The 57,284-nt window shown below is 69.3% G+C and carries 53 protein-coding genes, 2 tRNA genes and 2 pseudogenes (2 of these 57 cut by a window edge); 13 read left to right on the plus strand and 44 right to left on the minus strand.

What is annotated here, in order from left to right:
* Positions 1-383 carry the final stretch of an NADH-quinone oxidoreductase subunit D gene (locus ACIBI9_RS24590; RefSeq protein ID WP_397224597.1) on the plus strand. 763 nt of this gene lie to the left of the window's left edge, so 383 of the gene's 1,146 nt are visible here — the last part of the coding sequence; its start codon lies off the left edge, out of view; it ends in the stop codon at positions 381-383.
* The gene (locus tag ACIBI9_RS24595; RefSeq protein WP_397224599.1) at positions 380-1,456 is read left to right on the plus strand and encodes an acyltransferase; all 1,077 of its coding nucleotides are present in this window, start codon (positions 380-382) and stop codon (positions 1,454-1,456) included. The genes ACIBI9_RS24590 and ACIBI9_RS24595 overlap by 4 nt, the downstream gene beginning before the upstream one ends.
* Positions 1,457-1,562: 106 nt before the next feature.
* Here ACIBI9_RS24595 and ACIBI9_RS24600 read toward each other — a convergent pair whose 3' ends face one another.
* From ACIBI9_RS24600 to dacB, 11 genes are all read right to left on the minus strand, one after another.
* Positions 1,563-2,018, minus strand: a complete 456-nt coding sequence (locus ACIBI9_RS24600) for a DUF3180 domain-containing protein (RefSeq protein ID WP_397224601.1) — start codon at positions 2,016-2,018, stop codon at positions 1,563-1,565.
* Complete coding sequence (folK, locus tag ACIBI9_RS24605; protein ID WP_397224603.1) at positions 2,015-2,518, minus strand: 2-amino-4-hydroxy-6-hydroxymethyldihydropteridine diphosphokinase; 504 nt, start codon at positions 2,516-2,518, stop codon at positions 2,015-2,017. Before folK ends, ACIBI9_RS24600 begins: the two co-directional genes overlap by 4 nt.
* Entirely contained in the window at positions 2,515-2,880 is a 366-nt protein-coding gene (gene folB, locus ACIBI9_RS24610; RefSeq protein ID WP_376775837.1) for a dihydroneopterin aldolase, read from the minus strand. Before folB ends, folK begins: the two co-directional genes overlap by 4 nt.
* A complete protein-coding gene (locus ACIBI9_RS24615; protein ID WP_397224605.1) occupies positions 2,870-3,316 on the minus strand; it encodes a nuclear transport factor 2 family protein in 447 nt (148 codons plus the stop codon). The genes folB and ACIBI9_RS24615 overlap by 11 nt, the downstream gene beginning before the upstream one ends.
* The gene (gene folP / locus ACIBI9_RS24620; RefSeq protein WP_397224732.1) at positions 3,313-4,119 is read right to left on the minus strand and encodes a dihydropteroate synthase; all 807 of its coding nucleotides are present in this window, start codon (positions 4,117-4,119) and stop codon (positions 3,313-3,315) included. The genes ACIBI9_RS24615 and folP overlap by 4 nt, the downstream gene beginning before the upstream one ends.
* 109 nt (positions 4,120-4,228) lie before the next feature.
* Positions 4,229-4,807 carry a GTP cyclohydrolase I FolE gene (folE, locus tag ACIBI9_RS24625; RefSeq protein WP_192788835.1) on the minus strand — a complete coding sequence of 193 codons (579 nt, stop codon included), beginning with the start codon at positions 4,805-4,807 and terminating at the stop codon, positions 4,229-4,231.
* Positions 4,804-6,798 (minus strand): ATP-dependent zinc metalloprotease FtsH, encoded by a 1,995-nt coding sequence (gene ftsH / locus ACIBI9_RS24630; RefSeq protein ID WP_397224608.1) that lies wholly within the window; start codon positions 6,796-6,798, stop codon positions 4,804-4,806. Before ftsH ends, folE begins: the two co-directional genes overlap by 4 nt.
* Positions 6,799-7,036: 238 nt before the next feature.
* Positions 7,037-7,588 carry a hypoxanthine phosphoribosyltransferase gene (gene hpt / locus ACIBI9_RS24635; protein ID WP_313043709.1) on the minus strand — a complete coding sequence of 184 codons (552 nt, stop codon included), beginning with the start codon at positions 7,586-7,588 and terminating at the stop codon, positions 7,037-7,039.
* A gap of 10 nt (positions 7,589-7,598) precedes the next feature.
* Positions 7,599-8,603, minus strand: coding sequence for a tRNA lysidine(34) synthetase TilS (gene tilS / locus ACIBI9_RS24640; protein WP_397224611.1), 1,005 nt, complete (start codon positions 8,601-8,603; stop codon positions 7,599-7,601).
* A gap of 274 nt (positions 8,604-8,877) precedes the next feature.
* On the minus strand, positions 8,878-9,954 hold the full coding sequence (locus ACIBI9_RS24645; protein WP_397224613.1) for a zinc-dependent metalloprotease: 1,077 nt from the start codon (positions 9,952-9,954) through the stop codon (positions 8,878-8,880).
* Positions 9,955-10,250: 296 nt separating this feature from the next.
* Complete coding sequence (dacB, locus tag ACIBI9_RS24650; protein ID WP_397224734.1) at positions 10,251-11,648, minus strand: D-alanyl-D-alanine carboxypeptidase/D-alanyl-D-alanine-endopeptidase; 1,398 nt, start codon at positions 11,646-11,648, stop codon at positions 10,251-10,253.
* A 161-nt stretch (positions 11,649-11,809) separates the two neighbouring features.
* Between dacB and ACIBI9_RS24655 the strand changes: the two genes are divergently transcribed.
* Complete coding sequence (locus ACIBI9_RS24655) at positions 11,810-12,301, plus strand: inorganic diphosphatase (protein WP_185069348.1); 492 nt, start codon at positions 11,810-11,812, stop codon at positions 12,299-12,301.
* Positions 12,302-12,306: 5 nt separating this feature from the next.
* On the opposite strand, the gene ACIBI9_RS24660 is transcribed toward ACIBI9_RS24655, so the two are convergent.
* From ACIBI9_RS24660 to ACIBI9_RS24680, 5 genes are all read right to left on the minus strand, one after another.
* Positions 12,307-12,933, minus strand: a complete 627-nt coding sequence (locus tag ACIBI9_RS24660) for a C40 family peptidase (protein ID WP_397224615.1) — start codon at positions 12,931-12,933, stop codon at positions 12,307-12,309.
* 866 nt (positions 12,934-13,799) lie between these two features.
* Positions 13,800-15,218 (minus strand): RNA polymerase sigma factor, encoded by a 1,419-nt coding sequence (locus ACIBI9_RS24665; protein ID WP_397224617.1) that lies wholly within the window; start codon positions 15,216-15,218, stop codon positions 13,800-13,802.
* A gap of 84 nt (positions 15,219-15,302) precedes the next feature.
* Positions 15,303-16,022 carry a hypothetical protein gene (locus ACIBI9_RS24670; protein ID WP_397224619.1) on the minus strand — a complete coding sequence of 240 codons (720 nt, stop codon included), beginning with the start codon at positions 16,020-16,022 and terminating at the stop codon, positions 15,303-15,305.
* Between the two features lie 154 nt (positions 16,023-16,176).
* On the minus strand, positions 16,177-17,787 hold the full coding sequence (locus tag ACIBI9_RS24675) for an ABC-F family ATP-binding cassette domain-containing protein (protein ID WP_397224621.1): 1,611 nt from the start codon (positions 17,785-17,787) through the stop codon (positions 16,177-16,179).
* A gap of 168 nt (positions 17,788-17,955) precedes the next feature.
* On the minus strand, positions 17,956-18,909 hold the full coding sequence (locus tag ACIBI9_RS24680; protein WP_397224623.1) for a teichoic acid biosynthesis protein C: 954 nt from the start codon (positions 18,907-18,909) through the stop codon (positions 17,956-17,958).
* 176 nt (positions 18,910-19,085) lie between these two features.
* Between ACIBI9_RS24680 and ACIBI9_RS24685 the strand changes: the two genes are divergently transcribed.
* From ACIBI9_RS24685 to ACIBI9_RS24705, 5 genes are all read left to right on the plus strand, one after another.
* A complete protein-coding gene (locus ACIBI9_RS24685; RefSeq protein WP_397224625.1) occupies positions 19,086-20,255 on the plus strand; it encodes a DUF4185 domain-containing protein in 1,170 nt (389 codons plus the stop codon).
* Positions 20,252-21,262 carry a DUF4432 family protein gene (locus ACIBI9_RS24690; RefSeq protein WP_397224627.1) on the plus strand — a complete coding sequence of 337 codons (1,011 nt, stop codon included), beginning with the start codon at positions 20,252-20,254 and terminating at the stop codon, positions 21,260-21,262. The genes ACIBI9_RS24685 and ACIBI9_RS24690 overlap by 4 nt, the downstream gene beginning before the upstream one ends.
* A 67-nt stretch (positions 21,263-21,329) precedes the next feature.
* Complete coding sequence (locus ACIBI9_RS24695; protein WP_397224629.1) at positions 21,330-22,100, plus strand: SDR family NAD(P)-dependent oxidoreductase; 771 nt, start codon at positions 21,330-21,332, stop codon at positions 22,098-22,100.
* A gap of 220 nt (positions 22,101-22,320) precedes the next feature.
* Entirely contained in the window at positions 22,321-22,740 is a 420-nt protein-coding gene (locus ACIBI9_RS24700; RefSeq protein WP_397224631.1) for a peptidase inhibitor family I36 protein, read from the plus strand.
* A 71-nt stretch (positions 22,741-22,811) separates the two neighbouring features.
* Complete coding sequence (locus ACIBI9_RS24705) at positions 22,812-23,648, plus strand: hypothetical protein (protein WP_397224633.1); 837 nt, start codon at positions 22,812-22,814, stop codon at positions 23,646-23,648.
* Here the strand turns inward: ACIBI9_RS24705 and ACIBI9_RS24710 are convergent.
* From ACIBI9_RS24710 to ACIBI9_RS24740, 7 genes are read right to left on the minus strand one after another with little or no spacing between them, the layout of a single operon-like run.
* The gene (locus ACIBI9_RS24710; RefSeq protein WP_397224635.1) at positions 23,607-25,043 is read right to left on the minus strand and encodes a S10 family peptidase; all 1,437 of its coding nucleotides are present in this window, start codon (positions 25,041-25,043) and stop codon (positions 23,607-23,609) included. The genes ACIBI9_RS24705 and ACIBI9_RS24710 overlap by 42 nt on opposite strands.
* 9 nt (positions 25,044-25,052) lie before the next feature.
* A complete protein-coding gene (locus tag ACIBI9_RS24715; protein ID WP_397224637.1) occupies positions 25,053-26,285 on the minus strand; it encodes an enolase C-terminal domain-like protein in 1,233 nt (410 codons plus the stop codon).
* Complete coding sequence (locus ACIBI9_RS24720) at positions 26,282-29,257, minus strand: glycoside hydrolase family 38 C-terminal domain-containing protein (RefSeq protein WP_397224640.1); 2,976 nt, start codon at positions 29,255-29,257, stop codon at positions 26,282-26,284. The genes ACIBI9_RS24715 and ACIBI9_RS24720 overlap by 4 nt, the downstream gene beginning before the upstream one ends.
* On the minus strand, positions 29,257-30,066 hold the full coding sequence (locus tag ACIBI9_RS24725; protein WP_397224642.1) for a carbohydrate ABC transporter permease: 810 nt from the start codon (positions 30,064-30,066) through the stop codon (positions 29,257-29,259). The genes ACIBI9_RS24720 and ACIBI9_RS24725 overlap by 1 nt, the downstream gene beginning before the upstream one ends.
* Positions 30,063-30,911, minus strand: a complete 849-nt coding sequence (locus ACIBI9_RS24730) for a carbohydrate ABC transporter permease (RefSeq protein ID WP_397224644.1) — start codon at positions 30,909-30,911, stop codon at positions 30,063-30,065. The genes ACIBI9_RS24725 and ACIBI9_RS24730 overlap by 4 nt, the downstream gene beginning before the upstream one ends.
* A gap of 31 nt (positions 30,912-30,942) precedes the next feature.
* Positions 30,943-32,190, minus strand: a complete 1,248-nt coding sequence (locus ACIBI9_RS24735; protein ID WP_397224646.1) for an ABC transporter substrate-binding protein — start codon at positions 32,188-32,190, stop codon at positions 30,943-30,945.
* Positions 32,191-32,219: 29 nt separating this feature from the next.
* Complete coding sequence (locus ACIBI9_RS24740) at positions 32,220-32,921, minus strand: FadR/GntR family transcriptional regulator (RefSeq protein ID WP_397224648.1); 702 nt, start codon at positions 32,919-32,921, stop codon at positions 32,220-32,222.
* A 64-nt stretch (positions 32,922-32,985) separates the two neighbouring features.
* Here ACIBI9_RS24740 and ACIBI9_RS24745 point away from each other — a divergent pair, with 64 nt between their 5' ends.
* Positions 32,986-33,846, plus strand: coding sequence for an alpha/beta hydrolase (locus tag ACIBI9_RS24745; protein ID WP_397224650.1), 861 nt, complete (start codon positions 32,986-32,988; stop codon positions 33,844-33,846).
* Here the strand turns inward: ACIBI9_RS24745 and ACIBI9_RS24750 are convergent.
* From ACIBI9_RS24750 to topA, 14 genes are all read right to left on the minus strand, one after another.
* On the minus strand, positions 33,821-34,345 hold the full coding sequence (locus ACIBI9_RS24750; RefSeq protein ID WP_397224652.1) for a DUF305 domain-containing protein: 525 nt from the start codon (positions 34,343-34,345) through the stop codon (positions 33,821-33,823). The two genes, ACIBI9_RS24745 and ACIBI9_RS24750, sit on opposite strands and share 26 nt — an antisense overlap.
* A gap of 37 nt (positions 34,346-34,382) precedes the next feature.
* Positions 34,383-34,943, minus strand: a complete 561-nt coding sequence (locus tag ACIBI9_RS24755) for a dihydrofolate reductase family protein (protein ID WP_397224654.1) — start codon at positions 34,941-34,943, stop codon at positions 34,383-34,385.
* Between the two features lie 29 nt (positions 34,944-34,972).
* Positions 34,973-35,920, minus strand: a complete 948-nt coding sequence (locus tag ACIBI9_RS24760; protein ID WP_397224656.1) for a phosphotransferase family protein — start codon at positions 35,918-35,920, stop codon at positions 34,973-34,975.
* Between the two features lie 172 nt (positions 35,921-36,092).
* On the minus strand, positions 36,093-36,719 hold the full coding sequence (locus tag ACIBI9_RS24765) for a class I SAM-dependent methyltransferase (protein WP_397224658.1): 627 nt from the start codon (positions 36,717-36,719) through the stop codon (positions 36,093-36,095).
* Between the two features lie 68 nt (positions 36,720-36,787).
* Positions 36,788-36,864: transfer RNA gene (locus ACIBI9_RS24770), tRNA-Thr, on the minus strand.
* Positions 36,865-36,919: 55 nt separating this feature from the next.
* Positions 36,920-37,750, minus strand: coding sequence for a stage 0 sporulation family protein (locus tag ACIBI9_RS24775; RefSeq protein ID WP_397224736.1), 831 nt, complete (start codon positions 37,748-37,750; stop codon positions 36,920-36,922).
* Between the two features lie 99 nt (positions 37,751-37,849).
* On the minus strand, positions 37,850-38,893 hold the full coding sequence (locus ACIBI9_RS24780) for a permease-like cell division protein FtsX (RefSeq protein ID WP_397224660.1): 1,044 nt from the start codon (positions 38,891-38,893) through the stop codon (positions 37,850-37,852).
* A complete protein-coding gene (locus tag ACIBI9_RS24785) occupies positions 38,890-39,417 on the minus strand; it encodes a sigma-70 family RNA polymerase sigma factor (protein ID WP_397224662.1) in 528 nt (175 codons plus the stop codon). The genes ACIBI9_RS24780 and ACIBI9_RS24785 overlap by 4 nt, the downstream gene beginning before the upstream one ends.
* Positions 39,418-39,468: 51 nt before the next feature.
* Positions 39,469-40,380, minus strand: coding sequence for a permease-like cell division protein FtsX (locus tag ACIBI9_RS24790; RefSeq protein ID WP_397224663.1), 912 nt, complete (start codon positions 40,378-40,380; stop codon positions 39,469-39,471).
* A gap of 59 nt (positions 40,381-40,439) precedes the next feature.
* On the minus strand, positions 40,440-41,612 hold the full coding sequence (locus ACIBI9_RS24795; RefSeq protein ID WP_397224665.1) for a DNA polymerase III subunit delta': 1,173 nt from the start codon (positions 41,610-41,612) through the stop codon (positions 40,440-40,442).
* Between the two features lie 347 nt (positions 41,613-41,959).
* On the minus strand, positions 41,960-44,029 hold the full coding sequence (gene tmk, locus ACIBI9_RS24800; protein ID WP_397224667.1) for a dTMP kinase: 2,070 nt from the start codon (positions 44,027-44,029) through the stop codon (positions 41,960-41,962).
* Positions 44,030-44,161: 132 nt separating this feature from the next.
* Positions 44,162-44,707 carry a helix-turn-helix domain-containing protein gene (locus ACIBI9_RS24805; protein ID WP_397224669.1) on the minus strand — a complete coding sequence of 182 codons (546 nt, stop codon included), beginning with the start codon at positions 44,705-44,707 and terminating at the stop codon, positions 44,162-44,164.
* Between the two features lie 75 nt (positions 44,708-44,782).
* Positions 44,783-46,000, minus strand: coding sequence for a metallophosphoesterase (locus ACIBI9_RS24810; protein WP_397224671.1), 1,218 nt, complete (start codon positions 45,998-46,000; stop codon positions 44,783-44,785).
* A 58-nt stretch (positions 46,001-46,058) separates the two neighbouring features.
* Positions 46,059-48,743, minus strand: coding sequence for a type I DNA topoisomerase (topA, locus tag ACIBI9_RS24815; protein ID WP_397224673.1), 2,685 nt, complete (start codon positions 48,741-48,743; stop codon positions 46,059-46,061).
* Between the two features lie 208 nt (positions 48,744-48,951).
* Between topA and ACIBI9_RS24820 the strand changes: the two genes are divergently transcribed.
* Positions 48,952-49,119 (plus strand): DUF5703 family protein, encoded by a 168-nt coding sequence (locus ACIBI9_RS24820; protein ID WP_225963818.1) that lies wholly within the window; start codon positions 48,952-48,954, stop codon positions 49,117-49,119.
* 118 nt (positions 49,120-49,237) lie between these two features.
* On the opposite strand, the gene ACIBI9_RS24825 is transcribed toward ACIBI9_RS24820, so the two are convergent.
* Both ACIBI9_RS24825 and ACIBI9_RS24830 read right to left on the minus strand, forming a co-directional pair.
* A complete protein-coding gene (locus ACIBI9_RS24825; protein ID WP_397224675.1) occupies positions 49,238-51,256 on the minus strand; it encodes a chaplin family protein in 2,019 nt (672 codons plus the stop codon).
* 234 nt (positions 51,257-51,490) lie between these two features.
* On the minus strand, positions 51,491-52,039 hold the full coding sequence (locus ACIBI9_RS24830; RefSeq protein WP_397224677.1) for a hypothetical protein: 549 nt from the start codon (positions 52,037-52,039) through the stop codon (positions 51,491-51,493).
* Between the two features lie 399 nt (positions 52,040-52,438).
* Here ACIBI9_RS24830 and ACIBI9_RS24835 point away from each other — a divergent pair.
* Together ACIBI9_RS24835 and ACIBI9_RS24840 are read left to right on the plus strand one after the other, a co-directional pair.
* Positions 52,439-52,524 (plus strand) — tRNA-Leu (locus ACIBI9_RS24835).
* Between the two features lie 143 nt (positions 52,525-52,667).
* A pseudogene (locus ACIBI9_RS24840) lies at positions 52,668-52,838 on the plus strand (hypothetical protein); the annotation flags it as partial.
* A 264-nt stretch (positions 52,839-53,102) separates the two neighbouring features.
* Here ACIBI9_RS24840 and ACIBI9_RS24845 read toward each other — a convergent pair.
* Positions 53,103-53,603: a hypothetical protein gene (locus ACIBI9_RS24845; protein WP_397224740.1), complete on the minus strand. Its 501-nt coding sequence runs from the start codon at positions 53,601-53,603 to the stop codon at positions 53,103-53,105.
* A gap of 99 nt (positions 53,604-53,702) precedes the next feature.
* The gene (locus tag ACIBI9_RS24850; RefSeq protein WP_397224679.1) at positions 53,703-54,431 is read right to left on the minus strand and encodes an SDR family NAD(P)-dependent oxidoreductase; all 729 of its coding nucleotides are present in this window, start codon (positions 54,429-54,431) and stop codon (positions 53,703-53,705) included.
* 370 nt (positions 54,432-54,801) lie between these two features.
* Here ACIBI9_RS24850 and ACIBI9_RS24855 point away from each other — a divergent pair.
* Positions 54,802-55,035, plus strand: a pseudogene (locus tag ACIBI9_RS24855) (TetR-like C-terminal domain-containing protein); the annotation flags it as partial.
* A 37-nt stretch (positions 55,036-55,072) separates the two neighbouring features.
* Here the strand turns inward: ACIBI9_RS24855 and ACIBI9_RS24860 are convergent.
* The 3 genes from ACIBI9_RS24860 to ACIBI9_RS24870 form a co-directional block, all read right to left on the minus strand.
* Entirely contained in the window at positions 55,073-55,270 is a 198-nt protein-coding gene (locus ACIBI9_RS24860) for a ferredoxin (RefSeq protein ID WP_397224681.1), read from the minus strand.
* 7 nt (positions 55,271-55,277) lie between these two features.
* Positions 55,278-56,501 (minus strand): cytochrome P450, encoded by a 1,224-nt coding sequence (locus ACIBI9_RS24865; protein WP_397224683.1) that lies wholly within the window; start codon positions 56,499-56,501, stop codon positions 55,278-55,280.
* A gap of 141 nt (positions 56,502-56,642) precedes the next feature.
* Positions 56,643-57,284: the 3' portion of a hypothetical protein gene (locus ACIBI9_RS24870; protein ID WP_397224685.1), read on the minus strand. It continues 264 nt past the right edge of the window; only the last 642 of its 906 coding nucleotides appear in the window; its start codon lies beyond the right edge, outside the window; the stop codon is at positions 56,643-56,645.

Here is a 57,284-nt window from a genome sequence, read left to right on the forward strand (position 1 = left end):
CCGTGAAGGTCGTCACGCGACAAGCCGGCGACTGCCACTCCCGGTTCCAGGTGCTGTTCGACCAGCTCAAGATCTCGCTCGACCTGGCCGACGCCTGCGTCGAACGGCTGCGCTCGCTGCCTCCCGGGCCGATCAACCAGCGCCTGCCGAAGGTGCTCAAGGTGCCGGAGGGTCACACGTACGCGTGGACCGAGAACCCCCTCGGCATCAACGGCTACTACCTGGTCTCCAAGGGAGACAAGACCCCGTGGCGGCTCAAGCTGCGCTCGGCCTCGTACAGCAACGTCCAGGTGCTGCGGGAGATGCTGCCCGGCCACCTGGTCGCCGACATGGTGGCCATCCTCGGCTCGATGTTCTTCGTCGTGGGTGACATCGACAAGTGAAAGTCGAGCGCGACAAGTACGTCGACTGGCTCCGCGCCCTGAGCCTGTGCGTCGTGGTCGTCTGGCACTGGGCGTTCACCATCCTGCAGTGGAAGCCGAGCGGCCCCGAGCCCACCAGCCCGCTGGGCTTCACCTCGGGGCTGTGGATCCTGACCTGGCTGCTCCAGGTGCTGCCACTGTTCTTCTACGTCGGCGGCCACGTGCACCTGCTGTCCTGGGAGCGGGCCAAGGCACGCGGCGTCGGCATCGGCTCGTTCGTCTGGCGGCGCATCCGCGCGCTGGCTTTACCCGCCCTGTTCCTGTCCGGCGTGTGGATCGCCATCGGGGCGGTCGTGACGTTCACGTTCCAGGTCGACTGGATGTGGCGGGTGGTGCTGCTGGTGCTCAGCCCGCTGTGGTTCCTGGGCGTCTACCTCGTTCTGATCGCGCTGCTGCCCGTGGCGCTCTGGCTGCACCGCCGCTATGACGTGCTGACGCTGATCTGGCTCGGCGGCGCGTCGCTGGTGGTGGACGTGGTGCGCTTCCGGTACGGGGTCGACGGGGTCGGCTGGCTCAACATGATCATCGTCTGGGGGCTCGCCCACCAGGCCGGGTTCTTCTACGACCGGATCGTCATCCTGCCCAGGCGCTATGACGTCGCGGTGCTCTGGACGGGGCTGTTCGCCCTGTTCGGCCTGGTCTACTCGGGCATCTACCCGGGCTCGATGGTGGGCGTGCCGGGCGACAAGTGGTCGAACATGGCGCCGCCCACGTTCGTGATCGTCGCCCTGCTGCTGTTCCAGGTCGGGCTGGTGGAGGTGCTGCGGCCGTCGATGGAGCGCGTGCTGGAGCGTCCGCGCTGGCGGCGGGTGAACGAGTTCATCAATCGGTACTCGCTGCCGCTCTTCCTCTTCCACACGACCGGGATGGCCATCGCGCTGGGCCTGTCGTGGTGGCTCTTCGGCACCCTGGGCACCGAGATCCCGCCGGACCTGAAATGGTGGCTGGAACGCCCGATCGCCATCATCGGCCCGCTGGTCTGCACCGCCCCGGTCATCTACCTCTTTGCGAGGGAGCGCCGTCGCCTGGACTGAGGAGCGCCGGGAGCGCAGCGACCAGAGCGACGAGGGAAGGCGGCGGCTCCCCAGCGACCGAGCCGCCGCCACGAAGTGGCGGCCATAAGCACGGCAGACGTTCCTCTTAGTCGGGTTTCTGCTCATCGGAATCCTTGGGGATCCGGCAGGCGTTCTCCAGGTAGAGGGCGGCGCAGATCAGCGCCACGCAGGACGCGAACGATCCGGCCGCGACGAAGAACTCCGCCCTCGGCGTCTCCCGGTCCAGGATCTGCACCGTGTAGAGCCCGAACCCGGCGAACAGCCCGCCGAACACCGCCCCGGCGTACGCCGACGCCTTGGCCAGCGCGGCCAGCCGGGCCACCGACAGCGGCTCCACCGGCTTGGTGCCGGCTTTCCTGGCGATCCTGGCCTTGGTCACCCAGGCGCTGTAACCCTCGCCGATGGCCAGCAGCAGCACGGTCGGGATCGCCGTCCACGGCATCAGGGGCAGATCCGAGTAGAAGGGCCTGACCGCCGCCCACGTGATCAGCGCGACGACAGCGATGATGCCGACCAGGCGGCCCGGATGGGTGGGCTTCAATCGGGCCTCTGCAGCTTCAGGTCGTCGCGCAGGCGTACCCCCTGCTGGTCGAGCTCCGCCAGCAGCTCCACCACCCGGCCACGCCCGGGCACCACCGCGTCGGGATCGGCCTTCGACCACGGCACCAGCACGAACGCGCGCTCGTGAGCGAGCGGGTGCGGCAGCGTCAGTTCCGGCTCCTCGCAGACCGTGTCGCCGACCACGATCAGGTCGACGTCGAGCGTGCGCGGCCCCCAGCGCTCGGCGCGTACCCGCCCGAAGGCGTTCTCCACGCTCTGTGCCCGCTCCAGGAGCGTGCGCGGCTGCAGGGTGGTCTCTGCGATCACGATCGCGTTGAGATACGGCTTCTGTCCCGGTGGACCGCCCACAGGGTCGGTCTCGTAGACCGGCGACGCCTGGATGAACTCCAGCCCCGGGGCGTCGAACAGGGTGTCCACGGCGCCTTGCAACGTCTGGAACCGGGGCCCCAGGTTGCTGCCGAGAGCGAGGACGACTTTCATACGCGGCTCCGCTCTATGGTCACGACCACGTCGTCGAACGGCAGCGGGATGGGCGCCGCCGGTTTGTGCACGCTCACCTCGACCTTACGCACCAGCTCGCTGGCCAGGCACACGTCGGCCAGCCGCTGCGCGAGCGTCTCTATCAACGCGACCGGCTCGCCCTCCACGACCTCGACCAGCGCCTCGGCCAGCTCTCCGTAATGGACGGTCTTGGTGAGGTCGTCGCCGGCCGCGGCCGGCGCGGTGTCGAGGAACAGCGTCGCGTCCACGACGAACTCCTGCCCGAGCTCCCGCTCGGCAGGGAGCACGCCGTGCCTCCCCCTGGCCCGCAGGCCCTTGAGAGCGATGCGATCAGGGCTCAAGCTCGCCTTCCTCCTCCTCGTCGTCATCTCCCTGGAGCACCGGCGAACCGTGGTGCATCCACAGCCGCCAGCCCTGCGAGGTGCGGATGTAGACGTTGCTGGCCACCACCTTGCCCGCGGCGAAGCTGGACTCACCTTCCTCGCCGGCGGTGAGGATGTTCTCGACGCAGGTGAGCACGGCCACATCGCCCAGCACGGTGGTCTCGACGTCGGTCAGCACGAACTGGATGTAGGTGGTGTTGGCCATGATCAGGGCCCACGACCGCAGCACCTCGGACCGGCCGCTGAGCAGGGTCCAGCCAGGGTGCACGCAGCTCACCTGGTCGTCGGCGGTGTCCTCGGCCCAGATCTCGGTCATCTTGTCGAGATCCGCGTTCTCGATCGCGGTGTAGAACTCCTGGTTGACCGTCTCGATCGCTACGGTGTCGACGCTCATGTGTTGGCTCCGGCTCTCTTCCATGCGGCTGCCACGCGTACGGCATCGGCGTTGGGGCCCACCTCGTGGACGCGTACGCACCAGGCGCCCGCCTGGGCGGCCAGGGCGGTCACGGCCAGCGTCGCGTCGTCGCTGCGGCTGAACGGCCGGGGCGTGCCGTCAGATCCGGCCAGCAGGCGCCCGAGGAAGCGCTTGCGCGACGCTCCGATGAGCAGTGGGTAGCCCAGCTCGGCCAGCTGGGGGATCCCGGCCAGCAGGGCCCAGTTGTGCTCGGCGTTCTTGGCGAAGCCCAGGCCGGGGTCGAGCACGATCTGCTGCTCCGTGACGCCTTCGGCCAGGACCAGGTCGACCCGCTTGCCGAGCTCCTCGCGCACCTCGGTGACCACGTCGGCGTAGACCGCGCGGTTGTCCATGTCATGACTGTGGCCACGCCAGTGCATCACGACGTACGGGACGCCGGTCGCGGCCACCACGCGCGGCATCTCCGGGTCGGCGAGACCACCGCTCACGTCGTTGACCAGCCGCGCCCCTGCCTCGACCGCGGCCTTGGCCACCTCGGCCCGCATCGTGTCGACGCTGACCGCCACGCCCTCGGCGTGGAGTGCCCTGATCACGGGGACGACCCTGGCCAGCTCTTCCTCCAGGGACACCCTGGCCGCGCCCGGACGGGTGGACTCGCCGCCCACGTCGACCAGGTCGGCGCCCTCCTGGACCAGCTCAAGGCCGTGCTGGATGGCGGCCGCCTCGTCGAACCAGAGGCCGCCGTCGGAGAACGAATCGGGCGTCACATTGACCACACCCATGACGAGGCACCGATCCGCACCTCCCGGCACGCTGATGGGCACGCTAGTCATGGGCCAAGCCTAGGCGCTCCCCCACACATGTTGACATCGTGGGTACCCCGTTCGGTCATCAACGACCCAGGATGAGCGCCATCGCCTCAGATCGGGTCTTGTCGCTCGTGCGAAAATCGCCGCGAACCGCCGAGGTGACGGTCTTGGCGCCCGGTTTGCGTACGCCGCGCATCGTCATGCACAGATGCTCGGCCTCCACCACCACGATGACTCCGCGCGGCTCCAGAACCCGCATGAGAGCGTCGGCGATCTGGGACGTCATGCGCTCCTGGACCTGAGGGCGGCGGGCGAACACGTCGACCAGGCGGGCCAGCTTCGACAGGCCCGTCACCTGGCCGCGGTCATTGGGGATGTAGCCCACGTGGGCCACACCGTGGAACGGGACCAGGTGGTGCTCGCAGGTCGAGTAGACCTCGATGTCCCTGACGAGCACCATCTCGTCGTGATCGACGTCGAAGACCTTGGTCAGGACGTCTTCGGGCTTCTGGCCGAGCCCTGAGTACTGCTCGGCCATGGCGCGGGCGACCCGGGCCGGCGTGTCGAGGAGGCCGTCACGGTCGGGATCCTCGCCGATGGCATAAAGGATCTCGCGTACGGCCTTCTCGATCCGGCCCAGGTCAACGTCGTACTGAGTCACACACTGTCCCCGGACGGGAGGGCGTCCTGGTGGCCCGCGGTGAGCGAGCCGTTGGCCGACTGCTCCTTGGGGGTCAGGATCGGCGGACGGTCGGAGGGGAGCCGCTTGCCGTAGCCCGCGTAGGACGGGCGGTGCGCCTTGACCACCACGGGGGCGAAGATCTCCAGCACCTGCTCGCGGGAGAGCGTCTCCTTCTCCATGAGCTCGAGCACCAGGTTGTCGAGCACGTCGCGGTATTCGACCAGGATGTCCCACGCCTGGTCGTGCGCCGTCTCGATCATCCGGCGGACCTCCTCGTCGATCGTGGAAGCGATCTTCTCGGAGTAGTCGCGCTCGTGGCCCATCTCGCGGCCCAGGAACACCTCGGCCTGGCCGGTGCCGAACTTACGGGCGCCGAGCTGCTCGCTCATGCCGTACTCGGTCACCATGCGGCGGGCGACCGCCGTGGCCTTCTCGATGTCGTTGGAGGCGCCGGTGGTGGGCTCGTGGAAGACGAGCTCCTCCGCCGCGCGGCCGCCGAGCAGCATCGCGAGCTGGTCCATCATCTCCGACCTGGTGGCCAGGAATTTGTCCTCCATCGGCAGCGTCATCGTGTAACCGAGGGCGCGGCCGCGGGACAGGATCGTGATCTTGTGGACTGGGTCGGAGTTGGGCAGCGCGTGCGCCACCAGCGCGTGACCGCCCTCGTGGTAGGCGATCATCTTCTTTTCCTTGTCGGACATGACCCGCGACTTGCGCTCGGGCCCTGCCATGACGCGGTCGATCGACTCCTCGAGGACGTCCATCGTGATCAGCTTCTGGTCGGCCCGCGCGGTGAGCAGGGCGGCCTCGTTGATCACGTTGGCCAGGTCGGCGCCGGTGAACCCGGGGGTGCGGCGCGCGATGACGTCGAGGTCGACGTTGGGGGCGAACGGCTTGCCGCGGCCGTGGACCTTGAGGATGCCCTTGCGGCCCTCGAGGTCGGGACGGTCGACGGTGACCTGCCGGTCGAAACGGCCCGGGCGCAGCAGCGCCGGGTCGAGGATGTCGGGCCGGTTGGTCGCGGCGATGAGGATCACGCCGCCCTTGACGTCGAAGCCGTCCATCTCGACGAGCAGCTGGTTGAGCGTCTGCTCGCGCTCGTCGTGACCGCCGCCCAGGCCGGCGCCGCGGTGGCGGCCGACGGCGTCGATCTCGTCGATGAAGATGATCGCCGGGGCGTTGGCCTTCGCCTGCTCGAACAGGTCGCGCACACGAGAGGCACCGACACCGACGAACATCTCGACGAAGTCGGAACCGGAGATCGAGTAGAACGGCACGCCCGCCTCGCCGGCCACGGCGCGGGCCAGCAGGGTCTTACCGGTGCCGGGCGGGCCGTACAGCAGCACGCCCTTGGGAATCTTGGCGCCGATCGCCTGGAACTTGGCCGGGGCCTGCAGGAACTCCTTGATCTCCTGGAGCTCCTCGATGGCCTCGTCGGCACCTGCGACGTCGGCGAAAGTCGTCTTGGGGGTGTCTTTGGTGATGAGCTTGGCCTTGGACTTGCCGAAGTTCATCACTCGCGAGCCGCCACCCTGCATCTGGTTCATGATGAACAGGAAGATCAGCACGATGAAGACGATCGGCAGGAAGCTCACCAGGATGCTGACCAGGAAGTTCTCCTGGGGCACCTCGGTGGTGAAGCTCTTCGTCTTGCCGGCCTCGTACTGAGCCTGGAGCTCGTCGGTCAGCTTGCTGCCGTAACCGGTGACCCAGTTGGACTGGATCAGCTTCGTCGGGGCGTCACCGGCCTTGACCGTGATCGGGTTGGTCAGCGTCACCTCGATCCGGTTGTCCTTGTCGACAATCTTGGCGTTGCTGACGTTTCCGGCGCGAATCTGCTGGAGAACCAGGGACGTGTCGGCTTGCTTGAAATTGCCACCGCCACTCCAAAGCTGAGTGACGAGGAGGAGCAGCACGACGATGCCCAGGATCCACAGCAGTGGCCCACGTGTAAATCGCTTGAGATCCATCCGATGCGGAACCCCTTGCGGGCCCGTCCCTTCCTGACCATGGCCTGGAACCCCGGGCTGGCCCGGGGCCGCGGCATCCGGCACCGCGACTTCTGACTACCCGAGGGGGACACGCGGTCACCCTCCAGGAGTCTGAAGGTACACCGGCAGAGCGCACGGGGGGACCCGCCCGCTACACCGGTCTTGCCCTATCAACGTACGTCACGTTGTGCGGTGTTCCCGGCCGTGGTCCAGATTGCTACTTGTAAACGTGTGGGGCCAGTGTGCCGATGAACGGCAGATTCCGGTATCGCTCGGCGTAGTCGAGGCCGTAACCGATGACGAACTCGTTGGGAATGTCGAACCCCACGTATTTCACATCGATCGGCACCTTCACCGCGTCCGGTTTCCGCAGCGCGGTGCAGATCTCAAGTGAGGCGGGATTACGCGACTTCAGGTTTTCCAACAGCCAGTGCAGGGTCAGGCCGGAGTCGATGATGTCCTCGACTATCAGCACGTCGCGGCCCATGATGTCGGTGTCGAGGTCTTTCAGAACGCGTACGACGCCGGATGACTTCGTGCCCGCGCCGTACGACGACACCGCCATCCAATCCATTTGCACCGGCACGTGCAGGGACCTGGCCAGGTCGGCCATCACCATGACGGCGCCCTTCAACACGCCCACGAGCAGCAAGTCTTTGCCCGCGTAGTCCTCGTCGATCCGCCCGGCAAGCTCTTTGATCTTGGCCTGGAGCTCGTCCTCGGGAATGAGGACATTTTCCAGGTCATTGCCCATGTCGGCAGCGTCCACCTGTGGTTCCTTATGCGATGGGACTGATGGCGAGTATCAGGGTGCCATACCGCCGGACGGCGGTCAGACCCCCGGGCAGGTCCACGGCCTTCTGCCCGCGCCAGCTCGTGACCAGCCGATCCACGGCCACCACGTGCGTGGCCGAGAGCGCCCCTGACGGCGCTCCCGCCGCAATGGCCGCCCGCCGCAGCACCCGCCGCCTTACGGCGGCGGGGAGCTTTTCCAGCTCCGGTACGGCCAGTGTCACCGATCCGGGAATATCGCTAAGAGCGCAATTTTGGTACGCCGATTCGGCCCACTGATCGAGGGCGTCGGCGTCCTCCCGTGCCATCCCCGCGGTCCTCGCGAGCGCCTCGGCCACTCCCGGGCCCAGCTCCGCTTCGAGGACGGGCAGGACCCTTCGTCGCACGCGGACCCTCGTGTAGCGGGGGTCTTCGTTGTGGGGGTCGTCCCAGGGGTCGAGCCCCATGGCCGCGCAGGCCTTCACCGTGGTGGCCCTGGGGATGTGGAGGAACGGCCTGCGGTAGCGCCCGCTGCGCGCCGCCATCCCGGACAGCGACCTGACGCCGCTCCCCCTGGCCAAACCCAGGAGCACCGTCTCGGCCTGATCGTCGCGCGTGTGCCCGAGCAGGACCGCCTCCGCCTGGAGCCGGTCCGCCGCCTCGGCCAGCGCGGCGTACCTCGCGTCCCGCGCCGCCGCCTCGGGTCCGCCCTCCGTGCCGACCGTGACGGTGAGCACTTCTGCCGGGCTCAGGTCGAGCCGGCGGGCCCCTATCTCCGCGACCGTCCGTGCCCGCTCGGCCGAGCCTTCCTGAAGCTGGTGATCCACCGTGACCAGCCCCGCCCTGAGGCCCATCCGGGGCGCCACGAACGCCAGCGCCGCCGCCAGCGCCAGGGAGTCGGCGCCGCCGCTGCAGGCGGCCAGCACGAGTGCGCCCTTCTCGACGTCGGCCAGCGCCTCACGCACTGCCCGGCGCACGTCGGCTACCGCTGGATGTGGACCCACGGCTGCCATTCTCGCCCCACACCACCCACACCACGCCCACGCCAGGCCGCCCACCGCCGCATGGCGCCGAACCCCACCGCATCACACGCGGCGCTCCGAGGGAACGGGCTGCCGGCCCCACGCACCTACGCCGCGCATCGACCGCCCGTTGCCTGCGCCACGTCTGTGCCGTTGTGCGGTTGCCTGCCGCTCATCGGCGGCGCCGGACTGCGGGTGACCGGCGAGCGCACCCGCACCGCCTTACACGGGTGGTGCGCCCGTCGGACAGCTGCTGGCGGGAGGGTCAGGCCGGGAGGGCCGGAGTGCCGATGACGCGGCTGATCCAGGCGTCCGGGTCGGAGATCTCCGTGGTCGTCGGAAGCGTCTCGGGAGAGGTCCAGATCTTGTTGAAGCCATCCATCCCGACCCGATCCACCACCTTCCGCACGAACGCCGACCCCTCCGCGTACTGCTTCATCTTGAGGTCGATCCCCAGCAGCCGCCGCACCGTACGGTCGAGGCGGGAGCCGCCCTCCCGGCGCTGGGCGAACTTGGCGCGGATGTCGCCCACCGAGGGCACCACGGACGGGCCCACCGCGTCCATGACGTAGTCGCCGTGCCCCTCCACCAGGGTCATCACGGCCGTCAGGCGGTCGAGGATCTCCTTCTGCCCCGGCGACTGGATGGCGTCGATGAGGTTGCCCTCCCCGCCGCGCACCACGTCGGCCACCGTGTCGGCGGCGTTGCGGAGGCGTTCGAGCAGCGTGGGCAGGTCGAGGTCGGAGGCGAGCAGGAACTCGGTCATCTGCGACCGGACGTATTCGCGCAGCCACGGCACGCCCGTGAACTGCACCCGGTGCGTCTCCTCGTGCAGGCACACCCACAGGCGGAAGTCGTGCGGGTCGACGCCCATCTCGCGCTCGGCGTGGACGATGTTGGGGGCGACGAGCGTCAGCCGGCCCGTGGGCTCCTGGCCCGTGGGGTCGGGCGGGAGGAACAGCTCGTACTGCCCGAGGACCCGCGAGGCGAGGAAGGCCAGGACGGCCCCGACCTCCACGCCCGTGATGCGGGAGCCCACGGCGGTGACGATGGCGGGCGGCTGGTTGGCGGCGCTGCCCATGCGCTCCGTCAACGGCTCGAGCACCACGCGGAAGCCCTCGACGTTCGCCTTGATCCAGCCGGGCCGGTCGACGACGGTCGCGGCCTGCGGCGCGGCCTCCGTGTGGATCTTGGTGAACTCGCGCACGTGGCCCTCGGCCTCACGTGACAGGGTACGGAGCTCGGTGACGGCCTGCCTGGCCTCCTCCCGGCTCACTTGAGGACCGGGGCGCACCAGGCGCGTGCCGGTCGTGACGGCCAGATCCCAGTCGATCACCTGCATACCGTCCACCGTACGTGCTCGATGCCCAACCTGCGAAGGAGCGCCGGTGTCTGGACTGAGGAGGGAGGGAGCGAAGCGACTGAGCGACGAGGGAAGACACCGGACCTCAGCGACTGAGCCGCGATCCGAAGGATCGCCATAAGCACGCGAAGGAGCGCCGGTGTCTGGACTGAGGAGGGAGGGAGCGAAGCGACTGAGCGACGAGGGAAGACACCGGACCTCAGCGACTGAGCCGCGATCCGAAGGATCGCCATAAGCACGCGAAGGAGCGGCCCGAAGCCATGAGCCGCGCAGGTTCAAGACCTTGCGACGATGGCGGCGAGGCGGTCGAGTACGGGTTCGGCCGAGGCCGGGACGCGGTCCGCCATGAACGCGAAGGTCACCAGCCGCCCGTCCTTCGTCGTCGCCATGCCCGCCAGCGTGTTGACGTTGTTCAGCGTGCCGGTCTTGGCGCGTACGAGCCCGACCTGCCCCCTGCTGTCGCTGCCCGTGAACCGCCGGCCGTTCCCCAGCGTGCCGGAGAAGCCCGCGATCGGCATGCCGGAGGCGACGGCGTGCAGGTTGGGCTGGCTCGCGGAGCCGGACATCGCGATCAGCTTGGCCAGAGCGCCGGCGCTGATGCGGTTGCGGATGGACAGGCCGCTGCCGTCGGAGAGCGAGATCCCCTGCGCGGCCCCGAGTCGCTGCAGCACCGCGACCACCGCCTTGCTGCCCCCTTCGAACGACGCCTCCTGGCCTTCCTTGATGGCGACATGCCTGGCCAGGGCCTCGGCCATGTCGTTGTCACTTCGGGTGAGCGCGTGCTCGACGAGGGAGTACATCGGGGCGGAGTCCACCCGGCCCAGCTCCGGGGCGCCCGCCGGGGCCTTGCCGGGCTTTACGGACCTGGACACCGTGATCCCCTGCTTGGCCAGCAACTTGGCGAAGGCAGCGGCGGCGTACTGGGGCGGGTTGGAGACCCGGGGCTGGTGGAAACGGGGGTTCTGGCGGCCTTCGTCGATGGTCAGGGCGTAGACGGGCGCGACCTCGCCGTCCGGGACGTAGTTCGGCTTCCAGCCGGGGGCGATCGGCGAACCGACAAACAACGAGGTGTCGTACGAAAGGGTGATTTTTCGAAGGTTTTGCGACTTGAGGGTGGCGGCCGTGCGGGCCGCCAGGGTGGCCAGGCTCGCCTGCTTCGGGTACGTCGGTTTCGCCGACGGGCCCGCCAGCATCGGGTCGCCGCCCCCGACGAGGACGGCCGTGCCCGGCTTCGGGCCCTGGACGACCCTGGTGGACAGACGCGCGTCCGGGCCGAGGGAGGCGAGGGCCGCGGAGCAGGTGACGATCTTCGTGGTCGAGGCCGGGACGATGGGGGTGTCGGCGTTGGAGGCGTAAATCCGTTCGCCGGTGGCCGCGTCGAGCACCACCGCGCCCACATGGGAGCCGAGCGCTTCGTCACCCAGGGCACTGGTGAGCTGGCGCGTCAAAGTACCCTTAGTCGGGAGAGGTCCGTCCCCCGACTTCACCGAAAGCTGGGCCAGCACAGGCCCCGAGGTGACCACGGGGACGGAGGGAGACCCTTCCGGCGGGGACGCCGTCGGCTTGGTCGGTGGAGACTGCCTCGTCAACGCGCCCAGGCTGAAGTCGGTGGTCATCGCGTAAATGCCGATGACGATCGTCAGGGCCTGCAGCACGGCGAGAGTGGTCAACATCACCCACCGGTCGTGCCGCGCCACGTCGTCTGCCTCTCTCCTGTGTTCGCCTACGAGACATTAACGCCCAACCGGGGGTTCCCGGGGGCTTGAGTGCGGGAGACGAAGCCGAACCAGGCACTGCCCGGTGAAGCGGAATCGGCCCATGAGAAAGGACCGCGGTGGAGTTCGACGTCGTCGTTGAGATTCCGAAGGGGAATCGGAACAAGTACGAAGTGGACCACGAGACCGGGAAGATCAGGCTCGACAGGCTCCTGTTCACCTCCACGCAGTACCCCGCCGACTACGGCTTCATCGAGAACACCCTCGGCGAGGACGGCGACCCGCTGGACGCGCTGGTGCTGCTGCAGGAGCCGACCTTCCCCGGTTGCTACATCACCTGCCGGGCGGTCGGCATGTTCAGGATGACGGACGAGAAGGGCGGCGACGACAAGGTCCTCTGCGTCCCCTCGACCGACCCCCGGATGCACCACATCCAGGACATCCATCACGTGTCGGAGTTCGACCGTCTGGAGATCCAGCACTTCTTCGAGGTCTACAAGGACCTGGAGCCGGGCAAGTCCGTCGAGGGCGCCAACTGGGTCGGCCGCATCGAGGCCGAGGCCGAGATCGAGCGTTCCTTCCGCCGGGCCAAGGAGGAGGGTCACCACTGACCCCCTCAGCGGGGCCTGGTGGCGCCCACCAGGTCCCCGCGCCAGATCGAGGCGACCCGCACCACGTCGCCGGTCTGCGGCGCGTGCACCATCTGACCGTTGCCGACGTACATCCCGACGTGGTGGATGGTGCCCGGGTCGCTGCTGACGTAGCCGAAGAACAGCAGGTCGCCCCGTCTGAGCTGGTCCAGCGGCACGTGCGGGCCCGACGTCCATTGGGTGCCCGTCCAGTGGTCCAGCTGTACGCCCACCTTCTCCCAGGCCCGCATCACGAGCCCTGAGCAGTCGTACGTGTCCGGGCCCGCGGCCGCCCACACGTACGGCTTGCCCAGCTGGGTCAGCGCCCAGTCGGCCGCCACGTCCCCCATGGCCGAGCCGCCGGTGGCCATGCTCTGGAGTGATGCCGCCCGCTGCCTGGCCAGCAGCTCCGCGCGGGTGCGCGCCGCGTCCACCCGGCGCTGGAGGACCACCGTACGGGCCTGCAGCTCCGACGTCTCCTGCCGCTGCCGGGCCACCGCCTGCTCGGCCACGATCTTGGCCAGCGCGACCCGTTCCGAGAGGACCCGGTGGGCGGCGTAGGCGTTCGCGGCCTGGGTACGCAGGATGGCGGCCACCTCCTGGGCGTCGCGCATGCTGCCTAGTATCGCCGCCTGTTCGCTCCTCATCTGCGCCAGCAGGCCCGCTCTGCGCAGGACGCCCTCCCGATCGCCCTGATCGACGATCATGCTGACGACCGGGGTCATCAGGCCCAGCCCGCCGTAGCTCTCCGCCGCGAGCAGCGCCACGGCCTGCCTGGCCCGCTCGACCTCCGCGTCCGCCGCCGCCAGCCGCGCCCTGGCCTGCGCGTACGTCTGGTCGGCCTGCTGGAGCCTGACCAGCTCGCCGTTGTACGCCTCCACCAGCCGCTCCACCGCGGCCGCCATCCCGTCCAACCGCGCCTGCGCCGTGGCCAACTGGGCACTGGCCGTCCCCAGCTCCATCGAACGGTCCCGCGCGGCCTGCCGGGCCTTGCGCACCTCCCGCGAGGACGGGACGGGGTCGGCCACGACGGGCGGGCACAGAGTGACGACCAGGCAGCACACGAGGAGCCCGGCCCGGAATGCGCGCATTGGTCCCCCCGGAAACACATGGTTACTCTATGCACACAGTTCCCGGCAATTCACTCACGTAACGTGATCGGGCCATGCTGACCTCGATGTTCCGCAACCGAGGGCACGCATTCACACCCAAGACACCCGCCCCGAAACGGCAGCCCACCCTTCGGAGGGCGCTCCTGAGGTCGGCGCGGAAGGGCGGCAGGGGCAAGGCGGCGCGGCGGCGTCGGCGGGATGAGGTTGCCAGACGGCGGCCGGGTGGGGCGGCCGGGCGGGGTGGCGCGGTGCAGCAGCGGGGTGGATGGCTGGGCGTGGTGGGGCACGGGGCGGCGCGGCACTCAGCAGTGGTGCAGTGCGAGAGGCTGCGGGTGGGAAACGGTGGCAGCGCGTGGACCCGTGGGAGGTCAGCCGGTGGCGGTGGGCGAGGGGGCCTCGGTGGGGCTGGTTGTTGTGGTGGGTTGGGTGGGGGTTTGGGTCGCTGTTTGGGCTGGTGTGGGGGTTGGCGTGGGGCAGGGGGTGCGAGGGGTGGGGGTGGATGGTGGTGGGCTGTGGGCTGGTGGGTCATGGGGTGGGTCGCCTGCTTGTGGGCGGTGAGTCGGTGGGGACGGCAGCGGTGGGGGGACGTACGTCGGGGGTTGCGGGTCCGGGGGCTGGGGAGGGTCGGCGCGGTCCGGGGAGGAGGGTGCGGCGTCCGGGCGCGAGGAGCGGGCGGAGTCGCGGGCCGGCGCGACGGACGGCACCAGCATCGGGACGCCGGTGACGCCGATCGGGCGGGTGGTCGTGTTGTCGAGGACGGGATCGCCCGTCACCACCACATCCGGAGGCTGGGAGCGCCAGGGCAGGCGGATGGCGGGCGGTTCGCCCGTGGCCGGGAACGCGGCCGTCGCCACCCCCGACACCCCGCTCCCCTCGGTCTCGAGCTGCTGCAGGATCAGCGCTATCGCCACCACGGCCGCGACCGCCGCCACCGCGCCTGCCAGCGCCTTATGCCACCCTCGAACGTTCTTGTCCGCGGGAACGGGAAATCCGGCGGCGCCCAGGTTGCCCGTACGTCTGGCGACGTAACGGCGGTACGGCAGGAGTTCGGGGTCGACGAAGCAGCTCATCACCCGCAGGCGGAGCGCGTCGGGCAGCGTCTGCTGGGGCAGCAGGCCGAGGACCTTGGCGGGCGACACCTCGCGGGTGCGGTGCGGCGCGCAGGTCTCGCAGCGCCGCAGGTGCCGGACCAGGCGCTCGCGCATCTCCTGCGTCAGCTCGCCGGAGAACCCGGTGAGGATCGCGGCCCGCTGCGGGCAGTCGTACGGGCCCTTCAAGGCGAGGATCTCGGCGGTGATCGCGTCGCGCAGCCGCTCGCGCGCCCCCTCCAGGACCGGCTCGACCTGCCGCGTCCCCAGCACCTGGGCCAGCTCGGGCGCGGGCAGCGAGTGCCGGTAGGTGAGCTCCAGGGCCTCGCGGTCGGCGACGGGCAGGCTCTGGACGGCGTTCCAGGCCATAACGCGCAGGTCGGCGTCGGCCGCGTCGTGCGGGGGCGGCGCCTTGGCCAGGGCTTCGGCGGGCCCCGGCGGCGCGGCGGCCCGGCGGCGCAGGCACTCGGCGCGGGCCAGCGCGTACAGCCAGGTGCGCAGCCGATCGGGGTCGGCCAGCGCGCCCGCGTGCGCCTCCGCCGCGATGAGGGTGTCGCGGAGCGCCACCTGGGCGCTGTCCGCGTTCAGCAGGAGGGACCAGCAGTAGCGGTAGACGCTCTCCGCGTACGTGTCATAGAGCGCGGCGAGCGCGCCCGGGTCACGGGCGCGGAGTGCTTCGACCAGGACGCGGTCATTCATATGACCGAAGGTAATTGATTGGTAACTAGTAGTTCCACCGCTTTCGGGGTGTCGGTATAACAACGCCTTTGGATTTTACCCAATTCATTGTTTATGCTCCGAGACGACCTGTGTGCTCCGGTCTATCGCGAATGGCTCGGTCACCGGCTTGACGGTATGGATCGGCACGGCTCCGGCGAGCGCCAGCTCCTCGTAGGGACGGCCGGTCGAGCCCCAGGTCCTGCTCGTGATGTCGGTCCTCGCGACCTTCGCCCCCTGGGGCAGCCCTGACACGGTGAGGATGAATCGCGGCGGACTTCCGGCTTTGACGTCGTCCACGAATGTGCTCCCGCCGCCGAGGAGTTTGCCCGCTTTGTCGCGCAGCAGCGCGTTCACGACGAGGCTACCGGCCGACATTTGATAGGGATTGCCGACATATCCAGTAATAAGGTATGAACCGTCTTTCTGGGGCAATGTCTGGACGCGGCTAATAGGGAACCGCTGGAACGCGGAGGGGATTCGCCCCGCCGGCCGCCAACGCGCGGGACGGTACTGGATCGTCACCTTCGCCGGCTTCTCGGAAGCGGTGGCCTGGCCGGTGAAGGCCAGCGACCCGCCCGGCGGCACGGCATCGAGCGGCTGGTCCATCCGGACCACCTCGGTGCCCTTGGCGTCGTGTCCGACGATCGTGGCCACCACGTGCTCGCCGAAGTGCCACGGGTTGGCGTTGCTGAGCACGCCCGCCCAGGTGACGGCGTACCCGTCGGCGGACTTGACGATGTTGGAGACCTGCTCCTTGAGCGCAAGGGGCTTGAGCTCTTGCACGGGTCGTTTCTCGCTAGCGCACCCGGAGAGGCAGATCGCCCCGAGTGCGCAGAGTGCGAGCAGGCTGACGGTTCGGCTGCGCGGGATCACTTTGCCGTGATAACCCGTGCATGGGCACGGCTGGCAGATGACACGCGCCAGCCGTACCAACTCTTTAACGGGGACGTACGACCCTGGCCTCGTCCCAAACGGGCTCGGACGACTCGTAGACCGTGCCGTCGGAGCCGAAGACCAGGTAGCGGTCGAAGTCGGCGGCGAACCAGCGGTCGTGGGTGACCGCCAGGACCGTGCCGTCGAACGCTTCGAGGCCGGCCTGCAGCGCCTCCGCGCTGGCCAGGTCGAGGTTGTCGGTCGGCTCGTCGAGCAGCAGCAACGTGGCCCCGGACAGTTCGAGCAGCAGGATCTGCAGCCGGGCCTGCTGACCGCCCGAGAGCGTGTCGAAGCGCTGCTCGGCGATCAGCCCCGCCAGCTCGTAGCGGGCCAGCGTCTTCATGGCCTCGTTCTTGAGCTTGGCGTGCTCGGTCATGACGATCTCGACCGGGGTGCGGCCGAGCAGGTCGGGCCTGGCATGGGTCTGGGCGAAGTGGCCGGGGACCACGCGGGCGCCGAGCTTGGCGACCCCGTCGTGGTTGACCGGCTCTCCGGCCAGCAGGCGCAGGAAGTGGGACTTGCCCGAGCCGTTGGAGCCGAGGACCGCGACGCGCTCGCCGTACCAGACCTCCAGGTCGAACGGGCGCATGAGACCGGTGAGCTCGAGAACCTCGCAGGTGATCGCACGCTTGCCGGTGCGGCCGCCCTTGAGGCGCATCTTGATGTTCTGGTCGTTGGGGGGCGTCTCGGGCGGGCCCGCCTCCACGAACTTGCGCAGCCGGGTCTGGGCGGCGTGGTAGGCGGCGGCCATGCCGTCGTTGTATCTCGCCTTGTTCTTGAGCATGTTGACCAGGGCCTTGAGCTTGGCGTGCTCTTCGTCCCAGCGCCTGCGCAGCTCGTCGAGGCGTTCGTTGCGGGCCCTGCGGGCCTCGGCGTACGTGCGGAACCCGCCGCCGTGGATCCAGATGTTGCCGGACTCGACGGTCACGATGCGGTCGGCCGCGTTCGCCAGGAGCTGGCGGTCGTGGCTGACCAGCAGCACGGTCTTGGGCGTCTCCTTGAGCTGCTGCTCCAGCCACTCCTTGCCGGGGACGTCGAGGTAGTTGTCGGGCTCGTCGAGGAGCAGCGTCTGGTCGGGGCCGCGCAGCAGCGCCTCCAGGACGAGCCGTTTCTGCTCGCCACCGGACAGCGTCGACACGTCCCGATATTTCACCCTTTCGTACGGGACGCCGAGCGCGGCCACCGTACACGTGTCCCACAACACCTCGATGTCGTAGCCGCCCGCGTCGGTGTAGTCGCTGATGGCCTGCGCGTAACGCATCTGCGTCTTCTCGTCGTCGCGCTCCATCATGGCCAGCTCGGCCTCGTCGAGCCGCTCGGCCGCCGCGCGCACCGCCGGCGGGGCGACGCCGAGCAGCAGGTCGCGGACGTTGCTCCCGTCGCGCACGCTGCCGATGAACTGCCGCATCACACCCAGCCCGCCGGAGCTCGCCACGCTGCCGTCGACCGGCTGGAGGTCGCCGGCGATCAGCCGCATGAGCGTGGTCTTGCCCGCGCCGTTGGGCCCGACGAGCGCCGCTTTGACGCCTTCACCGATCCGGAAGGACACGTCGTTGAGCAGGGGCCGCCCGTCGGGCAGCACGTATGTGAGATGTCCTACTTCGACGTGGCCCATCCCGGCAGGCTACCGGGGCCCTTCCGACGCGGTCACCACATTTTCCGCCCGATCAGCCGGACGCCACACCGCCTCCGCCACGCCCTCCACGGCATGACCGAGCTTCACGTCGCTGGTGAGAAGGGGAATGCCTCGATCGACGGCCGGTTGCGCGAAAACCGCCTGTGCTCAGACGAGGGTGGACTTGTAGAAGATGCTGGCCTTGCGGGCCCCCGCGGTGCCGGAGGCGAGGCCGAGGCACAGTCTGGGGCGTCCTGAGACGATCTGGATCGCCATGCCCTCCGGCTCGCGGTAGTCCAGGGACTTGCCCGCCTGGCTGAGCGAGCGCTGGACCTTGGCGCCCGTGCGCAGGTCGACGCAGGTGATGTACGTGTTGCCCGGCGCGGGGTTGGAGGCGCCGTACGCCGTGCCGTCGAGCAGGTAGAGGTAGTTGCCGTAAGCCGTGTAGCCCTGGAAGACGCCCAGGCCGGACGGCTGCGCGACGTCGTACAGCTTCTTGGCCGTGCCCGCCTTGACCGCCGCCAGCGAGTACGCCACGAACCGGGCCTGGCCGCCGACCCGGCAGCGCATGATCAGCCGGTTGGTGGACGGGTCGATGGCGCACGTGGTGCTGGTCGCGCCCGAGATCAGGGTGTACTTGGTGAGCGCCGAGGACGACGGCGTGAGCGTCTGGCCGTTGACGAACTTGAACCTCGCCAGCCGCCGCCCCCAGGCGTTCCCCGAGCCGTCGGCGACCGCGTCGGTCTCCGTCCACAGGTAGGCGGAGCCGCCCGACGGCTCCACGCCGATCTGCACGCCGTGGCCGAAGCCCTTGAGGTACATGTGGCCGAGCACCGATCCCGACAGGCTCAGCTTGGTCACGCAGAGATCCCCGGCCGCCGCCGAGCCCGAGCCGTTCTTCAGCTGGGCCAGGTAGATGTGCCCGTTGGCGTTGTCGAAGGCGAACGACTGCAGCACGGTCTCGTCGTACAGCGCCTTCTTCCAGATCAGCTGGCTGGCGGGCGCCGCCAGGTCGAACCGGCCCGCTGCGGCGGCCGCGGCCGCCGCCGTCTCCGTGCCCGCCAGAGCCGCCGCCGCGGCTCCGGCGCCGACCTTGAGCAGATCTCGACGAGTGACCGGCATACGACCTCCATAACGGATATTTACGGATATTTCAGGAAGTCATCACCATAGTGCAGCCCGCCAGAGGATCACCTTCGAACTCCAACGATCAGATTCGGCCGAGTGTGAGAGGGCCCTAGACAGTAAGTGATCTAATGACTAGAACTGTAGGGAACTTCCCTCCCCAAGGACGAGTGATGACGCGACTCCGCTCCGCCTTAGCACCCCTCGCCATCGCGTTGGTCGGCCTGACGGCCGTACCGCAGCAAGCCTGGGCAGCCCCGCCCAAACCCGTCCCCTCGGTGGCCCCGCAACAGCAACAGCCGGCCGCGCCGAAGGCCGCGTGTGGCCCGACTGTCAAGGGAACCACCACCGACGCGCGCCTGACCAGCCTTTTCACCAACTACGGCAACGACAACAGCCGCCTGGACGACTGGACGGGCGCCGACGGCACCTACTCGGTCAAGCTGCCCAGCGGCAAGGAGCTGTGGATCTTCTCCGACACGTTCCTCGGCCGGGTGAACACCGACGGCTCGCGCCCGCCCGTGGTCGGTGAGGGCGGGGACACGGTCTTCCTGAACAACTCCTTCGCCGTCGAGCGCAACGGCAAGCTGTCCACGATCCACGACGGCACCGCCGCCAAGCCGACCGCCGTGATGCCGCCGCGTGACCAGAACCACTGGTACTGGGCCGGCGACGCGACGGTGGCCGGCGGGCTCGTGGAGGTCACCTACCAGGAGTACGAGCGGTACGGCACCGGCGCGTGGGACTGGCGCTGGCACCGGAACGTGGTGGCCAGGTTCGCCCCGGGCCGGCTGAACGAGCCCATCAGCGTCACCGACCTGCCGTCCGGGCACGGCGTCGCGTGGGCCTCCGCGGTTCTCAAGGACGGCGGATACACCTACGTGTACGGCGTCGAGGACCTCGGCTCGCCCAAGTACATGCACGTCGCCAGGGTCAGCGGGCAGAGCCTGCTGGGCACGTGGGAGTTCCTGAAGGCGGACGGCACCTGGTCGCCGAACGAGGCCGACTCGGCGCGGATCATGAGCGGCGTCGCGAACGAGTACAGCGTCACCAAGGTCGGATCCGGATATGTCCTGATCACGCATGACACGACCGAGGTGCTGAGCCCGAACATCGTGGCCTACACCTCGTGCTCCCCGTTCGGCCCGTTCACCGGCAAGCAGCACGTCTACACGACCCCCGAGACCAAGGGGAACATCTTCACCTACAACGCCCACGCGCACCCGGAGGTCGCGGGCAACGGTCTCGTGATCTCGTACAACGTCAACAGCTTCGTGAACACCGACCACTACCGGGACGTGACCATCTACCGGCCGAGATTCCTGGATGTGACCTTCCAGTGAGGCGCAACTGGGCGGCCCGCCTGCGGCCCGTCACCATCGACGGGCTGCGGGCGGTCGTGCTGGAGAACGAGCGGCTGCGCGTGACCGTCGTGCCGGACAAAGGCGGCGATGTGCTGGAATTTCTGTACAAGCCCACCGACACGGACTTCGTCTGGCTCTCCCCGCAGGGCCTGCGCAACCCGCACGACCACCTCCAGGGAGCGGCCGACGACGTCGCCCAGTTCATCGACCACTACGAAGGCGGCTGGCAGGAGATCTTCCCGAACGGCGGCGCGCCCAGCGAGTACCGGGGGGCGCGGCTGGCGCAGCACGGGGAGGTCTCCGGGCTGCCGTGGCGCTGCGAGATCGTGGCCGACTCCGAGGAGGAGGTCGCGGTACGGCTCAGCGTGCGCACGCGGCGGCTGCCGTACCGGATGGAGAAGGTCTTCAGGCTCAGGTCGGGCACGGCGGCGCTGGAGATCGAGGGCCGGGCCACCAACGAGGCCGACCTCCCGCTGCACGCCATGTGGGGGCAGCACATCGTGTACGGCCTGCCGTTCCTGCGTCCCGGCGCCCGGATCAGGCTGCCGGAAGGCGTCAAGGTGATCCCCCACGAAAGTGCGATAAATCCGGGGGGCCGGCGGGTCCGGGCGGGCGGGCCATGGGAGTGGCCCGTCGTCCCGGCCGACGGCGGCGGCGAGACCGACCTGAGCGTGGTGCAGGAGCCGGGGTCGCCGAGCGACATCGTCTACCTGACGGGCTTCGACGAGGGTTGGTACGAAATTTCGGGGGATATCGGTATGCGGGTGGAGTGGGATGCGACTCTCCTGCCGTACCTGTGGATGTGGCAGGAGCTCGGCGCGTCCACCGACTATCCCTGGTGGGGACGGGCGTACACGCTGGGGCTCGAGCCGTTCTCCAGCATGCCGACCGACGGCCTGGCCGCCGCCGTGGACAACGGCACGGCCCTCGTCCTGGGCCCGCACGAGACGAAGGTGTTGAGGTTGCGCGCGGAGGTGCTGGCGTGAGCGAGCGTAGCGAACGAACAATCAAACACAGTAGCGAATCGCTCATGCGCCCGACGAAGGAGGGCGCATGAGCGAGTTCAGTGGCAAGGTGGCGCTGGTCACGGGCGGTTCGATGGGCATCGGGCGGGCCGTGGTGGACCGGCTGGCCGACGGCGGGGCGTCCGTGGTGTTCTGCGGGGTCGACAAGGACGCGTCGCTCGACACCTATAGCGTCACCGGCGTGGTCGCCGACGTGCGCCGGGCCGACGAGATGCGCGACCTGGTGGACCTGGCCGTGACCAGGTACGGCGGGCTCGACATCGTCGTCACCTGTGCGGGCGTGCAGCGCTACGGCACGGTCGAGGACACCCCGGAGGAGGTCTGGGACGAAGTGCTCGACATCAACCTCAAGGGCGTCTACCTCACCTGCAAGGCGGCCGTCCCCAAGCTGAGGGCCCGCGGCGGCGGCTCGATAGTGATCATGTCGTCGGTGCAGGCGTTCTCCTCGCAAGCGCAGGTGGCCGCCTACACCGCGAGCAAGGCCGCGCTCAACGGCCTGACCAGGGCCATGGCGCTCGACCACGCCGCCGACGGCATCAGGGTGAACGTGGTCTGCCCGGGCTCGGTGGACACCCCGATGCTGCGCTGGGCGGCGGACCTGTGGCGGGGCGACCTGTCGCAGGAGGAGCAGGTCGCGCAGTGGGGCCGCTCCCACCCGCTGGGCCGGGTGGGCCGCCCCGAGGAGGTGGCCGAGCTGGTGGCGTTCCTGGCGGGGCCGCGCTCGTCGTTCATCACCGGGGCCGAGCACCGCGTGGACGGCGGCCTCCTCGCACAGAATCCGGCCGCCCTTCCCGAATAGCCCACAGGTTCCCCTGGAGGCCTACCAAAGCTGGCAAGTGTTGCGTCAACGCGACGAACTTGCAGGTCGTACCACTGATACCAGTGGTCCTCGGCGTGCCGGGCACGCGACCCGATCCGGGCGCGCAGCCCTTGATCGTGCGGCGAGTCACAGCGGCTCGTAATCGATCTTGCACGTTAGGTTACGAGGTCGAAACGACTCACCGATCGAGGAGAGACCTGTGAGGCTATCGAGAAAGGCCGCCGGCATCGCCGCCGCGGCCGCGATGTTGACCGCGATCGTGCCGGCCACCGCAGCGGTGGCCAGCCCCCGCTCGACCTGCTACGGCGGTCGCGTCTGCCTGTACGCCAGCTTCGACTACAACCGCGGTCAGGTCGACCACTGGCGCGACTTCATGCAGGACGACTCGAACTTCGCCGACAACAACTGGCTGAACTGGGACTTCAGCAACTCCTGGGAGAGCATGGACAACGACACCAGCTCCGTCAGGAACCGCATCGGTTGCAGCGCCACGCTCTGGCAGCACCCGGGTTACACGGGAGCCCACAGCACGTTCATGCACAACTCGAACGACGGGTTCCTGGCGAACAACGCCATCGACGACGACCGCGCCAGCGCGCTCGACATCTGGTGCCGCTGAGCAGTAACGGGAGTGCCGGTTTCCGGGCTTGGCCGCCGGAAACCGGCTGCCGCGGACTCCTCGCGGGCGCATTGCTGCTGACCACGGTCACGGCCTGCGCCACCGACGAGCCCGCGCCGCGGGCGCCGGTGAAAGGCGTCTCCTCGGTGTCGGAGCTGGTGCTGCCGTTCGACGCCTTCAAGACCACTCCCGAGCAGCGGGCCGTCCTGGGCAACGCCCACAACCAACTCGTCGTGCAGTGCATGCGCAAGCAGGGCATCACGATCGACCCACCCGCGGAGGACCCCGCCGCCATCGCCGCGGTGGACCCCGGCAACTCCCGCCGTTACGGCGTCGCCGACATCGCGGCGGCCAAGACCTACGGCTACCACCTCGCCCGGCCGCCCTCGCCCGACACCACGGGCGCCTGGGCCGGCAAGCTCCCCAAACCCGCCCGGCACCGCCTGTACGGCACCGCCGCCGACCGCGGCTGCCTGGACCGGGCCACGGTCACCCTGGACAAGGGCGCGACCAAGGCCGACTGGCCGTGGCTGGCCCTGCAGGACTCGCTCACGCTGGAGCAGGCCGCCAAGGATCCGTCCGTGACGGCGGCGGCCAAGCGCTGGGAGTCGTGCATGGGCCAGGCGGGCCACTCCTACCCGGCTCCCGAGGCCGCCATCGCCGACAGCCGCTGGAACCTGGACGAGCTGGCCGTCAGCGAGGACGAGAAGCAGACCGCGACCGCGGACACGACGTGCAAGTGGTCGTCGGGCCTGGTGGCGGCCTGGTTCGCGGCCGACGCGGAGCTCCAGCGGGCGATCGTCCGGGACAATCCCGACCGCTTCGCCGCGCTCCGCGACAACCTCAAACAGCGCCTGGCCCGTGCCTCAGCCCTGCTGACCGAGCACGAAAGCGGCCAGGTCCGCTGACTGCCGCAGCCTGCTCGGCTCGTGGACGTACATCATGTGGCCGGCCTCGTAGTACCTGAACTCGACGTTGGCGGCCAGCTCCGCGGGCACGGGCAGGTGCGCGAACGCGTGCTCGGCGGCGTAGTACGGCGTCGCGCCGTCGTGGTAGCCGCAGGCCACGTGCACGCGCAGGTGCGGGTTGGCCCGCATCGCGTCGGCCAGCTTGTCGACCACCGTGACGTGGGCGCCCTCGAACTCCTTGAACGACCAGGGGTGCACCCGCGAGGTGAGCACCTCGTACGGCAGGTCGTTGGCGTAGCCCAGATCGGTGCGCAGGTAGTGGTTGAGCGCGGCGCTGTAGGGGCCCATGATCGCGTTCATGCTGGGGTCGGCGGAGAAGTGCTCGCGCCCCGAGTCGGGGTCCCAGCCGGTGAACCGGCCGTCGAGGCGGCCGACGGTCTGGCGGCGCGAGCGCAGGATCTCGGTGAAGAACCTGATGTGCTCGATCCGCAGGTCCACGCGGTCGACGTAGTCCTCGCTCAGCCCTGTCAGCGCGGCGACCGTGGAGACGGCGGCCGCGCGCTCCTCGCGGGTGAGCCGGTTGCCGCGGGCCAGCGCCCACGGGTAGTCGCGCTCGGCGTACGCCTCGGCCTCGCGTAGCACGTCGGCCAGCGGCCGGTCGCCGTGCAGCCCGTGATAGTGCGCAATAGCGGCATAAGTCGGCAGATAGAGAGCGTAGGACAGGTCGTTGCCCTGGTTGAAGTCCCCGGTGATGAAGTCGAGCACCGAGGAGATCAGCATCACGCCATTGAGGTACATGCCGTACCGTGACTGCAGGTGGTCGGCCAGCCCGGCCGCCCTGACCGTCCCGTACGACTCCCCCGCCAGGAACTTCGGCGACATCCACCGCCCGTTCCTGGTGGTCCACAACCGGATGATCTCCCCGACGGACTCGATGTCGCCGGTGAAGCCGTGGTAGGGCTCCGGCTTCTCGCCCTCGGCCGCCCGCGAGTAGCCCGTCGAGACCGGGTCGATGAAGACCAGGTCGCTCACGCTCAGCAGGCTCTCCTCGTTGTCGGCCAGCCCGTAAGGGGGAGGCAGGAGCGCGCCCGCGTCCCCCATCACGACCCGCCGCGGCCCGAGCACGCCCAGGTGCAGCCACACGCTCGACGATCCCGGGCCGCCGTTGAACGCGAACGTGACCGGCCTGCTCAGCGGCTCGGCCCCGTCGAGCGTGTACGAGGTGACGAACATCTCGGCCTTGGGCCGCAGGCCACCGAACCTGCCGTCGTCGATCACCTCCTCGCGCAGCACCATGGTGCCGGTGGTGGCGGTGTACGCCTGCCCGGACGGCAGCGTGTGCGAGGTGGTGACGAGATTGTCAGCCGGCGGGGCCGGCTGGGTTGCTTCCGACATATCGCCCAATTATGGAGCTATATCAAGGGACACGGTGGGATCGGCGAACCGTTCGTTCGGCACCGTGGCGTACCAGCCGGGCCGCCCGGGGTCCCGGTCGTACGGATAGCCGCCCGTCTCCCGGTAGAACTCGGCATAACGGGCGACCCGCTCGGGATCCAGCCGCACCCCCAGCCCGGGGCCGGACGGCACGGCGATGGCGCCCTCCGAGTACGCCAGCTTCCCGCCCTCGATCACGTCGTCCCTGAGCTGGTGGTAGTGCGCGTCGGCGGCGTAGGTGAGGTTCGGCAGCACGGCGCCGAGGTGCAGCATGGTCGCCAGCTGGATGCCCAGCTCGCCCGAGGAGTGCACGGCCACCCCGAGCTGGAACGTCTCGCACACCCCCGCCGCCTTCACGCACGGCCTGATCCCGCCCCAGAACGTCGTGTCCAGCAGCACCACGTCGGCGGCCCTGCGCATGACGTTGGAGGCGAGCTGCTCGAAGTTGACGACGACGGTGTTCGTCGCCAGCGGCACCCTGACCTGCTCGCGGATGGTCCTGAGCCCCTCGAGCCCCCAGACCGGGTCCTCCAGGTAGTCGTTGTTCAGCCCCTCGATGGCCCGGCCGAAGCGCAGCCCCTCGGCCACCGACAGCACGGCGTTCGGGTCGTACCTGAGCCGGTCGTCGGGGAACGCCTCGGCCAGCGCCCGGTAGCACTCCAGCTCGTGGTCCGGCGGGAACACGCCGCCCTTGAGCTTGTGGACGGTGAACCCGTGGGCGTCCTTGAGGTGCTTGGTGTGCTCGACGAGCTGATCGGGCGTGCGGATCTCGCCGTAGCCCTCGGCCGCGTACCGGAAGAACAGGTAGGAGGCGAACGGCACGGCGTCGCGGATCCGCCCGCCGAGCAGGTCGTGCGCGGGCACGCCCAGGTGCTGCCCGATCAGGTCGATGCAGGCGAACTCGATGGCCGCGAGGAGCTGCGTCCTGTTGTTGTAGAGCGAGGCCGTCGGGTTGGCGATCTTGAAGCGCAGCGCCTCCAGCTGGAAGGGGTCATGGTCCTTCAGGTACGGCATCAGCGCCCGGAACGCCGCTTCCGCGCTCTCGCCCCCGCCTCCCATCTCGCCCAGGCCCACCAGCCCGTTGTCGGCCTCGACCTCGACGATCGTGCGCACGAACCGGCCCCAGTGGGCGCCGTTGCTGTGCCGCAGCGGCGCCTCCAGCGGGACCGCGACCGTCGTGGCCCTGATGTCAACGATCTTCACGAACACGTCCCCCAAACAACGGCCACCCCGCAGGCGGGCAGCCGTACCTTGACCGTCTCGTCCACCACGTCGAGCCCGCGGGCCGAGCGCAGGCCCGGCAGGCCGACCGTCACCTCGACCGGCTCGGCGGCCAGCGACTGCAGCCGCACCACGCGCTCGTCACCCGCCTGCCCGAGGGACGTGACGAGCACGTCGGGATGGTCGACGGACACGTACGTCTCGGTGACGTCGGGGCTGTCGGTGATGAGCGCGCCGACGAACGGCTCGGTCAGCCCAGAGGCCGCCGCCGCACCGAGCCTCCTCCCGTGAGCCCCGGCCGCCGAGGTCACGGCGTAGCGGAACGTGGTCTCACCCTGCTGCTGGGCCGGGAAGTTGGTGTCCCAGATGTTGTTGAGTGCCCACGAGTAGACCGTGCCGTCCTCCTGGTCGAGGGTCGGCGGGAACGGCGCGTACGGCATGTGGATGGTGCCGAGCTGCACCAGCGGCGCCTCCAGCGTGGCCCAGGCGACGGTCAGCTCGGGGTCCTCGAACGCGATCCAGTGCCTGATCGGCAGCATGTACTCGGCCGAGCCGGGCACGCGCGGCACGTCGGGACCCCCGACGCCGCCGGTCAGCTCCCACGCGGTGGCCGCCCCGGCGGCGAACGGGAAGGCCAGGAAGACGGCCTCCTTGGCGGGGGTGCCCTGCTTGGCGAGCTGGTAGGTCAGGTCGATCCTGGGCACGCCGCCGTGCAGCTCGATCGTCGTGCGGATCCAGTCGACGCCCTTGCCGTGCAGCTCGACGACCAGCTTCTCGCCGACGGCCGTGCGCTGGGCCTTGGTGATCGTGGCGCCCTTGCCGATGGCCCGGTCGCCGAGGAGCGTGCGGTCGTGTGCTCCGACGTGTCCCGACAAATGGTTGAAATGCGGGGCGGTGGCGTACTGGTCGTAGACGTACTGGCCAAAGCCGGCCGCCGCGTCGCCGTTGACCAGCTCGCGGCCCGCCCGCTTGTCGAAGATCGAGCCGATGTAGCCCTCGCGGACGTCGTAGGCCACGCGGTAGAACTCGTTCTCGATCACCCCGCTCAAGTCCAGCTCGACCGGTTCAGGGGCCTGGTTCACGCCGGGCACGACGTCGAGGCGGGCGTAGCCGAAGCCGGGTACGTCGGGGACGACCGCGTGGACGTGCCGCCCGATGGGCCGGGTCGGCCAGTCGTCCGGGTGCACGAACTCCTCGTGGTGCGGGAGCGTCTCCCCGGTCCGCGAGTCCACCAGCGCGATCGGCACGTCCACCCCCACCACGTCCCTCGGCAGGAATGTGCGGACCACGTCGGTCCGCGTCCACGTGCCGGGGTTGAAGACGGCGAACGAGGCCAGCGCGCCGCCCTCGGTGCCCGCCTCCGACAGCGCGGCGCCGAACCTGCGGACCGCGGCGTGCAGCAGGTCGGCCGCGTCGTCCTGGGCGTCGTAGGCACCGGACGACTTGCGCGTCCACTGCAGGCCGCCCGAGTCGCCCGCCTCCTCGGCGTCCTCCCACGGGTTGGCCGCGCCCCAGGTGTGCTCGTTGAACAGGGCGACCTTGTCGTAGGCCGCGTCCACCTGCTCGGTCGCGTCCACCCCGGCCAGCGTGTGCAGCGTCTCGGCGACCCGCAGGGCCGACTGCGCCCGGCGCACGTAGCCGAGCGGGCGCGCGCCCGAGCCGAGGCCGTCGGCCCACCAGTCGGTCCAGTCGCCCTGGTGCACGGCCAACTGGTCGTGGTAGCGCTCCTCGACGTGCTCGAAGAAGTCGCTGTTCACGGCCGAGCGCAGGCGCGGGTAAGCCCACTCCTCGTTCCACCGGCGCGCGATCGACGCGGGCACGATCGACGGGCCCGCGTTGTCGGCGTGCGCGCCCTGCACCCGCAGGTGCAGCACATCCAGCTCGTACGGCTCCTTCGGCGCGTCCGGCCCCTGCCAGCCGAACGTCCCCGGCCCGTACGGATAGCCCCGCGTGGCCAGCGCGGACAGGTAACGCGGCAGCAGGTCGTCGGCCAGCTCGTAGGAGTCGGTCAGCCCGACCGTGTTGCCCTCCATGTACGCCATGCCGTGCGGCGTGTCCGTGAACCAGACGATGATCTCGTTGCCGCTCGGCGCCCGCCAGCGGAACGGCCTGGTCAGCTTGTCGCCGCCGTGCAGGTAGGGCACGGAGCGACCGGCCCAGTTGTGCGCCGCGGCCAGGTAACGCACGCCGTGCGCGTGCAGCGCGTCCACCAGGCCGACGACCGCGCCCGGCACGTCGGTGTGCATGGCGGACCTGGTGGCGAAGCCGTACTTCTCCTCGAGCTGGGTGGTGAAGCGGAGCTGGCGGTGCAGCTCCTCGGTCGAGCACGCCTCCGTGTGGAGCTGGAACGGCAGCGCGGTCACCTCGATCACGCCCTCGCGGGCCTTCTGCGCGAAGGACTCCACCATCTCGGCGGGCCGCGCGGCCAGCCACTTCAGCGCCGGCATCGACGACTCGACCGTCCAGCGGAACTTCGCGTCGTCCGGCCAGGACGCGGTCTCCTCGGCCAGCCGCAGCGCCGCGTCCAGGTAGTCGAGGTGGTGACGGAGCACCGTGCCCTGCGGGTCGGTGTAGCCGATGTCCAGGTGCGAGTGGTGGACGACGAAGACGCTCCACTTACGCTGCGGGGTCACCGTGACCTGCGCGGTGCCGACCACCCCCGCGTCGTCGCGGCACTCCAGCGTGAGCACGCGCGGCGCGTCCACCTCGGGCACCAGCAGCGTCACGTCGCTGCCCGACGCGCTGTCCACGCCCACCAGCACGTGGGTCAGCGGCTCGGTGCTCGACACCCTGACCGCCTGCCGGCCGTCGTGGGTGAACAGCGGCAGCACCGCGACCCGAACCTCCAGCCCGCGCACGCTGATCACCGGTGTCGAGGTGTCGTCGCGCAGCGCCTGCCTGATCCCGTCATAGTCGGGACTGCCCAGGCTCCGCTGGAGCAACCGGCTCGTCATCAAACACTCCCTAGAGACAGGCCCCTGGCGAAGAGGCGCTGGGTGGCGAGGAACAGCACGACGGTCGGCAGCGAGACCACGAGCCCCGCGGCCAGGCCGACGGGCACGGGTGTCCCGGCGTACACGTCGGTCATGAGGCCGGCGATGGCGGTCATCACCGGCCGCACGTCCTCGGTCTGGGTCAGGGTCAGACCGAAGATGAGGTCGTTCCAGACGAAGGTGAACTCCAGGATGAACACCGCCGTCAGCGCGCTGAGCGAGATGGGCAGGTAGATGCCCCAGAAGATGCGCCAGGTGGAGGCGCCGTCCATCCTGGCCGCCTCGAAGATCGAGAACGCTACGCCAGTGTAGAAGTTGCGCAGCACGAAGGCGGCCAGCGGCACGCTGATCGCCGTGTAGATGAGGATCATGCCGAGGCGGCTGTCGTACAGGCCGGCGTCGCTGTAGCCGACGAACAGCGGCACGAGCAGCATCTGCGAGGGGAAGACCGTGCCGCCGAAGATCAGGATGAACCAGAAGAACCCGTGCCGGAGCCTCAGCACCACGATCGTGTACCCGGCCAGCGCCCCGATGATCACCGCCAGCAGGGGCGAGACGACGGCATAGAGCGCGGTGCTGGCCAGGCTCTGCGTCAGGTTGGCGCTGTCGAGCGCCCGCGCGAAGTTCTCGAACAGCGCGAAGTCGGACGAGGGCTCCCACGCCCGGCCCGGGTCGTACGAACTGGCCGGGCGCGAGGCGTTCACGAGCAGCAGGTACGTCGGCCCGAGCCAGACCAGCCCGAGCACGACCAGGGCGGCACGCCGGATCACTGGGCCACCTGCCGCTTGAGGTAGAGGTAGGACGCCAGCCCGGTGACGACCGTCAGCATCACCGCCACGGCCGAGCCGTAGCCGTAGTCGCTGGCCACGAACGTCTCCTTGTACATGGTCACCGCCAGCGTCTCCGAGTTGCGCCCCGGGCCGCCCTGCGTCAGCACCCACACGATGTCGAACGTCTTCAGGCTGGCCACCAGCGCGAGCCCGACCACGACCGCGGTCAGCGGCCTCATGAGCGGCCAGATGACGTACCTGAACAGCCGCCACCCACCGGCCCCGTCGAGCCGGGCGGCCTCGATCGGCTCCTTCGGGATCGACTGCAGCCCCACCACGAACAGCAGCATGTTGACGCCGAGCTGCTGCCACGTCCAGACCAGCAGCATCGCCAGCGTGTTGACCGGCGCCTCCTGCAGGAACGCGGTGTCCACGCCGAGCAGCTTGTTGGCGATGCCGTCGTGCGACAGGATCGGGCTCCACACCATGGCCAGGCCGGCGCCGCTCAGCGCGTACGGCAGCAGGAACGGCACCCGGAACCACATACCGCCCTTGATGTCGTACGACAGCACCGCGACCAGCAGGCCGAGCCCGACGGGCAGCACCATCGTGCCGATGACCCAGAACAGCGTGTTGCGGACCGAGGTGAGCAGGGCCGGGTCGTCGAGCAGCTTGCCGAAGTTGTGCACGCCGATCCACTGGGCCGGCTCCAGGCCGTCGTAGCGGGTGAAGCTGAGGTAGGCCGTCCACAGGAACGGCGCGTAGAGCAGACCCGCGACCAGCAGGACCGCCGGCGCCACATAGCCATACCCGAACCGCCCGAGTATGGGTGCCCGCGTGTTCATGGCCTCCACTCCGGCTCGGTCGCTCCGGCGCTCACTGATGGGTGCTCCAGTACTCGTCGGCGGCCTTCTGGATGGTGTCCAGGACCTCCTTGTAGCTGCCGGGCTCCGTCACGAACTTGCCGAACCCGTCCAGCGCGGCCGTCAGGACCGGTGGCGGCGTGGCCTCGAAGTACCGGTTGACCAGGCGGTACTGGCCGCTGCCCGCGTCCTTCGTGACGGTGCTGAGCACCTTGTCGGAGATGCTCACCTTGGGGTTGGCGCTCACGTCTCCCCTGCTGGTCGCCCACTTCTCCTGCGCCTCCGGCGTGGTCCACCACTTGAGGTACTTCTGGTTGGCGGCGGGGTCGGCACCCTTGGTCAGAGAGCAGAGCGGGCCGCTCTCGAAGATCATCGAGGTCTTTGGCAGCGAGGGGTTGACGTTGGGGATGACGAAGAAGTCGTAGTCCTCGCCGGGCTTCATGTTGCGCTGGGTCATGCTGGTGTTGAACCAGGTGCCGAAGGAGACCATCGCCGCCTTGCCGTTCTTCAGCACGTCACCCGGGTCCGTCTTGTCGCCAGGGTTGATGAAATATCCGGCGTCGATGAGCGACTTCCACTTCTCCATCACCTGGACCACGCCCGGGTCGGTGTACTTGGCCTTGCCGGTGGCCAGGCGGTCGTACAGGTCGGGGTCGGAGCCGGCCATGAGCTGCTCGAACCAGACGAAGGAGAACAGCACGCTGGTGTGGTAGAAGGCCTTGACGCCGTTCTTCTTCAGCGTGTCGGCCACCTTGACCAGGTCGTCCCACGTCTTCGGCGCCGTGAGACCGTACTTGTCGAAGATCTTTTTGTTGTAGAACATGCCCCAGTACGCGACGTTCATCGGCACGCAGTACTGCTTGCCGTCGATCGTGTAGTACGGCGCGAGGTCCTTCGACAGGTCGCCGGCCTGGATCGCCTGCTGCCAGATGTCCGTGGTGTCGGCCACCTGCTTCTGCTTGACGATCTCTTCCAGCATCCCCCCGGTCTGCCAGGTGAACAGGTCAGGCTTGACGTTCGTGCGGAACGACGCCTTGATGAACGCCTGGTATTGGGCCGAGTCCGTGTATCCCGTCGGCTTCATGCCCAGGCCGATGCTCTGCTTGGACAGGGCGCCCATCTCATCGAAATACTTCGTCCAAGCGCCCTTGTCGTTGTACAGGGTCAGCTCGCTCTTCTTCTGCGTCTCGGCGCCGTTTCCGCCGCAGGCGGTCAGGACGAGCGCCGCCACGCCGAGCGTGACCACACGTGACCGGAACATGGACCGGCCTCCTTGTTTCTTCAGGGGTGTTACATCAGGGGTGATTGCAACCTGTGCTCTATAACCGTCTTCACGTCCACCAGGTGGGCCCGCATGCGCTCCTCGGCCTGCGCCGCGTCGCGTGCTTCGATGGCCTCCAGGATCGCCAGGTGCTCGTCGTAGTCGCGGCGCCGGTCGTCGAAGATCTGCAGGATCTCCTGCTGCTCGGGTCCGTGGACGGTGAGCAGCGAATCGACGACCTCGTGCAACACGCTGTTGCCGGCCAGCCGGGCCGTCGCCCGGTGGAAGGACATGTTCGCGTCGTGCAGGAGGGCGTCGTGGCCGCGCAGGTGCCTGCCCGCCTCTTCGAGCACCCGCTTGAGCGGGGCCAGCTCCTCGGGGCCGGCGTTCTGCGCGGCCATCGCGGCCAGCGGCGGCTCGATCACGATCCGCGCGCCGAGCAGCTCCAGGAGCTGGGCGGCGTGCATCTCGCGCATGTTCGGGTTGGGCAGGACCATCCGCTCGATGTCGGCTCCGACGTAGATGCCGGAGCCGTGCCGCATCTCGATGGCCCCGGTGGCCTCGAGCCTGCGGAGCGCTTCGCGCAGTGTCGGGGTGGTGACGGCGAAGCGCTGGGAGAGCTCCCTGGTCGAGGGCAGCCTGTCGCCGGGCCGGTGCCCTCCCGTACGGATGAGCTCCAGCATGCGCTCGGTCAGAGCGTCGGACAGTGTCGGCCGCGTTACCTCGGACATATCAAGTGATCTAATCACTTATTCGTGTGGGCGTCTATGATTTCGTCATGAGACGTGCGCTGGCGTGGATCATGGCCGTCTTGGCGGTCCTCGCGCTGGTGGGGCTGGGCGGCGCGGGCTGCTCGTTGCTCCGGCCTTCGACCGCTGGATCTGGGGCCACGAAAACCCGCGCTCGGCGCTCAGCCTGCCGTACGAGACGATGTCGATCCGCGGCGAGTTAGGCGACTTCCCCGCCTGGCGGACCCCCGGCACCTCGAAGACCTGGGTGATCGCCGTGCACGGCCGCAACGCGAACGCCTCCGAGACGCTGCGCTTCCTGCCCGTCTTCCACTCGCTGGGGATGCCGGTGCTGGCGATCAGCTACCGCAACGACGAGAACGCACCGGCCGGCGAGGACGGCAAGTTCCACCTCGGCGCCACCGAGTGGCGCGAGGTCGCCGCGGCCATCTCCTACGCCCGCGGCCAGGGGGCGACCGGCGTGGTGCTGTACGGGTTCTCGATGGGCGGGGGCATCGCTCCGATGGCGGCCAGGATGTTACCTGGCGAACCGATCAAGGGCCTGATCCTGGACAGCCCGGTCATGGACTGGAACGCGCCCATCGACCTGGGCGCGCGGCAGCGGGGGGTGCCGATCTGGCTGGCCTCGGTGGGCAAGTTCGTGGTGGAGCGGCGTACGGGGATCTCGCTCGACGACCTCGACCACGTGCGGCACGCGAAGGAGTTCAGGCAGCCGATCCTGCTCTTCGTGGACGACGACGCCAGCGTGCCCGTCGAGCCGTCGCTGCGGTTCGCGAAGCTGCGGCCCGATCTGGTGACGCTCGTACGCACGAAGGGCGGCGGCCACGTGGGCTCCTGGAACGTCGACCAGGCCCGCTACGAGCGGGCTCTCCGGGATTTCCTCACCGCTCCAGCAGCTTCATCATGATGTCGATCTGCCCCTTGCGCGAGGTCCGCACCTGCCCCGCCCACTCCTGAACGGCCGGGTTCGCCCCGCCCGCCACCTCGGCGGCGGCCATCTGCACGGCGTCGTCCTGGTGCGCGATGAGCAGGTTGAGCAGGTCGCGCTCGAAGGTCTTGGACTTCCGCAGCGCCTGGATCCGCTTGACGTCGGTCTCGGGCATGCCTCCGTGGTGGTCGTGCGCGCCGTTCGGGGGCGCGAGCGGCTGGTCCCAGGAGTGCAGCCAGCGCAGCATCCGCTCGACCTCGCTCTGCTGCGTGCTGGCGATGGCCGAGGCCAGCGTCCTGAGCTCGGGCGTGGTGGCGTGCTCCGTCCCCACCTTGGCGATCTCGATGCCCTGCCGGTGGTGCGGCACCATCATCTGCACGAACATCACGTCCTCGGCGTTGACCGGAGGCTCCGGGGTCCAGGCCGAACCGCAGGCGGTGATGAGCAGCAGGGCCGCTAAGGCGGGCAGCGCGCGCATTATCGATAGGAAACCTTCCTAAGAGTTTCCTGTCAGGCTACGTGACTTCGTAGCGAAGGTAAACGATGCCCGAGGGGAACGCCCGGGTTTCCAGCAGCCGGGTCCTGATGGAGGAGTCGAGCCGGGGGAAGAACGGCTTGCCCGCGCCGAGCACGAGCGGGTGGATGCAGATGCGGAACTCGTCCACCAGCCCGAGCCGCAGCACGCTCCCCGCCAGCGTGGCCCCGCCCAGGTCGAGGTTGCCGCCGTCCTGCTGCTTGAGCCTGGTCACCTCCTCCTTGAGGTCGCCGGTGACGAGCGTGCTGTTCCAGCCGACCTTGTCGAGGGTCTTGGAGAAGACGTACTTGGGCATGGCCCGCCAGGTCCTGGCGAAGTCGACCTCGAGCGCAGAGGCGTCGGGGCGCTGGTCGGCGGTGGGCCAGTAGGCGGACATGTTCTCGTAGAGGCGCCGGCCGTACAGGGAGCCGCCCATTTCGCGGGACATGTCGTTGAAGAACGCGTGGACCTCGTCGTCGGGCGCGGTCCAGCCGATGTCGCCGTTGGGGGACTCCACGTAGCCGTCGAGGGAGATCAGCATCGAATAGATGATTTTCCGCATGCCTTTAGGACTACTCCGGCCCGCGGAACTCATCGCCCTTTCGCGAGGAACTCGAGCGCCTCCCCGCTGTGGAACTTCGAGATCCCCAGCATGAACTCCCGGTCCGGGAAATCCCCGTCGAGCAGCCGGAGCGGCCCCGCGGTGAGCGACAGATGCTGAGCCAGCGCGTACAGCCGCATCCGGCCTTCGTCCAGCCCGTCGACGCGCAGCCGCTCGTAATGCTCGTGGAACCGGATCCGCAAAAAGACGTGCTCCCATTCGGCGTCGAAGAACATCGTGCCTTCGAGGTCGATCAGCACCGGCACGTCGTGATCGTCCACCAGCACGTGATCGGGCCCGAGCTCCCCATGGATGAGCCCGTAATCCGCCCGCGGCCGCACGCCCGCGGCCATCTCCCGCAGCGCGCTCTCGAAGTCCTCCCGGACCGCGCCGATCCTCTCGACCCGTACGGCTGCCTCGTCCAGGTCCCGCAGCGCCTGCTCCAGCACGACCTCGACCGCGGACGGCCGCCGTGTCCCCTCGATCTTCCCCACCCACGGCGCCCGCTCCCGCCCCATGGCCACGAGGCTCGCCGCCAGCCGATCCATCACCCGGCCCGCCCTCGTGGGGTCGTCGCGCAACAACGCCTCCAGCGTCCCTCCGCGCACGTCCTCGACCACCACGACGTCCCCCGGCCGGTCCACAAGGTAGACCTCGGGCACCCGCACCCCGAGGCCGCTCAACCGGCCATGTGCGGCCTCGAAGAACCGCAGCCCGGACGCGTGGCCGAACGGGGTCTCCGGGTCGGCGTTCGACGCGACGGGCCAGAAGTCCTCCTCCTCGGACCACACATAGACGATCGCGCCGGGCCCGTCATCGTCGAACGAGAGCCGATAAACGCCCTTCTTGCTCCCGCCCCTGAGCCGCTCGACCCCTGCCGGCCGACGCCCTTTCCCGAAGGCCGCACGCGCGATCTCGGCGAACCGCTGCCCATCCATCAGTTGCTCCCCCAGGAAAAGCGGTCTCTTCGGACCCCTTCTACCTGCATACGATGGCGCACCGCGCCTTGATACCCATGAGATCCATTCGGCAGGGTACTGGACACCGTTCTGCGGGGAAGGTGCTTCTCTCCTGCACCCATTCGGTGTTCACATCGTTGAGGCCGCTCGACTACTCAGGACGTCGCAACGTCAGCGACTGAAACCGAGCACGACCAGACCCTACGGCGTGGAAGTCCACGATCTCGAAAGACCTGCGAGCGTGTTCCTGAAGCTGCGCGTCGCCACGGAACGAGAAGAATCGGGGAGGGTCGTGATCATCGCCCTCGTACGGCCCCTCCCCCTCCAGATCGCCTCCGCCGTACACACCAAGAAAGAACAGGCCACCGGGCCGCATGAGCGTGCAGATCGCATCCATGACCACGGGAAGGTCACTGTCCGGCACGTGCAGCAGGCAGTTCATCGCATACACGGCATCGAATGACCCCGGTGCGAAATCCAGGCTCAGGAAGTCCATGACGTGGGCTTCGATGCCCTTCTCCCGGCAGAGCGCCACCATGGCAGGGGACAGATCGACGGCCACGACTGCCAAGCCGTTTTCCTGAAAGTACGCGCTGTCCTGGCCCGTTCCGGCACCGACCTCCAGCAGTCGCCCGCACCTGTCACCCTGCAGACGGCTCAGGAACGCCTCCCGCTCCGCCAGCTTCCACGGGGTCTTGCCGCTGACATCACGTCGCTTGGCGCCACCGTCATATGCGGTCCGGAGGGGGCCGATCACGTCGTCGTAGCGCACGCTCATCGCGCCAATCGTAGTCACCCGCTAAGAACACAGAAGCCCTCCCGGATCATCCGAGAGGGCTTCCAATCTGGAGCCGCCTTGGGGATTCGAACCCCAGACCCCTTCATTACGAGTGAAGTGCTCTGGCCGACTGAGCTAAGGCGGCGTGCTCTGCGACTTGGAAGAGTCTACAGGAGCCGGAGGGGTACTCGCTCCCTCGATCACGCCTCGGCCGGATCCCCGTACGTCGAGTCGTACGCCTTGCGCGGCGCGCACACGCTGGCCTTGGAGCAGGCGCAGCGCCGCCCCCCGTCGTTGAGGCGCACCACCACGGAGTCGGACGGAACGTTGTGGCCCACCACGACGCCCGGCCCCTGCGGGGTCTCCACGTTGGCCCCCGACCGGGGAGCCGAGGCGCGGAACTCCTGGTAGAGCGGGTGCTCGTACTTCAGGCAGCACATGAGCCGCCCGCACGCCCCCGCGATCCGCAGCGGATTGACCGGAAGGTCCTGGTCCTTGGCCATGCGTACGGAGACCGGCTCGAAGTCCTTCAGGAACGTGGCGCAGCACAGGTCACGGCCGCAGGGCCCGATGCCGCCCTGCAGTCGCGCCTCGTCCCTCGGCCCGATCTGCCGCAGCTCGACCCTGGCCCGCAGGTTGCGGGCCAGGTCGCGGACCAGGGCGCGGAAGTCGACCCGGTGCGGCGCCGAGAAGTAGACCGTGTAGACGTTGTCCTCGTCGAGGTAGTCGATCCCGACCACCTTCATCGGCAGCGTGTGCCGCTTGATCAGCCGTTTCGACACGCTGCGGGCCTCGGCCCTGCGGCGCTTGTTGGTCTCGTCGCGGGCCAGGTGCTCCTCGCCCGCCAGGCCCGCGCACAGGGGCAGCCCTTCGACGTCCTCGCTCGTGTACTGCGGCGCCCAGACGCACTCCGCCACCTCTGGACCCGAATCGGTCGGCACGAGCACCTTGTCGCCCACTTTCGGGCTGTGCTCGCCGGGATCGAGGTAGTAGAGCCTCCCGTAACGGGTGAAGCTCACGGCCATGATCATTCCCATGGGCTCGAGCTCGCCTCCTGACGGCCTAGGGGTCGTACGACCTTCCCTGCCACATTACGTGTGCAGCGCGCGGAGAGTGAGGGGGGAGCCGGATCACTTGTCCACCGGGCACACCTTGCTCTCGGGCAAGGTCACCCCGTAGCGGTCCTCAAGCCGGCTGATGTCGAGCAGGCATCGTTGGTAGACAGCCTGGCTCACCCCTGGTTCCCGCCTCAGCTTGCTGACGATCTTGCTCCAGTCCGCGTCAGGCAGCAGCTTGATTCTGAACGATTGGGGCATGTCGCTGACTTTTGTGGCGTCGAGCAGCGCCTTGTTGTCTTTGTACAGGCGGCGGAAGTTCTCGTAGGCCTCCTCCTGGCTTTCGAAGATCGCCTCCTTGACGCCGGGCATCGATGCGATCAGCCTCTGAATGGCCTTGATCTGCGCGGGCGTGACGCCCTTCCCCTCCTTCGTGACGGTGAAGCTGCCTTTGCCGTCGGACTTACGCTCGGCGCCGCAGGACGGCATGCCCGACGAGGGGGCGCAAAGGAAGACACTGACATCCCATTTGTCCGCCGGAGTGGCGACGTAGGGCGTCACTTCCTGAACGGTCAAGATCCCGGGCACCCCACGCAGCGCCTCCTGCGCACGGCGCGGATCGGCTCCCTTCCTGAGGGTCAACGTGAATGAATCGGGGAGGTCCTCGACGTCAACAGCGGCCAGGACCGCCTTGTTGCCCGCGAAATCGCGCCGGAAGTTCTGGTACGCCGTGCTCTGATCCGCGTAGAACACCTCTCTGACCCCCGGCACCTTCCGCACGGCCGCCTCGATCTTCCGCTTCTCCTCGTTGCCGGCACCGCCCTTGCACGACGTCCGCTCCCGGTCCGACGACTTCGCGCACAGGAAGACGACCACCTCCCGCTCGCCGGACCTCGGATCGGCCGCCACCGCGCGGTCCTCGCCACCCGGACCGCTCAGGAGCCCGACAGTGGTCGCCGCCCCCGCGAGCACCACGGTCGCCGCCACCGCCACCAGCCGGAAATCCACCCTGAACCGCCGCCGCTCCGGTGCCCTCAACGGCTTGAGCGTGCCGGCGTCCACCGTCGCCCCCGCCTCGGCGAGGGCCTCGCGCAGCCTGTCTTCCATCGCGCTGTTCATGAATCCTCCCCGAGTGCCCGGGCGAGGGCGGCCAGCCCCCGTGCGATCGTGGACCTGGCCGTGCTGGCGCCGATGCCCATGGTGTCGGCGATCTCCTGGTCGGACAGGTCGAGGTAGTAGCGGAGCGTGAGCGCCTCCCGCTGCCTGCGCGGCAGCTCACGCAGGGCGAGCAGCACCCCGCGCCGCTCCTCGCCCAGCAGCGCGGCGCTCTCCGCCGACCAGACGGGCGGCTCGTACGGCACCACCCGCCGGAACACGGTCGCCCGCCGGCGCAGCACCGACCGGCACCCGTTGAGCACCGCTGAGCGGACATAAGCCAGCGCCTTGTTCGCGTCGCGCAACCGGCCGCGCCCGGCGTGGGTGCGGGCGAACGCCTCCTGTACGACGTCCTCCGCGGTCGCCCGATCGCCGACCATGATCAGGGCAAGCCGTACGAGGCCCACGTGGTGCTCGGCGAAGATCGACGCCACGTCGACCCGTTGCCGCGCCAGAGCCTCTTGTTGGGTGAGTAGTTCGACTTCCACGTATCAGAGACGCCCGTCAGCCCCATCTGCTGCTCGCGTCACCCTACGGGTTTACCGACGCGGCGCGCAGACCTTGCTGTCGGGCAGGTCACGACGCCCGTACTCCGCGAGGAGCTTGAGCTGGGCGGCCGTGCATCTCAGGTTGTACACCTGGCTCACCCCTGGCAGCCGGGCCAGCCTGCGGCTCACCGCGTTCCAGTCGACCTCGGGCCGCATTCTCAGCCGGTACGACTCAGGAATGTCCGACAGGTTGACAGCGCTCACGAGCGACTCGTTGTCGGCGTAGCTCTCGACGAAGTTCCGGTACGCCGTCGCCTGGTCCTCGAAGATGTACGTCTCGACCCCGGGCGTGCCCTCGATCGCCTTGACTACGGCCTTCTTCTCCTTGAGAGTCGCAATCCTCCCGTTCGCCTTGCCACGGCCGGACAGGCAGGCCGGCATGGCCGACTCCTTCACGCACATGAAGACAGAGATGTCCCATTCCGACGCCATAGCCTGCGGATCGCCATAGATCTCGGCCTGGTCGACGATCTTGCCCACTCCGGGCCGCCGATTCACCGCGAGCCACAACCGATCCCGGTCGGCCCCCTTCTTCACCCGCAGGCGGAACGACTCCGGCAGATCCTTCGCCCGTACGGCCTTGAGCAGCGCCTTGTTGCCGGCGAAGTCGTGGCGGAAGCTCTCGTACGCGCTCGCCCGATCGACGAACCGGACCCCGCTCAGCTCCGGCCTGGACTCCAGGAACGTCCTGAGCGCCTGCTTCTGCTTCGCCGTGGCGGCGCGCTTGTGGCAGCCGTAGGTGGTCGGAGTGCACAGGAAGACGGCGATCTCCCACTCGTCGCTCACACTGACCTCCGGGGCGGGCACCGGGTTCGCCGCGGCCGGCGTACTCACGAGGACCGACAGTCCGGCCAGCAGCGCGGCGATCAACGGTCGTAAACCCCGGGGCGCCTCTTCAGCCACTGCCGCTCCTCATCCTGCACGCGATCGACCCGGGCAGCCTAGTGCCCCTTGATCACGGGTCAGGAACGCAGCGACAGCATCATCGCCTCGACGGCCATCTGCGGGTTGACGTTCGCGGCCAGCCGCTCCCGGCACTGCATGATCGCGTCGATCCGGCGCAGCGTCTCCTCGGGCGTGGCCACCTTGGCCAGCTGGTCGAGGTCGAAGCGGAGGTCGTCGTTGGCCAGCTCGACCCTGGCCCCGAACTGCATGGCCAGCACGTCCCGGTAGAACGCCACCAGCTCCAGCAACGCCGCGTCCAGCGAGTCGCGCTTGATCCGGGTGGCCCGGGACTTCTGCCGGTCCTCCAGCTCCTTCAGAGCCCCGGCCCCGCCGCGTACCAGCCCTCGGTTGAGCCCCTTGCCCGTGGACCCCTCGCCGTAGAGCTTGCGCAGCTCGGTGGTCTCGTTCTCGTTGAGCGCGGCCGTGGCCACGGCGGCCTCCTCCTCCGCCGTCTTGACCAGCCGTTCGGCGGCGGAGACGCACTCCCCCACCCCGGTCAGCGAGCGTGGGATGCCCAGGACGGCCTCACGACGCCGCCTGACGCCCTCGTCGAGCGCCAGCGCCCGCGCCCTGCCGATGTGCCCCTGCGCGGCCCTGGCGGCGAACCTGGCCACGTCCGGCGGCACGCTGTCGCGCGTGGCCAGCACATGGGCGACGGCCTCCGTGGCGGGGGTGGTCAGGTTGACCACCCGGCAGCGCGACCTGATGGTGATCATGAGGTCGTCGGGGGCGGGCGCGCACAGCAGCCAGACCGTACGCGGTGGCGGCTCCTCGATGGCCTTGAGCAGGGCGTTGGCGGCGGACTCCGTGGCCCGGTCGGCGTCCTCGAACAGGATGACCCGCCACCGCCCCTGCGTCGGCGCCCCGGCCGCCCGCAGGATGAGCTCACGGGTCTGCTTGACGCTGTAGGACAGGCCCTGGGGGCGTACGGACTCCAGGTCGGGGTGGGAGCCGACGAACACCTGATGGCACTGGTCGCAGTGGCCGCACCCGCCGTCGGGGCAGAGCAGCGCGGCGGCGAAGGCGCGGGCGGCGTCCTCCCGGCCCGAACCCGGCGGCCCGGTGAACAGCCACGCGTGCGTCATGCCCGCGCCGCGCCCACCCCTGACGACCTCCCCGGCCGCCGCCGCGGCCCGCGACAGCACAGCCACCGCCTGGTCCTGCCCGACGAGGTCATCGAAAACTGCCACGACGTAAGGCTAACCGCCGACGGCACTCCCCACGCCCGTACGCGCCCCCCGACGACACCGGAAGAAATCGCCACCCACTTCCGGAAGCCGCCGCTGATCCCGGGGTACACGGCCCATCTCCGAAGGCGCCACTCACCCTCGGGACGTCCGCCGTCCCCACGAAACGCACTTCCGGACGACGCCGCTCACCCCGCGAGACACTGCTCATGGCCGGGTAACGCCACCCACCCACGGAACGTCCGCCGCCCCCAGGAAACGCCGCTCATCGCCGAAAACGCCATCCCCCGGGGGACGTCTGCCGTCTCCCGAGGAGACACCGTTCCCGCCCCCCTTACCCGAAGAAGGGGCTAGTCGCGGATGGTGGGCATCGTCCAGTCGCCGCGGATGGCGGGCATCGTCCCCGTGGCGTCCTCCGACTCCTGCGGCACCGGGTCCGGCAGAATGTCGCGGATCCGGTCCTGGATCTGGCGGGTGATCACCTCGGGCGCCAGCGTGCCGTCCACCACCAGGTAACGCTCGGGCGCCGCCGCGGCCAGCGCCCGGAACTCCTTGCGCACCCGCTCGTGGAAGTCCAGCGGCTCCGACTCGATCCGGTCGGCGGCCCCGCCCAGCCGGGTCAGCCCCACCTGCGGCGGCGTGTCGATGAGCACCGTCAGGTGCGGGACCAGCCCGCCGGTGGCCCAAGCGTTGATCTTGGACACGTCCTTGGGGTCGAGCGCCCGGCCGGCCCCCTGGTAGGCCAGGGACGAGTCCACGTAGCGGTCGGTGATCACGAGCGAGCCCCGGTAGAGCGCGGGACGGATCACCTTCTCCACGTGCTCGGCCCGGTCGGCGGCGTAGAGCAGGGCCTCGGAGCGCGCCGACAGCCCGCGCTCGGCCGCGTCGAGCAGGATCGCCCGCAGCCGCATGCCGACCTTGGTCGAGCCCGGCTCGCGCGTCTGCACCACGTCGTAGCCCTGGTCGCGCAGCCAGATGGCGATCAGCCGCGACTGGGTGGTCTTGCCCGACCCCTCGCCGCCCTCGAACGCCACGAACAGCCCGGGCACCGCCTCGGCCGCCTCGGCCGGGAAGCGCTCGCCGCGCACCGCCGCGATCAGGTCGCCGGCCAGGGAGACGCCCTTCCTGTCGTCCATGTGGCGCAGCGCGAGGACGCCCACGACCATGGCGAGCACCCCGCCGATGACCAGCACCAGGTTGGAGCCGTCGAACCGGTAGGCGAACTCGCCGAACCGCAGCCAGTGGACGTCGAAGATCGCCGCCAGCGGGTTGGCCACGGCGACCACGAGCAGCAGGGTCACCCGCGCCGTGGACTGCAGGAACGAGAACGTACGGCCCCGCAGCCCGTCCTCGACCTCGAGCCCGATCATCGTGTAGCCGATGATCCACGCGATGCCCGCGCACGCCCCCAGCAGCACGGTCAGCATGGCCACGATCACCAGGTTGTGCACCAGCGCGGTGGCCACCAGCACGAGCCCGGCGAAGGTGATGGCCAGGCCGAACAGCCGCCGCCGCGACAGCTCGCGCAGCAGCCTGAGGCCGAAGAACATGCCCAGCGCCATGCCGACGAAGACCGCGCCGAACACGACGCCGTAGGCCGCGTCGCCGCCGCCGAGCGCCTCGACGTAGATCTTCGCGACGCCGACCACGGCGCCGCCCGCGGCGAACGCCCCCAGCATGCCGATGATCAGCCCGCGCACCAGCCGGTTGCCGCCCACGAAGCGCCAGCCCTCGACGATCTGCTTGAGGACGGAGGGCGTGGAGATGGCGCCGTCGCGCCGGGGGATGTCGCGCAGCGTGAAGATCAGGACGGCCGAGACGAGGTAGGCGCAGGCGTTGACGACCAGCGCGAGCGACGTGGCGTCCTGGCCGGACATGAACGGCACCACGCTCGTGAGCACGCCGCCCACCACCGACAGCGCCGCGAACAGCATGGCCGCGACCGGCGCGGTGCCGTAGGTGACCAGCAGGTTGAGCCGGTTGGCCGACTCGAGCTGCTCCTTGCGCACCAGGTTGGGGACTGTGGCGTCCTTGGCCGGGACCCAGAACAGGTTGACGCACTCGACCAGGACGGTCGCGACGATCACCCACTGGTAGCTGCGGACGAACGGGATCGACAGCACCACGGCGAACCTGGTTAGGTCGGCCACGACCATCGTCAGCCGCCGGTCGAACCGGTCGGCGAACACACCCGCGAGCGGCCCGAGCAGCACGGCGGGCAGCATCTTGGCGATGAACACCCCGCCGACCGCCAGCGACTGCAGACGGTAGTCGCTCTGTGTGAGATTACCGGCCAGGGCGGTCAGCGCCAGGATGTTGAGCCAGTCGCCCAGGCTGCACACCGACATGGCCATCCAAAGCCGTCGAAACGGCGCATTGGCCAGCACGTGGGCCGGGCGGCTTCGGCCAGGGGCAGTCATGATTTCAGCGTATCCAGGAAGTGGGCGGACAACAGACCAGCCGGATATTCCCGGCAGACTCGGGGCTGAGGGTATTACGTTCGCGGGCCAGCGTGCAGGTTACAGACCTCGAATAGGCCCCCAAAAGCATCATCAATTCATAACTCCGGCCTCAAGACGGGCCTCTTCCACCAATGGCCCCCACTCCGCACGGATCTCCGCGGGCAGCTCCAGCTCGCCCCACAGCTCGACGAGCAGCACCCCGTCGACGTGATCGAGCAGCTCCTGAGGCTCGCCCTCGCACAGCAGCACGGTGTAGGCGGCCCGGCGGGCCTCCCGGTCGGCCAGGTCGTAGACCCGCTCCCGCAGCCGCACGACGCCCAGCGCCGCCCCGATCGGCAGCCGCCGCAACCGGCTCGGCACGTGGAACGTCCGCCCGTCGCCCGCGCGGGCCGCGAACTCGACCTTGGCCTCCAGCGCCAGCCGGAAGCCGGCAGCGTCGAGAATGCGCCCCGCGGTCTCCAGCGTCGGTGACTTCCTGCCGTGCTCGTAGGCCGACAGCGTGGTCCTCGACGTGCCGCTCACGCTGGCCAGGACGCGTTGATTCATGCTCGCGGCATGCCTGGCCTGCTTGAACAGCTGCCCGCCGCGCTGGGCCCAGAAGGCGGCGTGCGCCACCTCCATAGGCGAGGAGACCATGCCCCACCTCCGATCAGTATCCGGTCGGATACTCTACGCCATCATGACCGCAGGTGACCAGTGGATCGCGGAAAGTCAGCTGCGCAACTCCAGCAGCGTGATCTCGGGCGGCGCCCCGACGCGCACCGGCGGGCCCCAGAACCCGGCGCCCCTGGTGACGTAGACCTGCACCCCGTCGACCGTGGCCAGGCCGGAGACCACGGGCTGCTGCAGGCCCACCACCAGGTTGAACGGCGCGATCTGCCCGCCGTGCGTGTGGCCGGAGAGCTGCAGGTCGACGCCGTGGCGAGCGGCCTGGTCGACCTGGACCGGCTGGTGCGCCAGCAGCACCGTGGACCGGGTGGTGTCCCGGCCGCCCAGCGCCTTGTCGAAGTCGGGCCCGTCGCCCGCGGAGGCGCCGTTGAGGTCGTTGACCCCGGCGAGGTCGAGCACGGCGCCCTGGTGCCTGATCTCCACGCGCTCGTTTCGCAGCGAGCGTACGCCGAGCTGACCGAGCTCCTCGATCCACTCCAGAGGGCCGCTGGGAGCGAAGTATTCGTGGTTGCCGGTCACGAAATATGCCCCGTAGCGGGACTCCAGGCTCTTCAGCGGCTGCGCCAGCGGCCCCAGCTGGGCCACCGACCCGTCCACCAGGTCGCCCACGATCGCCACCACGTCGGCCTCGAGGCCGTTGATCATGCGGACGATCCGCTCGGTGTGCGCCCTGCCCGTGAGCGGCCCCAGGTGGATGTCGCTCACCACGGCGAACCGCAGGCCGCTGAGCCGCGAATCCAGCTTCGGCAGGGCCACCTTCACGCGTTCGATCACGGGGTCGCCCAGGGCGCTCGTCATGCCGTACCCGACCGTGCCCAGCGCTCCGACGCCCGCGATGGCGGCTGTGGTCCGCCCCAGGAACAGCCTCCTGCTGATCGGGGCCGCCACGGGGGCGGGCTCGGGGGGCGCCGGGGCGCCCGCCATGGCGGGCACGGGCACCGGCGCCGCTTCGAGCGTCACGGCCTTCCGCGAGGCCCTGCCCAGGACGAGCGCGGCCACCGCCCGCGGCACCTCCAGCACCACGAGGAAGACGATCAGGTAGAACATCAGCGCCAGCCAGACGTAGCCCGGCCAGGCCAGCCAGTGCCCGAAGTCCATCCGCGTGGCCGCGAACGTGGCCACGACGAGCACCGTCAGCCCCACCACGACCCATGTCAGCGCCTTGCGCAGCCGCCCGGGGCCGGTGGTGGAACGGACCATCCGCTGCCACAGATAAAGGTGTGCCAGCAGGATCAGGCCCGCGAAGAACAAGACGATCACAGCATTGATGCTACTTGCGGGGCCGCGTCCGGTGGCCCCGCAAGTCTCGCGGCTCGCCCTACGACTTGGTCGCCGGCTTCTTCGCGGGAGCCTTCTTCGCCGGCGCCTTCCTCGTGGTGGTCTTCTTGGCCGCCGGCGCCCGCTCGCGCCGCTCGGCCAGCAGCTCGGCCGCCCGCTCGGTCGTGATGTCCTCGACCGTGTCGCCCTTGCGCAGCGACGCGTTCGTCTCGCCGTCGGTCACATAGGGCCCGAACCGCCCCTCCTTCACCACAATGGGCTTCTTGGAGTTGGGGTCGGCGCCCAGCTCGCGCAGCGGCGCCGCCGCCGCTGCCCGCCGGCCGCGCTGCTTCGGCTGCGCGAACAGCTCCTTGGCCTGCTCGATCGTGACCGTCAGCAGGTCTTCTTCCGAGGCCAGCGAGCGCGAGTCGGTGCCCTTCTTCAGGTACGGGCCGAACTTGCCGTTGTAGGCCACGACCTCCTCGCCCTCCAGCTCGCCCACGAGCCTGGGGATCGCCAGCAGCTTGAGCGCGTCCTCGAACGTGATCGTGTCCAGCGACATCGTCTTGAACAGCGAGGCCGTGCGCGGCTTGGGCGCGTCGGCCTTCTTCGTCCGCCTCTTGGGCGCCTCGTCCTCGGGCGGCTCGGGCAGGACCTCCGTCACGTACGGGCCGTACCGGCCGTCCTTGGCCACGATCATGTTGCCGGTCACCGGGTCGCGCCCGAGCTCCCGGTCGCCCGTCGGCCTGGAGAACAGCTCCTCGGCCTTCTCCGCCGTCAGCTCGTCGGGCGTCATGTCCTCGGGCACGTTGACCCGCGCGCCGTCCCTGTCGAGGTACGGCCCGTAGCGCCCGACCCGCAGCACGATGTCCGTGCCCTTGACCGGGAACGAGCTGATCTCCTTGGCGTCGATGTCACCGAGGTCGGTGACCATCTCCTTCAGACCCTCGTCGCCGTCGGAGCCGTAGTAGAAGCGCTGCAGCTCGGGCACGCGCTCCGCCCGGTCGTTGGCGATGTCGTCGAGGACCTTCTCCATCTCGGCCGTGAAGTCGTAGTCGACCAGGTTGCCGAAATGCTGCTCCAGCAGGTTGACCACGGCGAACGCCAGGAACGACGGCACCAGCGCCGTGCCCTTCTTGAACACGTAGCCGCGGTCGAGGATGGTCCCGATGATCGAGGCGTACGTCGAAGGCCGCCCGATCTCGCGGTCCTCCAGCTCCTTGACCAGCGACGCCTCGGTGTAACGCGCGGGCGGCTTGGTCGAGTGGCCGGCCACGTCGAGCCTGGTGACGCTGAGCGCGTCGCCCTCCGCCAGGTTGGGCAGCCGCTTCTCGGAGTCGTCGCGGTCGGTCGAGGGGTCGTCGGCCCCCTCCACGTACGCCTTGAGGAACCCGTAGAACGTGATCGTCCGCCCGGAGGCGCTGAACTCGACGTCCTCGCCCGACGACGACCTGCCGCCCACCTTGACCGTGATCGACTCGCCGACCGCGTCCTTCATCTGCGAGGACACCGTGCGCTGCCAGATCAGCTCGTAAAGCCGGAACATGTCGCCCGACAGCCCGGTCTCGCCCGGCGTGCGGAACTCCTCGCCCGACGGCCGGATCGCCTCGTGCGCCTCCTGCGCGCTCTTCACCTTGCTGCTGTAGACGCGCGGCTTGTCGGGCACGTACGCGGCCCCGTACAGCTTGATCGCCTGGGACCTCGCGGCCGCCACGGCGGTCTCCGACAGCGTGATGCTGTCGGTACGCATGTAGGTGATGAAGCCGTTCTCGTAGAGCCGCTGCGCCACCTGCATCGTGTACTTCGCGGAGAACCCCAGCTTCCGGCTGGCCTCCTGCTGCAATGTGGTCGTCCGGAACGGCGCGTACGGCTTGCGCGTGTACGGCTTGCGCTCGACGGACTTGACCGCGAACGACGCGCCCCTCAGCCGCCCGGCCAGCTCGCCCGCGGCCTCCTCGGACAGGTGGAGCACGTCGACGTTCTTGAGCCGCCCGGTGCTGGCGAAGTCGCGGCCCTGCGCCACCCGCTTGCCGTTGACCCCCGTGAGGGTCGCGGTGAAGTCACGCGGCCGCTCCTCGGACTTGTTCGTGTCGAAGAGCGCCTGCAGGTCCCAGTAGTGGGCCGGCGTGAACGCCATGCGCTCGCGCTCGCGCTCCACCACCAGCCTCGTCGCCACCGACTGCACGCGACCGGCCGACAGGCGCGGCTTGACCTTCTTCCACAGGACCGGGCTGACCTCGTAGCCGTAGAGGCGGTCGAGGATGCGCCGGGTCTCCTGGGCGTCGACCAGCCGCAGGTTGAGGTCGCGCGGGTTGGCCACGGCGTCCTGGATGGCCTGCGGGGTGATCTCGTGGAACACCATGCGGTGGACCGGGACCTTGGGCTTGAGCACCTCGCGCAGGTGCCAGGCGATGGCCTCGCCCTCGCGGTCCTCGTCAGTGGCCAGATAGAGCTCGTCGGCGTCCTTCAGCAACTGCCGCAGCTTGTTGACCTGCGACCGCTTGTCGGGGTTGACGACGTACAGCGGCTCGAACTCGTGCTCGACATTGACCCCGAGGCGCGCCCATGGGGCACCCTTGTACTTCTCGGGGATGTCGTCGGCCTTCTCCGGAAGGTCACGGATGTGGCCGATGCTCGATTCGACGATGTAGCCGCGCCCGAGGTACCCGGCGATCGTCTTCGCCTTCGCGGGCGACTCGACGATCACCAGGCGTGTTCCGCCGGCGCTGCCGTTCTTGGCTGGCACGCTGCTTCCTACCTCGCTGTTCGCTTTGCAAATCCCCCTGCCGGGAGTCGGCACAGACTGAAAGGTAACCCGACTCGCGGAAATTTCCTTCCCCCGGGCTACCCACTAGCTTCCGGGTCCACCCACAAGCACGCAGAATAAGGCCCATCGAGCGGCATGGCGCCCTGACTCACCCTGGAGACTAATCGTTGTGCTCGACTACTCCTACATGGATATCTTCATTCCACGCGATCTCACTCGCGAAGCAGCACGTCAGCTGCTGACCGAACACGCAGAGTACGGGCAGTGGGAGCTGGCCCGCGTACGCGTGTACCCCGACGGCAGCCGCCACGTACGGCTACGTCGCAAGGTCATGCGGGTACGCAGCACGCTGTGAACCCCGGACATGGCTTTGCCCGCCCCGGGCCGCGCCCCCGGAACGGGCAAAGCGTCTAACGCTGACCGCTCACAGGCTGTGAGCGGTAGCCGTCCTTGTTACGTGCTGCCTGATTCCCTTACTTCCGGCCGAACCGGAACCGGCGGGCGGTCCCGAACAGCGTGGCCGAGGCGGCGAACATCGCGCCGATCATGAGGGCGAGCAGGGAGCTGGAGTTCATCCCCCCGAGGCCGGCGGGCTGCTCGGCGCTCATCAGGCCGCTGACCGGCAGGCCGCGGGTGGCCGAGGTGACGGCGCCGCCGACCGGGGTGCCGGCCACCAGGCCGGTCGCCGGGTCGAGCACGGACACGGCGCTGCTCGACGAGGCGGGGCGCCCGGCGCCGTCGACCTGGCCGGCCGCGTGGGTCTTCTTCTTCGGCTGGGCCGGGGTCTGCGCCTGGGCGGGCAGGCCGGGCAGCTCGGGCAGGCTCGGCAGGCCGAACGTCTGGGCGGCGTCCTCGACCAGCGGCACCGAGGTCAGACCCGTACCTGTGACCTCCTGCAGCTTGCCGGTCACGCCGAGTTGCTGGGGAACCCCGGCCAGGTCGTTGCCCTTCTGGGCGACGCCGGCGATGTCCTGCACGCCGCCCAGGGCCGGGACGGCGGGCAGCATGGGCAGCAGCCCGCCCTTGGCGCCCTTCCCGGCCGTCCTCTCGACGCCGCCGCGGACGTATCCGTGGCCGTACTCGGGCCTGCCGACGTTGGCCCCGCCGAGGCACCCGGCCGCGGCGTCGCCGAGGACGGCCGCCGCGTTGCCGCAGACGTTGATGGGAGCGGCGATCGGCGCGATGATCTGGTTGCCCGCGAGCACCCCGGCGCGGCCGGAGGTGGTGTTGCCGCCGCCACCGGTGCGGTCGACCTTGGCCCCGCCCTTGCAGTGGGCCTTGGAGGCGCCGAGCACGGCGGCCGCGTTGCCGCAGATGTTGATCGGGGCGCTGATCGGCGCGACGATCTGGTTGCCGCTCAGCACGCCGGCCCGGTCTGAGGTGCGGTTGCCACCGGCGCCGGTGCCGCCGTTCTTCACGCGGGCGCCGCCCTTGCAGCCGGCGAACGCGTGCCCGACCAGGGCCACCGCGTTGCCGCAGACGTTGATGGGCGCGCTGATCGGCGCCACCACCTGGTTGCCGCTGAGGACGCCCGCCTGGCCGGAGGTGACGTTGCCGCCCGCCCCTGACCCGCGGCGGGTGTTCTCGACCTTGGAGCCGCCCTCGCACCTGGCGGCAGCGTTGCCCACGGCGTTGCCGCAGACGTTCACGGGCAGGCTGATCGGGGCGATCACCTGGTTGCCGCTGCCCACCCCGAAGCGCCCGTCGGTGTCGTTGCCCGAGGAGCCGTGCGGGCCGTGCGGGCCGTGGTAGCCGTGCCGGCCGCCGCCGTTGGTGACGGTCGAGCCGCCCTTGCAGCCCGCGAACGCCCGGCCGAAGACCGCGACGGCGTTGCCGCAGACGTTCACCGGCGCGGAGACCGGCGCCACGACCTGGTTGCCGCCCAGCACGCTCGCGTTGCCCGAGGTGCGGTTGCCGCCCGCGCCCACTCCGGTGTTGTGGACGCTGGAGCCGCCCTTGCAGCCCGCCGTCGCGTCGCCGAAGATCGCGACCGCGTTGCCGCAGGCGTTGATCGGCGCGGAGATCGGCGCGGTGATCTGGTTTCCGCCGAGGACACTGGCGTCGCCGGACGTACGGTTGCCGCCCGCGCCGCCCTTGCCCTGGTTGCGAACGGCGGCGCCGCCCTTGCAGCCCGCGTCGGACCTGCCGACCAGGGAGATGGCGTTGCCGCAGGCGTTGACCGGGGCGCTGATGGGCGCGTTCACCTGGTTGCCGCCGAGCACGCTGGCGTTGCCAGAGGTGCGGTTGCCGGGGATGCCGCCCTTGTTGACGACCTCGGCGCCGCCCTGCGAGGAGGCCGAGGAGCTGCCGACCGCGCCGACGGAGTTGCCGCTGATGTCGATGGGCAGGGAGATCGGCAGGTCGACCTGGTTGCCGCCGCCGACGGACGCGTCGCCCGAGGTGTCGGCCAGGGCGGCGGTGCCGCCGCCGAACGACATGACGGCAACGGCGAGCAGGGCCGCAGGAGTAGATGCCTTTGCCCACGTACGCATGATGAATGCTCCTAGTGGTTCTTCTTGGGGGGATATCTTCTTGGGGGATAACGGAACGGTTCGCGGGCAGCCCGAGGCCGTGCGAGGTTTCGCGCACAGCGGAGACCTCGGATTCGCGAACAGCTGAACTGACGTGTTTGTGCACCCGCCGGCGGAGAGGCGTCTCAGACCGCGCTCAACCGCGTTACTTCGGAAAGGGGCCGGTCAGCGAAGGACCGGCAGCTGCAAGGCGGGTCAGTCAGGCGAGAAGGAGGGGTCGTCCGCCGCTGTGCGGACGACGGGGGCAGGCACCCGCGCCAGGAGGGCGCGCAGCACCTGCAGCCGCGGGTCGAACACGGACCTCGCGACGTCCCCGGCAGCGGCCCCGAACGAGCCGCTGCCACCGCCGTTGGGCACCAAGCCGTTGGTGTCCAGGATCTTTCCGGCGGTGGATGGCGATGGCAGGCCAGGATCCTGCTGGCTGTTGAGCCCGTCGACCGTACGCCCGGCCATGGCCTCGGCGTTGTCGTCCGGGCTGGTGAGGGAGTGAGGCACCTGAGCGGACGCGGCTCCGTCCACGATCTGCGCGGTCGTGGTCTTCGCTTGCGCGTCCGCCGTCGGAGTCGCCACTTCGGCCGCCGCCGGGGCGGCGGTGAGCATGCCGAAGATGACGGCGAACAGCCATCCGGCGGCTACCAGGGCGCCGACCGTGACTGCCCGCACGACGAGCCGCCGGGCACCGGCCGCGAACCGCGCCATCCGGTCAACCCGGTCGGCGGTCACGTCATGCGCCGGGACGGTCACGGGCAGGCGATGCGCACCGAGGGCAATCGCCCTCCGCTGCATCACCATGCGCGCCACGTGACCTCCCGCACTCCAGAACCGGCCTCATTTGTCGTGAGGCCGGTCCATGGACTCACCCCTCAACGGTCCGTAACCGTAGCAGCACTCAAGGTTGCCGCAAGGGCTTTTCATCGGAGACCCAGAAATTCACCAACTCCCCATGGGCCAAACCGCCCCCAACTGGCCCAACACCCTCCCGCGTACGCCACGGAGACCCCATCAGGAGCTCCTGGCCGCCCCATATCCCGGCCCATGGAGACACTTCGGAGGGGCGAGCGGATTCTTGGTATGACGCACCCCGCAGAGTTTGCTAACCTTACTGAGCCGACGCGAGATGACGGTCCCGCGTGCAGGCACCAAGTCCGGGTGGCGGAATAGGCAGACGCGCTAGCTTGAGGTGCTAGTGCCCAGTGATGGGCATGGGGGTTCAAGTCCCCCCTCGGACACAAACCAGTCGCCTATGGGGTCCTGGTCACGTGCAGACGTGACCAGGACTTTCTGTTTTGACGGATGGTAGGTCAGGCGCAGACCGATCTCTGCGTAGATCTTGCCCTTCCGGATCGGGTCGGCGTTCGAGAGCACTCGCACCATGTCTCCCAGTCTGTGTGTGATCTCCGCCAGCTCGTCTCGCCTGGCCGCCCTCGCCGAGCAGCTGCGCGCCGCCGGCATCGGGCTGGAGTTCCTCACCGGCGAGCTGCAGGGCTCCCATGATCCCTCGGGCGTGGTGTTCACCGTGCTCGCGGCCCTGTCCGGAATGGAACCCGAGTACATTTGCGACCGCACCCTGGAAGGCCACGAATCCGCCCGCGCCTGCGGCAAGGCCATCGGCGGCGCCGCCGTCACCGACGAGAGCATGCTGTCCATGGCTCTGCACCTGCGCGGTCAGAACCTCAGCCTGCGCGACATCGCCGTCCGGCTCGTCATCACCAGCGGCGCGAAAAAGGGCCGTCACCCCCGGCCGCGACCGTCCTGCGTGTGCTGCGCGACCACGACCAGCAGACCGCGATCTGACCGGCCGGGCCCGTCAAGGCCCGGGGGACGGCTGGACGCGGGAGCTGTCACAGGCGGATCGCCTCGGCCGCGCAGCGGCAGAACGCGTAGACCGGAACCCCGCCGGCGTCCAGCCCTCCACTGGGCGGTCATCGATCACCATGATCTGCCACTGGCCCGGGGCGACCATGCCCACCACCAGCCCCGGCAGCCACGGCCACGACGTCTCATCCTGGTCGTCCTCGGTGAGTTGGTGGCGGACCTGCACCGGCGTCGCGTCCGGGAACGGGTTCGCCTGCCGTGACGGCGCCTCCGCCAAGGTCTCCACGCCCAGCTCCAGGTCCGACTTGGCTAGCGTCGCCCCGAACGTGCCCGCGGCCAGCGCCAGGATGACCGTGTTGCTCGCCGAGAACGCCTCCACCGCGGCCACGTACTGCTCGACCTTCGCGGCCGTCGCCGTGTTCAGGTCCTGGGCCTGCCGGCGCTCGCTGGTCTCGACCCACAGCCACAGGTCATCGGGCTGCTCCCCGCACACCTGCCGCTGCGCGCGGCGTTTCGATGGGGATCCGGTCGATCGCTTTGGGGTTGGCGGTGGTGGTCAGGAGCCTGTGACGAACCAACCCTTGCGCATGTTTTACCAGGCAATGGGGCCGAGGCGATCGATGAAGATCCCGGTCGGCCCGTCAGAGGCGAGCGTCGCGAGCTCGATGATCGGATCACTGCCCTCGGTGACCGTCAGCTCGCCCGTGTGGATGTTCATGTCGGTGGCGGTGAACTTGCCGTTGGCGACCTCGCCGGGGGTCACGGCGTTGAACTTGATGGCCGGCAGCGCCTGGGCGTATCGGACGGTGATCATGTTCAGTGCCGCCTTCGACGAGGTGTAGGCGAGTTCGTACATCTTCGAGACGGCTTGCCCGGGATCAGTCACGACCGCGATAGACCCCCCGGCGCCGGTGACCATCACCACCCGCGGGTTATCGGCCGCCTGCAACAGCGGCAGGAACGCGTGCGTGACCCGGACCGGCCCGTACACATTGGTGTCGTAGACGGCGTGGATGTCCTTGGCCGTCGCGTCCGCCGGGTTGACACCGCCGCCCGGCGTGCCGGCGTTGTTGATCAGCACGTCGATCCGGTCGGTGTGCTCGCGGACCAGCCGCACAGCCCCGGCCACCGACTCCTCCGAGGTCACGTCCAACGGGACCATGATGACGTGTACGCCGTCGGCGGCCAGCTTCTGCGCGGCGACCCTTCCCCGGCCCTCGTCGCGTGAGCCGAGGAAGACCCTCCAACCCAGCTCTCCGAGCCTACGCGCCGTCTCGTAGCCCAGGCCTTTGTTCGCTCCAGTGATCAATACTGAGGTCATGTTCTCTCCTGATGTCGTTGTGCTCACGACCATGTGGCGGTTCTGACCCGATTCCTGTGACACTGCCGAGGTGTGATGTAGGCCACCAGCGGCGTCTCCGGCGTCGTTCCGCGAGGCCAGGCGATCGGGATGTGGAGTCCGACGACGCAACCGCTGGGGACGTGAGGCGACGCGTCGATCGTCATGCCGCGGCGGCCAGGTGAGAGAGCCTGTCTCCACGGATCACGACCAGTGGTAGCCCAGGTTCACGGCTAGTGCGGCCACCGCGGTGGCGAAGAATCCGGCCCAATTGACGAGCTTGCGGGAACCCACTCGCAGGTGTGCAAGGAGTGCGCCGATGAAGTAGAACACGAGGCCGGCGGCAGCGAGTGTTCACCGGCGTTTCATCGAGCCACAGACCGCCAACACCCTGGCTCGCCTCAGGGCCGCCAAGGACCAGGGTCAACTCGCTCCCGACTTCGACCTGGACCTGGCGTTCGAGATCTTGTCGGGCCCCTTGTACTACCGGCTGCTGATCACACAGCAGCCGGTGACCCCCGACTACATCGACCGCATACTCCATGCTCTCTTCGCCGGGTTGAGCCCCAGACCGCAGCCGCGATAGGAGCACCGACGGACGCGTGGTCCACCCGGAGTAGGGCTTAGTTCTCCAGGATGGACAGGGCTCGCGATGGGCACAGGGTGACGGCGTGGCGCGCCTGTGCGGCGGTCTGGTCGTCGGGGTGATCGGTCAGCAGGGCCACGACGCCGTCGTCGTCCTGGTCGAAGACGGCCGGTTCGGTCAGGACGCACTGGCCGGAGCCGACGCAGAGACGAGTGTCCGCTTCGATGCGCATCATGTCCTGCTCACCAGGTGACCGGGAGTTCGTGAACGCCGTAGATGACGGCGTCGGACTTGAACGGCAGCTCCTCGGCCGGTGCGGCGAGCCGCAGGGTGGGGATACGGCGGAACAGCGTGTCGAAGACGATCTGCAGTTCCATCCGGGCCAGGTTCTGGCCGAGGCACTGGTGCGGGCCGAAGCCGAAGGCGATGTGGTGGCGGGCCCCGCGCTCGACATCCAGTTCGCCCGGGTCCTTGAACACCGCCGGGTCCCAGTTGGCCGACAGCATCGAGACGATGACACCCTCGCCGGCCTTGATGCTCACCCCGCCGATCTCCACGTCTTCGGTGGCCAGCCGGGAGGTGACTCCGTCGGCGATGGTGAAGTAGCGCAGCAGTTCCTCCACGGCCAGGGGCGTCCGGCCCGGGTCGCCCTTGATTAAGGCCAGCTGCTTCGGATGGGAGAGCAGACCGACCACGCCGAGCGAGATCATGTTCGCCGTGGTCTCGTGCCCGGCGGTCAGCAGCAGGAAGGCCAGGCTCACCAGGCTCGCGTGGTCGAGGGTGCCCTCCTGGCGGTGCCGGGTGATCTGACGGCCGAACAGGTCATCGCCCGGTTCGGACTCCTTGCGGGTGACCAGGTCGTCGATGTAGGCACGCAGTTCGGCGAAGGCTCGCCGGCGGCCTTCCAGGGACGTCCGGCGCACCATCATGGTGGTACGGCTCTGGAAGAAGTCGTGGTCGGCGTACGGGACGCCGAGCATTTCGCAGATCACCAAGGAGGGCACCGGCAGGGACAGCGCCTGTACCAGGTCGACCGGCCGCTGGTCGGTGGCGAGCAGGTCGTCGATGAAGTGGTCGACGATGTCCTGGATCCGCGGACGCAGCGCGGCCAGCCGCTTCACGGTGAACTCGCCGATCACCGAGCGCCGGGCCGCGGCGTGTTCAGCGCCGTCCATGCCGAGCATCAACGGCGGCTGGCTGCGGAGCTGCTGCAGGGTCGCCGCGTCGAGGGTGAAGAGCGGGAAGCCGTCCTTGCGCTTGTCGGAGGAGAAGCGGCCATCGATGAGGACGGCACGGGCCTCCTCATGCCCGGCCACCCACCACGCCTCTCCGCCACTGGCCAGGCGGACCTTGCTGATCGGCGCCTGCTCGCGCAGCCGCTCGTAGGCGGCGGGCGGGGAGAACGGGCAGCCCCGTCCGACCGGCAATTCCAGATCGGCGAGTTCGTCGGCAACGCTCTTCGTCATGAATGACCTCCCAGTACTAGATCTGGCGGAATGTGTTCTGCTTGTGGCGGCCTCCGGAACCGGCGGTGTCTTGCGGAGGCCGAGAGTCGCCTGTCGCGCCACCGTCAGGTTCATGTCGCTCCAAGGCCGTGGGCCGGCTCGTCACCGGTGTTCATCGCAGGCTGAGCGGGGTCTCGGATTCGCCGGCGACCACATCTCCGGGTCGCGGACGCGTAGGAGAGGCCGGTGATGCGGCCGTCCTGGGAAGGCCCGCGGCGACGGTGGCGGCACGGCGCACGCGCAGGCCGCCGGCCAGGCACAGCACGACACCGAGCGTGAGCCAGGTGACCCGATGAGCATCATGACGACGGCGCCGAGACCGAAGCCCGCCACCCCGAGCAGCGACTCCAGCCCGAGGATGCTCAGCGAGGTGGCCGCGATGGCCAGGGCGACGGCGCCGCTGTTGGCCCAGTACGCGCCGTTGAGCGAGCCGAGCCAGAACTGCAGGATCGCCGCCGCGGCCAGGCCACCGGTGATCGCGGAGGCGAGCGCTCCGGTGACCCGGCGGGCGGTGCCGCGGACCAGTCTGGTCAGCAGGAGCGCGGCGAGCAGGCCTCCCATGACCAGGGGAAGGGCTCCGGCGGCCAGGCCGGCGCCGCGCGGGTCGTCGGCCGGCAAGGCGACGAGGTCACGGACGGCGACCGCCGTACGGGTGCCCGGTGCCTGCTCCTGGCTCAGCCCGGTCGCGACGCTCTGCAAGGCCTGAGCGACCGCCGCGCCGGCGGCGGAGGCCATGATGACCTG

It is taken from the genome of Nonomuraea sp. NPDC050451 (genome assembly GCF_044458585.1).

Coding starts and splice junctions, on each gene's coding strand:
- ACIBI9_RS24680 (WP_397224623.1), bottom strand. CDS start 18,909: ATGCCGGTCACTCGTCGAGATCTGCTCAAGGTCGGCGCCGGAGCCGCG.
- ACIBI9_RS24805 (WP_397224669.1), bottom strand. CDS start 44,707: ATGGTCTCCTCGCCTATGGAGGTGGCGCACGCCGCCTTCTGGGCCCAG.
- ACIBI9_RS24730 (WP_397224644.1), bottom strand. CDS start 30,911: ATGAACACGCGGGCACCCATACTCGGGCGGTTCGGGTATGGCTATGTG.
- tilS (WP_397224611.1), bottom strand. CDS start 8,603: ATGGCAGCCGTGGGTCCACATCCAGCGGTAGCCGACGTGCGCCGGGCA.
- ACIBI9_RS24865 (WP_397224683.1), bottom strand. CDS start 56,501: ATGACGAAGAGCGTTGCCGACGAACTCGCCGATCTGGAATTGCCGGTC.
- ACIBI9_RS24695 (WP_397224629.1), top strand. CDS start 21,330: ATGAGCGAGTTCAGTGGCAAGGTGGCGCTGGTCACGGGCGGTTCGATG.
- ftsH (WP_397224608.1), bottom strand. CDS start 6,798: ATGGATCTCAAGCGATTTACACGTGGGCCACTGCTGTGGATCCTGGGC.
- ACIBI9_RS24735 (WP_397224646.1), bottom strand. CDS start 32,190: ATGTTCCGGTCACGTGTGGTCACGCTCGGCGTGGCGGCGCTCGTCCTG.
- dacB (WP_397224734.1), bottom strand. CDS start 11,648: ATGTTGACCACTCTCGCCGTGCTGCAGGCCCTGACGATCGTCATCGGC.
- ACIBI9_RS24850 (WP_397224679.1), bottom strand. CDS start 54,431: ATGACCTCAGTATTGATCACTGGAGCGAACAAAGGCCTGGGCTACGAG.
- ACIBI9_RS24615 (WP_397224605.1), bottom strand. CDS start 3,316: ATGAGCGTCGACACCGTAGCGATCGAGACGGTCAACCAGGAGTTCTAC.
- ACIBI9_RS24740 (WP_397224648.1), bottom strand. CDS start 32,921: ATGTCCGAGGTAACGCGGCCGACACTGTCCGACGCTCTGACCGAGCGC.
- ACIBI9_RS24710 (WP_397224635.1), bottom strand. CDS start 25,043: ATGTCGGAAGCAACCCAGCCGGCCCCGCCGGCTGACAATCTCGTCACC.
- ACIBI9_RS24780 (WP_397224660.1), bottom strand. CDS start 38,893: ATGAACAGCGCGATGGAAGACAGGCTGCGCGAGGCCCTCGCCGAGGCG.
- ACIBI9_RS24775 (WP_397224736.1), bottom strand. CDS start 37,750: ATGATCATGGCCGTGAGCTTCACCCGTTACGGGAGGCTCTACTACCTC.
- folP (WP_397224732.1), bottom strand. CDS start 4,119: ATGGGTGTGGTCAATGTGACGCCCGATTCGTTCTCCGACGGCGGCCTC.
- ACIBI9_RS24755 (WP_397224654.1), bottom strand. CDS start 34,943: ATGCGGAAAATCATCTATTCGATGCTGATCTCCCTCGACGGCTACGTG.
- ACIBI9_RS24665 (WP_397224617.1), bottom strand. CDS start 15,218: ATGAATGACCGCGTCCTGGTCGAAGCACTCCGCGCCCGTGACCCGGGC.
- folK (WP_397224603.1), bottom strand. CDS start 2,518: ATGAAAGTCGTCCTCGCTCTCGGCAGCAACCTGGGGCCCCGGTTCCAG.
- ACIBI9_RS24820 (WP_225963818.1), top strand. CDS start 48,952: ATGGATATCTTCATTCCACGCGATCTCACTCGCGAAGCAGCACGTCAG.
- ACIBI9_RS24765 (WP_397224658.1), bottom strand. CDS start 36,719: ATGAGCGTGCGCTACGACGACGTGATCGGCCCCCTCCGGACCGCATAT.
- ACIBI9_RS24685 (WP_397224625.1), top strand. CDS start 19,086: ATGACGCGACTCCGCTCCGCCTTAGCACCCCTCGCCATCGCGTTGGTC.
- ACIBI9_RS24750 (WP_397224652.1), bottom strand. CDS start 34,345: ATGCGCGCGCTGCCCGCCTTAGCGGCCCTGCTGCTCATCACCGCCTGC.
- ACIBI9_RS24720 (WP_397224640.1), bottom strand. CDS start 29,257: ATGACGAGCCGGTTGCTCCAGCGGAGCCTGGGCAGTCCCGACTATGAC.
- ACIBI9_RS24660 (WP_397224615.1), bottom strand. CDS start 12,933: ATGCGCGACGCCCAGGAGGTGGCCGCCATCCTGCGTACCCAGGCCGCG.
- tmk (WP_397224667.1), bottom strand. CDS start 44,029: ATGACTGCCCCTGGCCGAAGCCGCCCGGCCCACGTGCTGGCCAATGCG.
- ACIBI9_RS24675 (WP_397224621.1), bottom strand. CDS start 17,787: ATGGGCCACGTCGAAGTAGGACATCTCACATACGTGCTGCCCGACGGG.
- ACIBI9_RS24645 (WP_397224613.1), bottom strand. CDS start 9,954: ATGCAGGTGATCGACTGGGATCTGGCCGTCACGACCGGCACGCGCCTG.
- ACIBI9_RS24760 (WP_397224656.1), bottom strand. CDS start 35,920: ATGGATGGGCAGCGGTTCGCCGAGATCGCGCGTGCGGCCTTCGGGAAA.
- ACIBI9_RS24860 (WP_397224681.1), bottom strand. CDS start 55,270: ATGATGCGCATCGAAGCGGACACTCGTCTCTGCGTCGGCTCCGGCCAG.
- ACIBI9_RS24825 (WP_397224675.1), bottom strand. CDS start 51,256: ATGCGTACGTGGGCAAAGGCATCTACTCCTGCGGCCCTGCTCGCCGTT.